We start from the raw sequence: 57,671 nt of genomic DNA on the forward strand, positions 1-57,671 counted from the left end.
CACTATAAATAAAGGAAATAAAATTGGTTCTGTTGATCCTAGACTTTACGGATCTTTTATTGAACAAATGGGACGAGCAGTTTACGGAGGGATTTATGAACCTAAGCACTCTATGTCAGATAGTTATGGTTTTCGAAATGATGTGAAAGCTTTAGTTAGAGAATTGAAGGTTCCTCTGATTCGTTACCCAGGAGGAAATTTCCTTTCAGGATATAATTGGGAAGACGGAATTGGTCCGATTTCAGAACGACCAACACGATTAGATCTTGCTTGGCAAGCATTAGAAACAAATGAAGTAGGACTCCATGAATTTATGCATTGGGCTAACGATGTTGAGGCGAAAGTAAACATGGGCGTCAATTTAGGGACAAGAGGAATTGATGCAGCAAGAAATTTGGTTGAGTACTGTAATTTTCCAAAGGGAACTTATTGGAGTGATCTTCGGCGAGGAAATGGTGCTGAAAAACCATTTGACATTAAGTTATGGAGTTTAGGCAATGAGATGGATGGCCCTTGGCGGATTGGTGCCAAAACGGCCGAAGAATACGGACGCTTAGCAAGTGAAACTGCAAAAGTCATGAAATTAGTGGATGAAAGTATTGAGCTAGTAGCATGTGGTAGCTCAATTAGCACGATGCCGACATTTGGTTCGTGGGAACAAACCGTTTTAGATCATACGTACGACCAGATTGATTATTTGTCGCTACACATGTATTACGGTAATGAAGAAAATGACTTGCCCAATTATCTGGCTAAATCATTGGATATGGATCGTTTTATTAATGGAGTGGTTGCAATTTGCGATTCAATCAAAGCAAAGAAAAGAAGTAAAAAAACAATAAATTTGGCTTTTGATGAATGGAATATTTGGTATCACACATTGGAAAGCGATACTCAAGTTGAAAAGTGGCAGAAAGGTCGTCCAATTTTAGAAGATCAATATAACTTTGAAGACGCCTTAGTTGTTGGCTGTCTTTTGATAACTTTGTTGAAGCATTGCGACCGAGTAAAGATTGCATGTTTGGCTCAATTAGTAAATGTTATTGCCCCAATTATGACCGAAGATAATGGACTGGCTTGGCGACAGACAATTTTTTATCCATTTCAGCAGGTCGCTGAATTTGGTCATGGAGACGTCCTGTTTTCTTCTTTTTATTCTGAAAAATATGACAGTCGTGATTTCACAGATGTTCCCTATTTAGAAAGTGTGGTCGTGGATAATACCGCCAAAAATGAACTGATTGTTTTTGCAGTGAATCGTTCTCTGGAAGAACCGTTAATAACAACAATCGATTTTGGGGATTACGAAATTGAAAACGTTATCGAACATCAAACTTTGTCCGGTTTTGGAATTAAAGAAGCGAATACCAAAGATTCAGCAAAAGTATCACCCAAAAAAGTGGATTCATTATTTTTTGAAGGTGGAAAACTAGTTGTTGAACTAGCACCCCTTTCATGGAATATGATTCGTATAAAAACAGAGGTAAAAATTGAGAAAGAGGGGAAGTAATATGTTAAAGAAGATTTTGACGGGAGCTTTAGTTGTTTTATCAAGTGCTGTGTTGTTAGCTGGTTGTGGAAATAATTCTACTGCAGGTGATTCAGAATCTAGTTCCGGCTCTGACGGTGATAAGGTAAAGATTCGGTTTTCACTATGGGATAAATTTCCGCAAAATATCGTAGATGCCTTCAATGAAAAATATCCTGATATCGAAGTTGAAATCGTTCAGACACCTGACTCTGATTACTCGCAAAAAGTGAATCAAATGTTGGTAGGCGGCACTGCGCCAGATGTTATTCTCGCATTTGAAACAGACCTGCCAAAATTTGCTGAGTCTGGCTCAGTGATTTCACTAGAAGACTATCTTAGTGAATCAACTGAAATTGACACGACAGATTTTATACCCGCTGTAGACAAGCTAAATCAAGAAATTGGTGGTAGCTATGGGCTACCTTGGTGTTATGCTTCCGAAATTCTATTTTATAATAAAGATATGTTTGATGCTGCGGGGGTTGACTATCCAACAGCTGATTGGACTTGGACAGATTTTGAAGAGGCTGCTCAAAAATTGACAATCACAGACGGAAATAATACGACTCAATGGGGAGCCGATGCATTAACATTCCGTGGCTTATGGTGGTCGTTAGCTGGACAGGGCGGTGATGATATTGTAAAAGATGGTGAGCTTTCTTTGGGTAATGGGTTAGAAGCAGCTTTAGAGTATCAAAATACATTAACCAATGATTTGAAAGTTTCACCAGAGCCTTCAGCAGGTGACTCTGTTGCCGATTTATTTGCTTCTGGTCAAGCAGCAATGACTCGTGCTGGTAGTTGGATGTCTGGACAGTATAAAGATGTTGAGTTTAATTGGGATATTGAGACTTTACCAAAAGGTGAGCGGGCATACAATTCCTTGCATACAGGATTTTATACAATCAATGCTGCAAGCGAACATAAGGATGAAGCTTGGAAATTTATTGAATTTATGATGAGTGAAGAAGGACAAACTTTGAATTCTCAATGGGGTAACAATCCTTCTGCCTTGAAATCAATCGCAGCCCAAGGAGCATATAAAAATGCTGGAACAAATGGACCAACTAATTGGGATGCAATTGATCGGTCAGGTGAAGAAGGAGAGTTTGGCTATGTGCTAGTAAACGCTGGTACAACTACCAATTTGGTAAACCAATTTGATGCTTATTTATTAGGTACAACGGATATGGATGAAATTTTTGATAAATATATTCCACAAGCTAATCAAGAAATTTTAGATAATCAGTGATTGTAATGATGCAGCTGCAATTTCTCCCCTAAAGATAAAGTTTGCATTGGAAATTGCAGCTGGATTGTTTTCAAGAAAAGAGGAACAGGTATGGAAATTAGAGAAAAGAAAAAATCAAGACAAAAATTGAAGGACACTCTAACTGCCTATGGCTTTTTATCACCGTGGATTATCGGCTTTATATTTTTCACAGGCAGTCCAATCCTCATGTCCTTTGTGTTAAGTCTGACAAAATGGAATCTTTTAGGCGATCCTCGCTTTGTCGGGTTTGAGAATTACAAGCAATTATTCAGTGGCAATTCTGATTTTTTAGAAACTCTAAAAATCACTTTTCTGTTTACCATTTTAAATGTTTTGGTGACAGTGGGGGCATCACTTTTTTTGGCAGTGCTCTTAAATTTTAAAGTTAAATTCATTGGTGTTTTCCAATTTTTCTATTTCGTACCAGCAGTTATGCCGTCTGTCGTTATGACAAGCTGTTTTATTTTAATGTTCAATAATCAATTGGGAATTGTGAATTACTTCTTACAAAATGTTGGGATTACAGCTCCCAACTGGCTTGGAAGTGCCAATTTGATTTGGGTAGTTGTCGGTATAGCAAGTATTTTTACTTTTTCAACTGGACAAATGATGTTGATTTTTAATTCTAGTTTGAAGGAAGTGCCTGTGGAACTATATGAAGCAGCGGACTTGGATGGTGCTAATGCTTGGCAACGGTTTAGAAACGTCACCCTACCTTCTATCTCACCAATCTTATTATTCAATATTGTTGTAGCAACGGTCAATTCTTTTAATGGAGCATTTACACTCCTTTATCCGTTGACAGGTGGCGGACCAGGGAATGCGACGAAAGTATTGAGCTTGCAAATTTATGAGAAAGCTTTCCGTCAATTTGATATGGGAATGGCTTCAACATTAGCTTTTATCATGTTTATTATTGTTGCTCTAGTTTCAATTGTGCAGTTTAAATTGTCAGATGACAAAGTCAATTACGGATGATTGGGGGAAGTGGACGATGAAGAAGGGGTATTCTTCGACTGGAGTTAAGGTTTTACAATATGCAGTTTTGATATTTTTTGCACTATTAATGTTTTTTCCAATCTTCTGGATTTTTTCCAACTCATTGAAAACACTTAATGGCATTAGTGAATTTCCACCCAAAATATTTCCTAGTCAGCCACAATGGCAAAACTATCTGGAAGTTTTAGAGAAGAGCGATGCATTAACATACTTGAAAAATTCGGTCATTTTATTAATTGGTAATACGGTGGGGACACTGTTATCAAGTTCAATTGTGGCCTATCCTTTAGCTAGAATGGAATTCAAAGGACGAGGAGCAATTTTCGGATTGATTTTAGCGACCATGATGGTGCCAACTGTGACATTGGTTATTCCACAGTTTATTTTGTTTAGGAATTTAGGCTGGTTAGACAGCTTCCTACCAATGATTGTTCCCAGTTTCTTTGCCTATCCATACAATGTTTTCTTATTTAGACAGTTTTTTAAGACGATTCCAAAAAGCATTGATGAGTCAGCCATGTTAGATGGCTGTACTAAGCTTCAAGTTTTTACTAAAGTTATTGTCCCTCTGGCTAAGCCAATTTTTATCACGGTGGGTGTACTGTCATCAGTCTTTTGGTGGAATGAAATTTTCCAACCTTTGATTTTTATCGATTCAGAAAACTTGAAACCGTTGACTTTAGGGGCGTTGACCGCCTTTAAATTAGAGGGTGGCCAAAACCAAACTGCATGGAATTTACAGATGGCCTTTGCAATGATTATGGCGATTCCACCAATGATTTTATATATGTTTGCCTCTAAGTATTTAGTTGCAGGTATAAAAACTTCTGGTATGAAAGATTAAATGAACTGTAATACAAGGAGCTCGTTAAACTGAATGTTAGGTGTTGTAATGACAGTTAATATCCAGCAACAGAGCACTTGTGTTACAGTTTTTTTGTAAAGATTGGTAAAAATTCATAGTTGTTAGATTGGCCGTATGAAATGCTGTTAAGAGCGAGCCTTTTAGCAAAATAGATGCTATCAAAATCTTTTCCCAACTTTTTTAAAACTCATGCTGAATTTCATTTTATATCATGATAAGCTGAATTTAGGAAGTGATTGGCCAATCCTCCTAATAAGTTTAGGAGTGATTTTAATGAAGTATCACGTAGAAATTTTAGCACCAACAAAAGTTGCTTATTTAAGAAATATTGGACCTTATGGCAGTCGGGAAAATTTTGAATTGATGGCGCAGTTTAAAACCTGGATTGCTGAAAACCATTTGGAGCATCAGGTTGGAAAAATGGGCATTTTGGCAATTGCCCGCGATAATCCGGCAATCACCGCACCGGAAAACTGTCGTTTTGATTTGTTGATAAAAATCAGAGAGGATTTTTATCCAGAATTGCCGGTGCAGGTAGCTGATTTTGCAGGTGGTAAATATGCGGTCTTTGAAGTCAGCCATACACAGGAGGCGATTCAAGAGTTTTGGGCTCAGCTGCCGCAAATAATTGAAGAAAATCATTTGCAGACTAAAGAGCTGCCATTGATTGAACGCTATAAAGCAGGAATCAGTGACAAACAGCCATCTGAATTTTTGTTGCCGCTTGTTTAAGCAATGAAAATGACTTCTGTCGAATTGAAAATTAGTTTGCAAGAGAAGGGAAGTGGGGGAAGATGAAGAAAAAAATCATAGGCGGAGTAATTATTGGGATTGTTCTAGTAATTGGCATAATCTTTTGGTGGCAAGGTCGTGATGTTTCAACGACAACTGGCACAATTGTCAATGTTTCAGAAAATTCGCTTTTGCTTTTAACAGAGGAGTGGATTGAGCTTGGTGGAGAAACGGCTACTGGTGACTTATCCTTTAGTTGGGAGGATGCTGAGGATTTTCAAGCTGGCGATCAGGTCAAAATCTGGATAAAAGGGCCGATAGCGACGAGTTTTCCGGCTCAAGCGACAGTTATTAAGGTGGAAAAAATTACTTGATTTTTTTGGGATAAATTAGTTTTAGCAATAAAGTTGCCAACTAAAAAAATTTCAAATAGCAGTTTGAGTTTTTAGCAGAAGCTTTTTAGAAAATAGGTGTTTAACTTTTTGACAGTTTTTCGAATTTTTTCGCTCTATACAGAGAATCGTATATACGCAGTCCAAGAAAATATATGTAAAACAAGTTGGCCCTAACTGGCAGAGCTCAGCTATTGCCTTTACAGACAACTTCTGCTAAAAAGAAGGGGAGGTGATTTTTGTGAATGTGCTAGAGCAGCTGACAGCAAAAAAAGATTTTACTGATACGGAGAAGCGTTTGGCGGAGTATATTTTGGCTCATCAAGAGGAAATGGCTGAGATGAATATTTCAGATTTGGCGAAAAAGGCTTACTCTTCCCATTCGGCGGTGGTGCGTTTGGCCAAGAAATTAGGCTTTGCCGGCTATCGTGAATTTAAAATTGCATTGGCGAAGGCTTTCCAAGAGAGCCGTCATATCACGAGTCAGGTGGACCCGAATTTTCCATTTCGACCTTCAGATAATGCGGCTAAAATTGCCAAGCAGGTGGCGGATTTATGCATCGAATCGATTCGCAAAACCTTCAGCGGCTTGGATAATCAAGTGTTAGATGAGGTAGCGCAGCTTTTGCTGAGTTCACAGCGGGTATTTCTCTTCGGTACCGGTGATTCTCAGATTCGCGCCCGCAGTTTTCAAAATAAATTCAATAAAATCAATCGCTATCTGATTGTGGCGGATGAATACGGCGAGTCTGAATGGAGTGCCATGAATGTGACGCAGGCGGACTTGGCGATTTTTATCAGCTATAGCGGCGAGTCCCGCAGTTATCGCAAATTTATCCAATATCTGAATCGCAAGAAAGTTAAAACAGTTTTGTTGACCAGCAATCGGGAATCGACGTTGGCCCAATTTAGCCAATTGTGTATTGAGGTGCCGGCTGGCGAGTTGGAAAATGTCAAAGTGGGGACCTTTGCTTCGCAAATTTCCTTTGAATACGTACTGGATACCTTGTTTTCTGTCGTGTATTCCAAAGATTACACGACCCACTTAGTTGATTTAAAAAACAAAGAACGGGTTCTAGACGAGAATTTTTTTGAAGATCAGTTGGATTAACAAACGATTTTTTTATTGGAAACTTTTTATCATCTGGCAGATGATTTCAGATTAAGACAGTTTTAAATAGTAGATAATGCATGAGGCTATGACAATTTTTGTCATAGTCTTATTTGTTTGCTTTAAAAAGCAGAGTTTTTGTTGAACATGATGTTTACTCTCTGGTAGGCTTCTAACAGCCTTTTTTGAAAATAGTTGAACATTTTGACCAGTTTTGCGGGATTTGCTTTTTTCACTGGAAGAATCTCTTATAGTTGGCTTAACAACTAGAAAAGAGGAACGCAAATGAAATTAGCTATTACGGGTGCCGGCATGATTGTCAAAGATTTTCTGACCATTACCAAGGATTTGCCGGAAATTGAACTACAGGCCATCGTCGGTGTCGACGCCGATTTGGAAAATATGCAGGCGCTGCAGGAGCAATACAACATCAAAGAAGTATTCACCGATTATGAAACTTGTTTAAAAGAAGCGGATATTGACACGGTGTATGTGGCGGTGCCGAATCATCTCCATTACGCTTTTGCTAAAAAAGCGTTGGAACACGGCAAGCATGTCGTCTGCGAAAAACCATTTACTTTAAAGCTGGCTGAATTAATTGAGTTGAAAAATTTGGCGCAAGCCGCTGATTTAATTTTAGTCGAAGCGATTACCAATCAGTACTTAGCAAATTATCGGGGCATTAAAGAAGCGACTGCAACTTTAGGTGACTTGAAGTTAATCGAATGCAACTACTCCCAATATTCTTCCCGCTATGATGCCTTTAAAGCCGGTACAATTTTGCCCGCCTTTAATCCGAAAATGGGCGGCGGTGCCTTGATGGACATCAATATTTACAATATTCATTTTGTCGTTGGTGTATTAGGTCGGCCAAGTGCTGTCAACTATTTTGCGAATTTGGAAAAAGACATCGATACTTCTGGCATGCTGGTTCTGGATTATCAACAGACAAAAGTTGTTTGTATCGGGGCTAAGGATTCCACTGCCAAAATTCGTTCAACGATTCAAGGAACGAAAGGCTCGCTGATTGTCAATGGCCCGACAAATGTGGTGGACAGCTATGCAGTTGAGATGAACGGCACTGAAGCTGAGGAAATGGACCAAAAAGTTTATCCCCATCGCATGTATGAAGAATTCAAAACCTTTGCCAAAATGATTGCCGACAAGGATTTGGCGCAAGCCGCCACGATGATGAGCCACAGTGAAATCGTGATGGAAGTAGTCGAAGCTGCCTTGGCGGATGCCGGAATTACTTTAGGATAATGAGCTAAAGCAGCTGCTTCAATCCAAGTCTTTTTCTTCAAGGAATTAGCCAGTTTCATATTGTGGAACTGGCTAAACAGAACTAAAAGCAATCCATTCTTGATAGTTAAAGAGCCATTGGATTTTTTGAAAACGCTTTGAACATGATGTTTAAAAAAGGACTCGTTGAACTAGCCAATCTTGAAAATTTTTGAACATTGTGACCAATTATACAAGCAGCTGATATTTATCAAAAAATATCTTATATACTGAAGCCAGTTAAGAGGTGCTGGAAATCTAATCTCTTAAATTTAGCAACATTACTTCAACTATTTAGCAAATGTCGACAGACAATTGCTTACAGGAATCATCAAAAAATTAATTAAGAAAGCAGGAAAAAAATATGTTAACAATTGCATACATCGGCAACGGCAAAAGTACCAATCGCTATCATCTGCCATTTTCTTTAAAGAAAGAAAATATCAAAGTCAAAACCATCTATTCACCAAAGGATAACTTAGCTTGGGAAAAAATTGCGGGAATCCATTACACCACGGATATTACAGAAGTTTTAACCGACCCAGACATTCAATTGGTAGTCATTTGTACGCCAAGTGATCAGCATTATCCATTGGCGAAAAAATTTTTGGAAGCCGGTAAAAATGTCTTAGTTGAAAAACCCTTCAGTGAAACATCAGCGGAAGCCAAGGAATTATTTGCATTAGCGAAAGAAAAAGGTTTATTCGTTCAATGTTATCAAAATCGTCGGTTTGATTCTGACTTTTTAACCGTTCAGAAAGTCATTCAAAGTGGCAAGCTGGGGGATATTTTAGAAGTCGAAATGCATTACGACTACTATCGTCCAGAAATTCCTGAAAGCATCCACGAATTTTCGCGAATTAACAGCTATTTATACGGCCATGGCTGCCATACATTGGACCAAGTGATTTCATTTTTCGGTGATCCTGATGATGTTCACTATGATGTCCGCCAATTATTAGGACCAAATCGGATGAATGATTATTTTGATTTGGATTTATATTACGGCACCATGAAGGTTTCAGTGAAATCCAGTTACTTCCGCTTGAAGGAACGCCCAAGCTTTGTTGTTTATGGTAAAAAAGGAGTCTTTGTCAAAGAAACCAAAGACCGTCAAGAGGAAGACTTGAAGAAATTTTATATGCCGACCAATGCAGATTTTGGAATCGATTTGCCGCAGCATTATGGCACTTTGACTTATATGGATGAAAATGGCAATTACCATGAAGAAAAAGTTGTCTCTGAAGTTGGTGATTACAGTCGCGTTTATCAAGGCGTATACGAAACGTTGATTAACGGTGCAGATAAAATTGTCAAAGACGAAGAAACGATTCGTCAAATTGAAATTCTTGAAGAAGGCATTAATCAAATGCGCAGCTAAGGTAATTTAGCTGACGGCTTTTGCCTAGCGGAGTCTTGTGATACGGAAAAACTGTTGATAGCAGCAAAGAAGTTTTAATCGTTTCATACAGACTCCAACGGGGAAGGCTAGCCATAATTATTGGAATTATCTGCAAAGATTTATTCGATAGAGTCACAGGAGGGAAAATAAATGAACAAACTAATGTCAGTTTTTGAGGAGAAAATGACACCGATTGCGATTAAGCTAGATGCCAATCGCTACTTATCGGCTGTCAAAAATGCGTTTATGGCAGCGATGCCATTGTTGATTGTCGGCTCGTTTTTCGTGTTGTTCGCCAATTTACCAATCCAACCTTACACAGATTTTATGGTAAATACCTTTGGTGATACCTGGCAAAATATTTTCAATATGCCCAATGATATTTCAATGAGTATGATGACAGTCTATGTGGTTATCGGGGTAGCCAATGACTTGTCTCGTCGTTACAACTTGGACCGCATGGGGGGCATCTTTGCCGGCCTAGCTGCCTTTTTCGTAGTGACACCGATGTATGGTTTCGCAGATGACAGCTTAGGTGTGGGAATTCCCTTATCAAACTTAGGTGCATCTGGTTTGTTTGTTGGTATATTAGTCGCAATTTTCGCCGTTGAACTTATGCACTTTGCTGATAAAAAAGGCTGGAAAATTAAAATGCCAGATTCTGTTCCCGCCAATGTTGCCAATTCCTTTTCAACTTTAGTTCCGATCTTATTAATTATTGTTGTCTTTAATTTCGTTAGAATTGGTTTTGAAGCAACAGCCTATGGCAATGTGCAAAATTTCATTTTTGATAATTTGCAAACACCATTAACCTCTCTAGGAAATACTTTGCCAGCAACGATTTTAGTATTGTTAATTGAGGGTGTGCTCTGGTCCTTCGGGATTCATGGGGCGAATGTAGTTGGTTCCGTAATGCAACCGATTTGGCTTTCTTTAACAGCTGAAAATCTTACAGCAGTCCAAGCAGGCGTTGACGTTCCTAACATCATCAACTACCAATTTTACCAAAACTTTATTAAAATCGGTGGTTCCGGTGCGACCTTTGGTTTAGTGATTCTGTTATTCTTCTTTTCCCGTTCTAAACAGTTTAAAGCAATTGGGAAGCTGTCAATCATTCCAGAAATCTTTACAATCAACGAAACAATTATTTTCGGGATTCCGATTGTCTTGAACCCGATTATGATTATTCCTTTTATCATCACACCAATTGTGATGGCAATTGTCGCGTACTTTGCCATGAGTAGTGGGCTCGTACCTTATACCAATGGCGTCAATATCCCTTGGACGACACCGCCGATTCTTGCTGGATTTCTCACCTGTGGCTGGCGCGGAGCCTTGTTAAATATCGTGCAGATCGGGATTTCACTGCTGATTTATCTACCATTCTTTAAAACTGCAGATAATTTAGCTTATACAAATGAACAAGCTCGGGAAAAAGAAGAACAATTAGCTAAAGAACAGGAAGCTGCCAATGTTATTACAGAAGGATAATGTCGAGTTAGAAAAATTATTGCAATTAGAACAGAAATTGCAATTTGAAACTTTTGACAGTGAGATTGCTTTTAAAATCGCTGAAGAAATTAAAAATTCTGTTAGCGCTCAGAATTTATCGAGCGTTGGCATTCAAATTTACTTTGAAGATAAGGTTGTGCTGCATTATTTGATGGTCGGCCGCAAAGAGAGTCCGTGGCTGGCCCGCAAAACTAAAACAGTGATGGACAGTGGTCATAGTTCCCTATATACTTTCTATATGAAAGCGGTCAATCCAACTTTTGTGGAATGGGAAAAAACGGATGAGTATGCAATTTGCGGCGGTGGTTTTCCAATTTTTCAAAACAATCAGCTAAAAGGTGCCATCTGTGTTTCTGGTTTGGATCATTTGGCTGATCACGAGTTGATTATTGCTGCTTTAACAAAACTATTGCAGAAAGGGTGAGCCTTATCAGCACACCAAATGTTGCCATTGCGTTTTTCGATATCGATGGTACACTCATCAACCCCCGTCAAATGACGATGAACATCACAGACGGGATTCCTGATTCAACCCGCTTAGCTATTCAAAAACTGAAAGAAAAAGGAATTATTCCGGTGATTGCCACCGGCCGCTGGTCTGGCGTAGTCAAAGCCTTAGCAGATTCTTTGGGCATTGAAACCGTGATCACTTCTAATGGACAAGAAATTATTCATGAAGGTCAAGCGATTTATCAAAGATTTATTGAACCAGACATCATGAAAAAAATTGTTCCAGAGATTGAAGCCCGCAACCTAGCTGTTTTCTATGATACACAAAAGGGAATCTTTGTCCCGCAGCTAGTGCAGCCACTGATGGATCGTGGAATTTCAGTCAATCAGTTAGCGGTCGGAGAGATTCCCCAAAATGTCTTTCAAATTTTAGTTACAGCCGAAGACAAAAGTGTTGTGACCGGCTGGCTAAAAGATTTGAAGGTCGTTAAGACGGCGCCAAACTCGCTGGATATTTTTCCAGAAGGTGTTTCAAAAGCAGCCGGCATCAAAGTTTTATTAGAAAAACTTGGGCTGACTGCTGACCAAGCTGTTGCCTTTGGCGACGAAGAAAATGATTTAGAAATGTTTGATGCTGTCGGCACCCCTGTTGCGATGGGCAACGCCATTCAGCCCTTGAAAGACAAAGCAGCTTTTGTTACCAAAGCTGTTTGGGATGATGGTATCTATTATGCTTGTCAGGAGCTGGGGTTGATTAGTTGAATTTGAAGTGAAAATTAATTTCGAACAGCCTTTATTAAGTAACTTTTTAAGTTAGCTAATAAAGGTTTTTTTTATTTTTCTATAGCATTCAAGGAACAACAAATTTTAAGCGGAAATGAACTGTTGTAGGATTTATCCAAGTTTAGAGAAAAAATTTTAAGTCCAATTAAAAAATGTAAAAAACTTTTGACATAAATAAAGAGTTTGCTATAATGAAAATGTCAAAAGGTTTTTACATTAGGAAAGAGGGGTTTAGATGAATAAAGGTTATCTTGCGTTATGGATTTTAGGATTTATTTTATTAGTGTTAGATTTAGGTGTGGTCGTTTCGATTTTTAAAAAAGGTGACGAAAGACGACAGATGATTGTCTGGAAAGCCAGCACCTATGCGTTTAGTGTGATGGTGGGTGTGCTTATTTTAGAATGCATATCAAAAATTGCAGAGTCGGCACTTGATTTGTCTAACAGCGTCTTGAATGATGGCATTAGTCCGTTTTCGTTATTGACAATCACAGCAATCGTTTATTTTATCTCACTGAAATACAATCAGAAAAAATTAGGTGATTGAGATGGAAAATATCATTAAAAGCAAACGAACACAGCTAAAATTATCCCAAGAGGACTTGGCCAAAAAATGCAAAGTCTCCCGACAAACAATCAATGCTATTGAAAATAATAAATACGATCCTACTCTTTCTCTTGCTTTTAGTCTGGCGAAGGAATTGGCGGTGACGGTGGATGAGTTGTTTAATTATGGGGATTAGTTTTTCTGTTAATAATTAGCACTCAGAAATTCTTTGGTGAATTATCTGCTCCGGCGTTTTCTTTAGTAACTATCGGAATCATCTTGAATTTTTTGACACTCATGTATTTTGCTAAACGAGTAGCGGCAACCAATGACAATCGTACGCTCTTTCAGTTATTGAAATCAGAAAACAAGCCATTGCTTGTGGCGGTGATTGTGCTACTAATTTTTCTATTTGGTTTAATTGTTCTATAGGCAAGCGATTGCTGGTATAAAATAAAACCACAGCCAAAACTAAAACACCAAAAAAACCGACAGGATTCCTCCCGTCGGTTTTTTGGTGTACTGGTATTTTAGACGACAATATTTTTATTTCACCCGATGGACTTTTTCTTTATATTTATCATACTCAATAAACATAATGACAACGTTCCCCAGAATAACGAGGGCTAGCAACGCATAGACGTACCAAACATCATAATTGGTCAGGTACAATAGCACTGCGAGTAGCGCCATTAATGCATTGAGGGCGTAACTAATTCGGTATTGTTTTGTGTAGGTTGCCTTTTCTTGTTTGACTTCTAACTTTTTAATCATGGTGGTATCTCCTTTTATTAATTCGTCTAAAGAGACCTGAAATAAATCGCTCAACATAACTAGACTAGTAATATCCGGCAAACTTTTGGAATTTTCCCAGCTTGAGATGGTCTGTCTAGATACATGAACTTTTTCGGCTAAATCCTCCTGAGTTAAAGTGGATTGATTGCGATAATACTTAATGGATTCTCCGATATTCATGTCTGTCTCCTTGTCATCAATTTAGTCGATACGCTAGACTTATTCTATCAAAGAGACTTTACAAATGCTATTATAACGGCAATGTAAAGGAACTTTAACATAAAAAATGTGAGAGTTTATTGTTGGCTCAACGCAAAATAATTGAAAAAAATATCTTCCAGAACAATTTTACGAATAATTCCAAACTTGCTATACTGGGGAAAATTGTAAAGGTTGTGGTTGACATCAAAAAGGTAAAAACCATCATTTTTGATTATGATGGAACACTCAAAAATTACAACGAGCCAAGAATTACAAAAGAGATTGAAGAAACCCTTCGTGAAATTCACCAACAGAACATCCGAGTATTTTTAGCTACTGGACGTCCTCATAATCATTGCGAGTATTTACTAAAGGAAAAGCTGATTGATTGTCTTATTAGTGCTAACGGGGCATTAGTCAAAACTGAAACGCAAACAATTTTTTGCGAAAAAATGCCCCCTCAGATACTTGTGGATTTTTTTGAATTTACTCGGCAAAAGCAGATTCCAGCAACTTTTTATGCTGAAGAATTATTTTCAAACGGCATTCAAAACGAAGACATCCAAACTGGATTAAAAGAAGCCATGGCGCTTGATGCAAATGACTTAGCTACCTTTAATCTGAAGCAAAAGGAAGCGATTTTCTTGATGTGTGCATTTATAAAAGCCAATCATGATAGCCAACTTAAAGAAAACTTCCCGGAATTAATTTTTTCTCGTTGGCACCCACAGATTGTCAGCGTCTTAACTAAATCTGTGACAAAAGTGACTGGCATTGAGCAGGCATTAAACTATTATGATATTTTACCGTCCGAATGTATTGCAGTTGGTGACGGTGGAAATGATATCGAGATGCTACGATATTGCGGATATGGGATTGCGGTTGGGGATAAGAATAGCCAATTAGTCTCGGTTGCGGATAAAGTTATTACTAAGGTAGATAGAGGGATGCTTTCATTTATAATCAAAAACAGCGACTAGCCCCGCTAGTCGCTGCTAAAAAATTATTTTTCTTACCGGCCTCGTCCGCTCGCCGGATCTAAACGGCGTTCGACGATACCTAATACCCAGTCGGTAATTATGGCCATCAAGGCAGTTGGCAAGGCACCAGCTAAAATAATCGCTGCGCCGTCAGTGGCATTGGTTCCGCGAATAATAATATCCCCGAGACCACCAGCACCAACGAAGGCACCAATTGCGGTAATCCCAATGGCAACTACTAGGGCGTTTCGAATCCCCGCCATAATAACGGAAACCGCTAATGGCAATTCTACCATGAAGAGGCGTTGCCAGTTGGTCATTCCCATGCCTTTTCCAACGTCTAAAATATTTTTATCGACTTGAATCATACCGGTGTAAGTATTTTTGATAATTGGCAAAAGTGAATAGAGGAAGACCGTGAAAATTACCACATTAACCCCCAGCCCCATGCCAATCATTAAAATCGAAACCATCGCTAGAGAGGGAATCGTTTGAATAATATTAGCTAAGCGAATCACCCAATTGGCTAGTTTCATTCGGCGGGAAATAAAAATGCCCAGCGGAATGGCCACGATTGCGGCAAAAATTACTCCATAAATGGAAATGAGAAAGTGACGCAGAAATTGTGAGAAGACATAGGCGCCATTCTCTTGGAAATAGTAGATGAATTGTTGTAATAAATTCATATCCTGCATATTACTGGTCCTCCTCAAAATAATTATTTTCCTGTAAAAATTGTTCAGCCACCATGCTAGGCTCCACCAAATTATTATCGGCTTCGAAATTTAATTCCTGCATTTTCTCAGTGGTGATGGTGCCGGCCAATTTTTCAATGGCCTCCCGCAGACCCGGAGTGTCCTCTAAAGTCTGATCAGCGACAATTGGAGCTGCGTCGTAGGCGGGGAAGAAATTCAAATCATCCTCTAGCGCTACTAAATCATAGCTGGCAATCCGACCGTCAGTTGAGTACCCCAACACAATATCCATTTTGCCATTTGAAACGGCATCATAAACTAAACCAATCTGCATCGGCAAAATATTTGAAAAGGAAAACCCATAGGCCTCTTGGAAGCCATCATAGCCGTCACCTTCTCTGGTAATCCAGGCGGTATCAACACCGGCTACTAGTTCGCCGGCGACATTTTGTAAGTCGCTGACTGTTTTCAAATTATATTCTTCAGCGGTTTCTTTGGTAACTAAGAAAACATAGGTGTTATCAAAGCCATAAGAATCAAAGTAAGTTTGGTGGAAACGTTCTTCGAATTCTTTTTTGACTGTTGCTAACGCAATTTCCGGATCACTTTCCGGCTCCAGACCTAAAGTTGTCGTCAAGTCAGTCCCAGTATAACGGGCAGCGGAAATTGAGGCGTCACCATTGAGCATCGCTTGATGGTTAATGGTGGTGGTGGCTAAATTATTAATAATCGTTGTATCTTTATCTGTGTAATGTTCGACCATACCTGCGACAATGCTGGCTAAAATCTGCGCTTCTGATGTGACCCCGCCGGTAATCCCGATAGTTGTGTCATCAGAGCTGGCCAAGCCTGGGAAAGAACAGCCGCTGAGGAATAAAGTTGCCGCAGCTAAAGTGCCAGCTAACATTTTTTTAATTCTCATGCTTCTTCTCCTCCTCTTAAGGCAATTGGTGTCAATTTTTTCTCCAGCAAACCTAAAAGCCAATCTGCTAACAAAGCTAGAATGGTTACCGGAATAGTACCGGCAAAAATTAATGGCGGCTGATAATTATTCAGCCCGCTGAAAATTAAATCCCCGAGACCACCGGCACCGATGTAAGAAGCGAGGGTTGCCCAAGCGATAACATAGACTGCTGCCAGCCGAATCCCCGCCATAATGGTCGGAATGGCAATCGGAATTTCCACGCTGACAATTGATTGCAGCTGAGTCATGCCCATGCCACGAGCAACATCACGATAGTTGGCATCAACATTTTTCATACCGATGTAAGTGTTTCGCAAAATCGGCAGCAACGAATAAATGAACAAAGCAATTACTGCGGGCAACACACCAACGCCAAGAAAAGGTACCATTAAAGCTAACAACGCTAAAGAAGGTACAGTTTGCAGAGCACTAGTGAAGCCGATAACGATGCTGGCGGCTTTCGGTGTTCTCGTCAGCAAAATGCCGACCGGAACCGCAATGATAATTCCTAAGCCTAAAGCCAAAGCTGAAATATAAATATGTTCAATCGTTTTATTAATTATTTCTTGGCCGTATTCTTGAAAGAAGGCTTGCATAATTTATTTGCCCTCCTCTGAAGGTATCGTTTCTTTCGCTTCAGCTGTTGCCGGAATCGTAATAGCTTCTACAACTACTTCATCAGTGGGGGCCGCTGGAATTTCAATTCCGGCTTCGTCACCGGAGACTGACTCGATGGCCTCACTGATTGATTCCTCTTCACCCCAGATAACATCGTAGACGATATCCACTAGCGAAGCTCTGGTCAGCATACCCATAATGCGATTTTTTTCATCGACAACCGGCACATATTTCAGTCCCCGTTTTAAAATCCGCTGCAAAGTATTTCGTAAAAAAGAAGTGCTCTTCACATAGAAGACATCTTTATTTAAAATGTCGCCAACACTGGTAGCTCGACCTCGGCGTCGCTGAATCGTTTGTACGTCTATAAAGCCTTTTAGCACATTTTCATCGTCGACTACTAACAGCGTATCAACCCGTTTTTCCCGCATCAGTTTGATAGCAGCCTGAAGGGATTTTTCCGGAGTGATGGTAATTGCCGTACTCAAGGCAACTTCACCAACCGTTGTCGTATCCGGTTTGGCTTGCAGCAAGCGATCTTCACCGATTAATTCTTCGACAAATTCATTGGCAGGATTTTGTAAAATATTTGATGGCGTATCTACCTGGACAATTTTTCCGTAGCTCATAATCACAATTCGACTGGCTAATTTCAGCGCTTCATCCATATCATGGGTTACAAAGACAATCGTTTTGCCTAAACGTTCCTGCAAATCCTTGACCAAATCCTGTAGCGACTCCCGCGTGATAGGGTCCAATGCGCCAAAGGGTTCATCCATTAAAATAATATCTTGATTGGCCGCCAAAGCCCGCACGACACCAATCCGTTGTTGCTGCCCGCCGGAGAGCTCATTTGGGTAACGGTCGAGCATTTCTCTAGGCAGCTCGACTAAATCAATCATTTTTTCAGCCGTCGAATTACGTTCGGTAACCGGAACTTTCAACAGACGCTGCACCAAAGTAATATTTTCACGAATGGTCATATGGGGCATCAAGCCGATATTTTGAATCACATAGCCGATTTTACGGCGCAGTTCCACCGCATTGATTTTAGTAATATCCTGACCGTCAATAGTAATGGTTCCTTTAGTTGGTGTTTCCATCCGATTGATCATCCGCATGGAAGTCGTTTTCCCGCTCCCACTGGTACCGATAAAACAAATAAACTCACCATCTGCAATTGATAAATTGAAATCTTCAACAGCCACTTTATTTCCCTTGTAAATTTTTGATACATGCTCAAATTCGATCAAAAAATCCACCTCATTTTCATTTTTTTTAAACGGTCTCACTTACTAGTATGATAAAAAATGGCGAAGAATTCAAATTATTTGCATTTTTTGTAAATATTTTTGAAAAAAAGGAACGTTTACAAAAAAACAAGAACCTTGCCATCGGACAAGGTTCTTAGTAGTATAGCTAGCTAAAAATAAGAATTTCAGCGAGTCTAAAATTATTTACATGTCTTTGTAAATATGGGCTTCAATTTCTTCCCGCTGCCCTTGTAAAAATGGAGGCAGAGCAAAACTTTCACCTAAGGTTTCCAACGGTTCATCAATCGTAAAGCCAGGCTGCATCGTGGCAAATTCGACGCGATTGCCACCGGGTTCACGAATATAAAGACTCTTGAAGTAGCCCCGGGAAACAAGCTCTTCAATTTCCCAAGCTTGTTCTTGCGCTTTTTGATACAAAGCTTCTAAGGCGGCATCATCCTTCACCGCAAAAGCGACGTGGTCCATACTGCCGCGACCCATGCGGGCTTTTTTGTCAGAATCCGTTTGAATAATTTCAACAAAATCCGTTTGATTCAACTGAATTCGCCCGTTAACTGTTGGCCAGCCTAACAATTTTTCAAAGAAATCACTGGTCTTAGCCGGTTCCTTGACGTGAAATTCAGTGGAGCGCAGACCGATAATTTGTTTATCAGCGGGAATATCATTTTTGACGACTTGGCTGGCAGCTAATGGGGCTGCTGCAACCTCTTCTAAATACAGTTGAACATCGTCTCTATCTTTAAAGGCTAAGCTCGCTCCAGATTGTTCAAAAGGAATGTCTAAAGCAGTCAAGCGCTCTTGCCAAAAAGCCAAGCTGCCGCTAGGAATTTTCAAACCAATCGTTCCCAAGAAATGATCTTCATCGTGCCGCTGTGCCAAAAGCGGCACGACAAAAAAAGTCACGACAGTCCCAGGGGCTCCGCTATAATCTCCGTAATAGTAATGGAGCATTTTATGATTTTCTTGATTGACAGTATTTTTGACAAAGCGCAAACCTAAAACTTTGGTGTAAAAATCTAGATTTTCCTGTGCATGTCTAGTTAATAATGAAACGTGATGAAAAGTTGCCATGGAAATCCCTCCGCTTGTTTTCTTTCTTATTAATAGTAAGTATAGAAGCCTTTTAAATAGAAAGCAAATAATCTGTCGTTCGCCAAGGGTTTCAAAAAGTGATAAAATACCCAAGACAATAAAAGAAAGAGTGAAGGCTATGTTAACCACAGAAGATTTTGATTTTGATTTACCAGAGGAATTGATTGCCCAAACACCATTACAAGATCGCTCCAGCTCCCGCCTATTGTTTTTAGATAAAGAAACCGGCGAGATTGAAGACCGCCATTTTACCGACATCTTAGATGAATTAAATCCCGGCGATGCGTTAGTGATGAATGATACCCGTGTCTTGCCGGCGCGTCTTTATGGCGAAAAACCCGATACCGGCGGCCACTTGGAAGTGTTGCTACTGAACAATATTGAAGGGGACACATGGGAAACACTGATTAAACCGGCTAAGCGGGCGAAAGTCGGCACGGAAATTCGTTTTGGCGATGGCCGTTTAAACGCCGTTGTCACCAAAGAATTAGAACACGGCGGCCGCATTATTGAATTTCAATATGAAGGGATTTTTCTCGAAAATTTAGAATCCCTCGGTGAAATGCCTTTGCCGCCATACATCAAAGAACGCTTAGAAGACCCAGATCGCTATCAAACCGTTTATGCCAAAGAAAACGGCTCGGCCGCCGCACCAACGGCGGGCCTGCATTTTACGCCTGAATTATTGAAACAGATTGCTGACAAAGGCGTCCACTTAGTTTATTTAACACTGCATGTCGGACTAGGCACTTTCCGCCCGGTTAGCGTGGATAATATTGCAGAGCATCATATGCACAGCGAATTTTATCGCTTGACTGAAGACGCCGCCGCAGAATTAAACCAAGTGCGTCAAGCCGGCGGAAAAATTATCGCCGTGGGCACGACCTCAATCCGGACATTGGAAACCATCGGCACTAAATTTGACGGCGACATTAAAGCCGACAGCGGCTGGACAGATATTTTTATTACTCCGGGCTATCAGTTTAAAGTTGTGCAGGCCTTCTCCACCAATTTCCATCTGCCAAAATCAACTTTAGTGATGTTAGTCAGCGCTTTTGCCGGCCGGGAAAAAACTTTGGCCGCCTACCAGCATGCTATTGAGGAGCGCTACCGTTTCTTCAGTTTTGGTGATGCGATGTTTGTGAAGTAGCTGTTTGGCTTTAGCTGGAATTCATTAAAAGCATTTTAAGCTGTTGTTATCTAGGAAAGCTCATCAATTTATTTTGATGGGCTTTTTTTAATTGTCACGAATTTAAACTGCATTAGTTAATTCTTTTCATTGAATGGCTATTGAATCTGTCAGTATGGAATTTATCAGGTTTTATTGAGTTGCTTATATATCTGGAAAGCAGCGTTCAATGACTTACACTTTCCAGCACATATAAAAGCTACTATTAATTCTCTTAACCAGCAGTTTAATTCTTCTGGGAAAAGTTTCCTTCGCCGACATTGTCAATCTGGTGATTCCGTTTTATGCTTAGGATAGGAAATACAGCAACCGGAAAAGCAAAGAGGAGAAGCAAAATGAAGCTGAATGAGGTAATTTTTAAACGGCGTAAAGAGCTACAACTAACACAAGAACAAGTGGCTCTAGCCTTGAATGTCTCCGCACCAGCGGTCAGTAAATGGGAGCGAGGGAGCAGCTTGCCAGATATTACGTTATTACCTGGCCTTGCTCGACTGTTAAAAATTGATTTGAACACCCTGTTTAATTTTGAAGAAGAGCTGTCTGTAATCGAGTTGGGGAATTTTATTGAAAAGCTTTTTTATACGCTAAAAGATGAAGGCTTGCTCGCCGGATTGACACTTGCACAAGAAAAAATCAAGGAATTTACTCATGATGAAAAGCTGATTTTAGTTGCGACCCAACAATTGGAAGCTGAGGCTATCATGCAGGGGGATGATGCATCGAATAAAGATATTTTTAAAGAAATCAGCCTCTTATTCGGACTTTTAGAAAATAGTGACAATCAAAATATTCGTTTTTCAGCTCAATTAGCCAAAGTGCGAAATTTGATTCGTTTCGGAGATTACAATTCGGCTAATCAGGCGTTATCTCAAACAGAGAACGTGCATCTGGATAAGACACCCACAGAGATTCAGCTATTAAGGGCCGAAGGAAACGAGCAAGCGGCTTTAACTAAAATTGAATCTGAAATTATGCGCACAGCATCTAGTTTACTTTCTTATTTATTCAGTAAATTTGAAATAGCAATCGAAAAAGGCCTCAGCAAAGAGATGGGATATTACGGGGACTTAATTATTCAAACTGTCGAAAATTATCATCTGTCAGAAGTTTTTGTTCGTTTAGTCAATTTGATGATGGCTGCATTGGAAAGAAATGCAGACCAATTTTTAGGACTGTTGGAGAAGTTAATCGATCAAGAGAATTGGATTTGGAAGCCACATCAATATCACCTTTATGAGCATTTAACTGAAAATGAAGTGAACCTAGCGCAAATGTTTTATTCACAAGACTTAGAAAAGCTGTTTGAACCCGTAGACCTAAACTTTTTAAAAGATATTCCTAAATTTCAAGAGCTCAAAGAGAAGTGGCAAAGTAAGATGCAAGAAAATATTGCAAGAGAGATATAGGGATAATTCTTTTTATAGAAAGTTGGAGCCTATTAATCTATATCATGGAGTTTCACAGCATAGCAATGAATTTTTCAATCTTTTACAATAGCAAATCCACAAAAAATTCACATCTACGGGTTAATATTAACTCATCCCAATAAAACAAACCCAATAAAACACTTTTTCATTTTTTACTCCTAGCCCATCGGTCCCCGCCGATGGGCTCCCTTTTTGTCTTCAGAAAAGGGAACCTTTTATGAAGAGCAACGGGGTCGTATACAGTTCAACTAAGTGGGAAGAAAAAAATTGTTTGAGGATTATAAAAAGTTGAACTAGCATCCTAGCCCATCGGTCCCCGCCGATGGGCTCCCTTTTTGTCTTCAGAAAAGGGAACCTTTTCTGAAGAGCATCAGGCCGTATACAGTTCAACTAAGTGGGAAGAAAAAAATTGTTTGAGGATTATTGAAAGTTGAACTAGCATCCTAGCCCATCGGTCCCCACCGATGGGCTCCTTTTTTGTTTTCTGAGAAAAGTTTTTTGTATAGCATCGGGTTGTATACAGTTCAACCAAAAACGAATCAGGAAATTGTCTAAGCTTAAAGGAGCTAATCCTGCTACATTGAATCAAAATACTCAGACTAGATAACTCCGAGTCCTACCCATCACCGAAAAATTATTCTTCAAATAATAATGCTGCGCTCTGAAATTAGAATCTGCTGTATCCGTATGAAGTTCCTGATAATTTTTTTGATAGAGATAGTGACAAAGGGCGGCCATCATTTGGCTGCCGTAGCCCTTGTTTTGATACTCATCGATGAGAAAAATCCATCGCAGATAGACGCGGTTTCCATCCGGAAGATAAAAAATATTACACTGTCCAATAGGCTTTTTATCTAAATAAAAAGTCAACGTTTCAGTGACTTCATTCGGATTGGGAGTATGCTCTAAATCCAGTTTAGTTTCTAAGGCAGATTCATTTTTTAGAATTTTTCTATAATATAGATTTTCATGTTCAATTTTAAAGCCATTTTCTAAGAGTAAGGCTTCGATATAATCAAAATTATTTGCCAATTTTCCATGGGATGCGGTGAAACTCAGACCGAATGCATGGAAAAAAGCATAATAGTGAGAAAATCCTTTTTGTCTGAAATAATTCAGCGCTTCATCAAGTAGCTTTTGACCAACAGCTTGGCTATCTTTTAAGAAATAAATATGGCGAATAACCGCAATCGGGTTCAAAAAGTCTTTTTCACCATGTTCATCATAGCCGTAATTAGATAAGCCAAATTGAATAAAGCCGTCAATTTGACCGGCTTTGCGGGCCACTATTGTTGATAATTCTTTGAATTTCGGTACTTCTTCGAAATCAGTATCCTCAAAAAAAGACTGGTTCCAAGTTTGTTCCGTTGTAAAGTGAAAGTAAGGTGTCGAGCCTGCTAAATTATTTAAATAAAAATCAAATAAACCGCTTGTGTCTGTTGTTATTTCCATCATGTGCTTCTCCCATAATTTTTAGTGTGAAATATTATGCCATTGTTTTCATCGGAAGAGCCCCTTTCTGAGCTGTTTGAAATAATTGTACCATAGCCACTTAACGCTCAGAATAGAGAATGACCAGTAGTCCCACAAGCTAAAATGCTGAGCAGTCAATATGGCTGTTTTTTTTTGATTGGAAAAACAGTGTAAAATTGAATTGAGGAAAGTTTTGCGGAAAATTGTCAGATTTATTGTAACGAATCGTCTCAAAAACTGACTAATAGATAGAAGGGGCATCAGGGGGGTGGAAACTTGAAGATGGATGAGTTGTATCAAGAATATGGTGAGTTGGTATACCGTTTTTTATTGGGACTGACAAATGATGAGTTATTGGCAGAAGATTTAACGCAAGAAACCTTCTATCAAGCAATCAAGTCGCTTGAAAATTTCCAGGGAAATTCTAAGGTTTCCACTTGGCTGTGTCAAATTTCTAAAAATCTTTGGCGACAGCATATGGCTAAGAACAAGCAGCACAAAGTAACGGATGAATTGCTGGCAAGTTATGCAGATGATGACCCAAGACCTGATGAACAGCTTTTGCACTCGGAAAATAAAGTGCGAATATATCAGATTATTCATGAACTAAGTGAAATAAAAAAAGAAGTTGTTTTACTGAGGATGACGAATGATTTTTCTTTTAGAGAAATTGGCGATATCTTTGGGAAATCTGAAAATTGGGCAAGGGTTACTTTTTACCGTGCAAAGCAGAAAATAGTTGAGAGGATGAGACAAGATGACAATTCAACATAATGTAATTAAAGATTTAATTCCTAGTTATATTGATGGTCTAACTAGCCCTGAAAGCAACCAACTAATTGAGGATCATCTGAAAACTTGCAAAAGCTGCCGAGCCTATTATGAGTCCATGAAGGAGAATATGGGGGTCAATCAAGACCAAGAGCTCAAAAAAATAGAACCGCTTAAAAAAATCAAACGAGTCAATCGGAGAAGAATTTTTTTCTCTGCGATAATTACCGCTTTAGTTTTGATTAGTATCTATATCGGTGTGGCGCTGTATACCAAATCTTTTATGGCCAACTCCAACGATATTAATGAAGCAATCATTCATCAAAATGGGATTGTTACACTTAATTTTTCAGATAGCACAAATCGTGACCATATTTATACACTGGCTTTGCTGGAACCAGACAGTGACTTAGAAGATGGTTACCAGCCTGTTGTTAAAATAAAACAAGCCCGCAGCTTCTTTACGGACGCATCATTGCAAGAAGCGGGAACAATCAGTTTCGTGTTTGCATCGCCAGACTCCATCTATTTGCAAAATGCAGCCGGAATAATTTACCAACTCACCGAGCGAGACACCTTAACTATCCAATATGAGGACAAAGAGGAGACCATTAAAATTAGCGAGCTGTATGAAAATTTCCAGTAAAATAATTTTGTGACTTGTGGAGTTATTCATTACGGGTATTATTTGAATGCTTTAAAAGATAATCAAATGCCCGACAAATTAATAATTGTCGGGTGTTTTTATTTGTGAGGTCAAGCTAAACTGTCTGATAAATTTTTCCTTATTTCTTTACTTCTTATTTTCGATTATTTTTAATCGTTTGTTGTCAGAGCAGTATTTTTTTCTGTATCATTTACTTATGTAAGTTGTATATATTTTGTGTCCAGTATCTACATGGTATAATAAAGATATACTAAAATTTAAGGGTGATAGTAATGGCTAAATTGGAAAGAGCCTATAAAATTAGAAAATCTGGCAATAGTGATGTCACGACGATTCCTCAAAAAGTGAAGGATGCTCTAGGTGTTAAAACCGGCGAGGCAATTGAATATGTTTTTCTAGCAGACGGTTCAGTAAAAATTGAAAAGGCTAAGGAAGCAGTCGATGTAGATGCCATAGTTGATTCGGTGATGGCGCAATATGAAGAGGCTCTTCAGGATTTGGTTGAGTTATGATTTATCTTTCGGTGCGGGATATTGTCCGGATCAATGCCAAGCTTATTAAGCAGATTTCACCCAGTGAATTAGTAGGTATTCGCGATGCTGCGGCACTGGACATGGCTGTAAATCAGCCTCAACAAATCGTTTTTGAAAAAGAATTATATCCTTCAATCTATGACAAGGCTGCAATTTTGGCAATTAACTTAGCTAAAAGACACCCGTTTCAAAATGCCAACAAACGAACAGCACTGGTGGCGATGATTACTTTTTTCAAAGTAAATCAATATGCAACAAGTTTTAGCAGAGAAGAAGCGGTTCAATTCATAGTAAACATTGTGACGAGTCAGAAAAATTTTGATAATTTGAAAGAAGAAGTTACTTGCTATCTTAAAGAATCAGATAAAATCTTTCAGGAAAAACCGTAAAGCTTTGGTTCAATGTGGCTTGGCGACTAATTTTTGATTCGATAACCATTCAAAATCAATACAGATTAAAATTGATTTCATAAATGCACCACAAAAGTTCCTAAATTTTACAATATAAAGTCCATAGAAAATTCATATTTTCAGGTTAATATGAACTCATCCCAATAAAACAAACCCAATAAAACACTTTTTCATTTTTTACTCCTAAACCCGCCAGTCCCCGCTGGCGGGTTCCCTTTTGTACCTGAGAAAAAAAGAATTTTTTCTCAGGTACAAAAAAAGCCATTCTCCAAAAAGAGGATGGCCATAGAATGCAATACAAAAGTTATGGAGCAAGAGGAGTACCTAATGCGAAAGAAATGAGAATTATAATGACAAAAAATATGGGACTTAGACCAACAACAAATGCCAGCAAACTAAGTTTAGATTTGTATTGCCTATAAAATACTACAGAGAGGACACAAAGGAAAATAGAAACAACCGTAACACCTATGTTAGCTAAAGGAAGACTATAGAAAAAAATCCTAGTAGCAGGCACCCAAATCGTTAAAATTACAAAGGCTGTCAAGAATAAAATTATGAGACTCAGTCCACTTTTCTTCGTCATAAATACGCCTTCTTTCTAAATGTATTATTCCTACTGCTTACTATAAGTATAGTTGCAACAAAAAAAATAGACAAGTTCACAGTTGCCCTTTGTCCAAAAGTAGCTAGATTAGTTCAGCTAATCCTTATATCCAGCAAATTTGCGGGAGGTTTTTTATTGATGGTATAATAAACTAAAAAAAGGGTGGGTATGCTATGGATGAAGAAGATTATCTTTATGATATGTATCGAGATGAGTATTATCCAAAGGTTTTAGTAGATAAATTAAAAGCAATTTTGCAAAATGTTGTTGTAGTCCTTGAAAAAGGAGAAACTGATTTAGAAATTATTCAATCTGAATTTGATAAGGCAACTATTGCTATCAATGAATTGGGAGAGGAATTTGAAAATCATGGTAGCGAATTAGAAACGGTTGCCAGAGAATCCATAGGTGAAACTGTATATTTAATATTAAAGCAATACAAAATAAAGCTTGATGTAGAAGATGCTATTCGAGAAAGAGAATGGTAATTTAAAGAATATCGCTATTTAACACACTAGTTCACATAATGCAGATTAGAAAAATCAGCCCGCCAAACCTGAGTTTGGCGGGTGTTTGCATGTGAAAAAGCAATCGGCTCATTGATATAACTAAAAAAACGGAGGTTAGCGACTTTGACTTTATAGGCGAAACATTTAGTTAAGTGAAATTTCCAGAAGATAACCAGACGTAATTTAATTATGCTGAAGCTGCTAGAATTAGTTTCGGTGTGAGTGGATTAACTCAGGGTTTCCTAAACTCAAAATACTACATTCAGATTTGCCAATTATTTTTAGTGGGTGTTGTTAGATTGTCATGCTAAAAATCAATAGAAGCTAAACGTACCTATTTAGGAATGATTTTTAGAAAGCTATTGATGATTATGATGAAGAACGCATAAATAAGAATTCCCAGATAAGCGCTTAATAATGAGTTCATAGCTAATAATGGAAATAGTAAAGCGGTTATTGGTGGAATTACTACTAAGAGACCATTTACCGTAGACATAATGCTTCCCATTGATTCTGCTGGAAAAATGCGAACAATCATTGCACTAAAACGAGGCGCCATTAGGCCGCTCAAAAATGAAATGATGCCATTCCCTACGAGAACAATTAGTAAGTTTTGAGCGATTAACCCTGCCGTACAAATTATCATACCACCTGCTGCAATATTACTCATTGTCCTATTTTTTACGTTCTGCCATACTCTGGGACTAAGAATATTTCCGCCAATAACAAAACCTGTTGTTACAATCGAAAACAGAGAAATAGTCATTGGTGTGGAATAAACGATTTGTTGACTTTCCGTGACAAAGAGAACAAAAATAGGTGTCATTCCGCCAAAAAAGCCGTTCATCAATGCTAATTGTAATAAATCATTAAAAAGTTTTTTCTGATGATAAAGTTTTTTTAATGTTTGTAGTGCCGTTTGAACTAGACTTGTTTTTGTGGAAACACGAGACAGGTTTATTTCGCTTTCATTTAATGCCTTTCGTATTAGAAAAAAACCAAGAGCGACAAAGAAAAACAAAAGTGCATTTACTAAAGCTAGATCATTCATAAAGAAAAAGGTGAGCAAGAAGGAACCTAGAAAATTTCCGGTAATATTTATTAACTGACTACCTGTATTAGTTAGGCTCTGAGCCATTTCTAAGTCTTGATCTGCTACCAACAATTTTGTAAAAGGAGCCACTAACCCTGAAGAAAAATTACCTAGTAAATCGGAGAAAAAATTTAAAGCAGCAATACCCATAATGATGGCTAAAGAACTCTCAAAAAATAATAACCCAAACACACTGAGATAAAGCAGGCCTCTTATAATAGAGGTTAGAACAAGATAGAAGGACTTATTTCTAGTTCGATCAGCTAAACCACCGGAAATTAAGTTAAAGAAAATGGGTAATGTTTCTGATACAGAAACTACCATGACCGCGATATTGGCTTCTTGAATGGAAGCTGCCGCAGCTAATAAAGCAGTGTAAAATAATTTATCGCCGATTTTCGATACTAAATTAATCCCAGTAAGCTTTCCAAATAAAGGATTGTTCCTAATAAGATTCAACATGTTAACTCCCCCTAGATAGTGACTTTTCTATTCTTTTACGATATTCTTTTTTCGTGGGGAATGTTAAAAAGCCAACAATAGTTTTCCAAATAGGAGGGTATCCGATTGTACGGCATTACTATTCGAAGGATAAGAAAAGATAAAGGTCTCTCATTAAAGGAAATTTATACGGGAGTCTGTTCTAAAACCAATGCGATAAAATTTGAAAAAGGGGAGCGGGAGTTAAATGCAAGTCGGTTTAACTTAGTTTTAAGTAATTTAATGCTCTCGATGGACGAATTTTTGTGGTTGCTTCAGAGTAAGGAGACATCAACTGTAGATTATTATCCAATAATTGCTGGAAGGTATTGGAATGAAAATAGATTGATGGATTTTGAACAGTTACTTCAAGACATGAATCAACAACTTGGAATGAAAAAAATCCAACTTGTGAGTTATCAAATGTTATTATCTTATAGCAAAGGCGAACCGATTGCCAAAGAGCAGCAGGAGATTGTTCTTCATTATTTTTCGAGATTGTCTTTTTGGACGTTTGAAGATTTAAAATTTTTTACGAATAATTGTTTTGTACTCCCATATGAAACCTTTTTAGTTTTGTTAAATGAATGCTTAAAAGCTAGCGAACGGTATAACTACTTCCCTAATAGCAATCTTTTTTTCGCTTCTTTGTTATCAAATAGTATTGAACGTATGTTGGCAGAAAGAGATTTTTCTACTGCAGATAACTATATCAGAGTAATGAGGGAACACTGTCGTGAAGCAGTTCTTAGCGGATTCATGTTAATTAATAAGTTTTACCAAGCTCAAGTATTGTTTGGTCAAAAGAATGTCGAAGCTGGAAATAATCTTTTGGATGAAGTGGTACAAATTGCTTCTTTTTTGGACAATACTTACCTGTTGCAGGAAATTCAAAAATTTAAAGAATTCAACAATTCACAGCCTGAAAGCAAATAGAGGTGTGGTTTAATTTAAACCTACTAAAAAATACATAGTTCTGTAGTTAGTAAACTGCATATGTAATAATTTTTGATCTAAAAAAATTTTAATGGACTTAAAAAAACTAGCTCCTGCCACACCATTCTGGCAAGAGCTAGTTTCTAGTCATAAAATATTGTACCTTAATCAATCTGTTAACTCAGGGTTTAGTGGATATGGTAAGTCGATTTTGCAAATGGTATAGTGGAAATATCATATGGAGTTAAAAGGAGGCTTGGATATTGAAAGATTTATCTGAAATGAGCTTAGCAGAATTATGGGAATTATTTCCAATAGTATTAACTGAACACCAAGATGTTTGGGACGATTGGTACAAAGATGAGAAAAGTAATCTAGAAGAGATTCTTAGCGACTTTGCTTCTTTTCAAATTACTCATATAGGGAGCACAGCAATACCCAATATTTGGGCAAAGCCTATTATTGACATTTTAATTGAATTCAATTCGGATAGTGACATCGAGAAGGCTAAGGACAAACTAGAAACGAAAAGTTATATAGTAATGTCGCAATCAACGAATAGAATCTCTTTAAATAAAGGGTACACTAATCAAGGGTTTGCAAAAAGGGTTTTCCATATCCATCTGAGACTAAGGGGCGACAATGATGAGATTTATTTCAAAAAATACTTAATCAAGTTTCCTGAAGTAGCTAAAAAATATGAAAAATTGAAACTATCTTTAAAAGAAGAATACGAGCATAACCGTGATGCTTATACTGAAGCAAAAGGAAAATTTATTTTGGAAAATACTAAGAAAGCCAGAGAACTATTCTCTTAAATTTTTGTTAGTCCACTAACGACGGATTTCATAGACTCATTATTATTTCTAGAGTAATAAATTGTAAAGCTACCTAATTTTTTAATTTCTCATGTATAGGAAAAGTAAATTTATATATAAAGCTTCTGCTATTCACTGGTCGATTGTTTGTAAAAAAAAGTTCAATAAAGAATTTTTTTTCAACTAATACGTTTAAAGATTCTTTAAACGTATTTTCTAAAGAATTAAATACATCTTGGGAATATGATATTTTATCAGAGAATACAACAACACAATCTTTGCGAAGTTGTTCTACCACTTTGCCTGAATTGAAAAAGCTGAATTTCCATGTACCATTGCTCGTATAAATCATGGCACGATTGTCTTCTAAAAAAAAGTCGGGAGAATAGTGTTTAGAAAAAATATGGAATGTCTCAGATAGCCTCATTTTCTTAGGATTATAAGTTTTTAAAGGCGAAAATTTAATAGGAACTGTTTCTTCCCTTATTATTGGAAAATCTAAATCGGGCATTGATGAACTAAATAGCTCTTTTTGATGATAGATCATCCTTTCCCACTTGTCTAATTGAACTTTTTTTTTCGCAATTACTTTCAATTGTGAGTCTAAAAGTTCTTCATAATCCCACTTAACCTCCTTGTCTAAAATACTAACAATGTCTGCCAATGAATAATCCAAAGCCTGTAACAATTTTATAGATTGAAGTAGATATATTTGATTTTTTTCGTAAAATCGATAACCTTTATCAGTTTTTTTCGCTGGTTTAAGAATATTTTGATTGTCATAATATATTAAGGTCTTCCTTGGAACTCCAGAAAATGATGCAAACTCGCTAATGGTTAATAAAGTACTGTCCATAATAAATTCTCCTTGACTGTATAGTTGCTATACAGATTAAACTAAAATTACCATAATTTCAAGGGGATGATTGTATGTGTAATAAAGCTATTTTTATTGATATTGATGGAACTTTGGCTGATTACTTTGGTCGAATACCTGTTAGTGCTGTTGAGGCTTTATCCAAATCGAGAAAGAGAGGGAATAAGATATTTTTATGTACCGGTCGTTCAAAAGCTGAGTACAATTTAATATTAGATAAAATTGAAGTTGACGGAGTAATCGGGGCTGGAGGAGCATTTATTGAGGTAGATAAAAAGGTGATAAAAGAAAACTTTTTTTCTGCTCAAGAGATTGATTATTTATCAAGCTATTTAAATAATAGTAGAATTTCCTTCTATTTAGCTGGGGAGAAGTATCTTTATGTTAATGAAACAATGAAAAAAAAGTTTAAAATAGTAGGTCGTTTTCTTCCAAATGACAAAGGGACACTGTTTAAGGATATAAGCGAAGTTGACTTTATGAAAGAAAGAATCTATAAGGTCAATTTCATACAAAAAAAATTCCTTTTGACAATATACTAGAAGAATTATTTCATAATTACACAATCTCACCAAGCACTATAGCTTTTTTAGGGAAGAATAGTGGGGAGATATTACCACCCCGCACTTCTAAACAAATTGGAATCAATTTTTTACTGAGCTATCTGCAAATTGATAAAATTAATACTGTCGGAATTGGAAATGGTAGTAACGATATTGATCTTTTTGCAGCAGTTGAAATTAAGATAGCAATGAAAAATTCTAATCCAGATTTATTAAAATTAGCGACACATATTACTGATACTCCAAATAAAGATGGAATTTATAAATCATTTGAACGGTTTGATCTTTTTTAAAATAAGTTCGTAACGTATCAATTTTTGTACTATTAGGACAAAGCTGATAAATCCTTCAAGTTGCGATAACTTTTTAACTGCCTAATCGGTGAGTTTACTAAGTCGTGGTTTAGTCTACTTCAAGATTTTGCTAAGGACTCTATGCTTTTGGTTAGTTTTTAAACTTGAAAAACACATTAGGGAATTTTGAGCAGAAAATATGCTATGCCCATTAATCTCTTTCGGGAGAAAAGGGAATACTCAATATTATTACAATAAGGTACCTAAAATGCTTTTGAGTTATACTATGAAAAGACTAAAAAAATATATCAACTTGAAGTTTATAGGTTGGTGAAGCGAATCTTATTTCTAATATGTGTTTCTGATATGTATTTCTGATATGTATTCAAATGAACTAATAAGGTATTTCATAAATTATACAAAGAAAGCTGTGGAGCTATAAATTATTGGAGAACTAATCAAACTGTTATATTACAGCTTAATCCACTAAAGACGGATTTCATCTACTCAAAATAAGTAACTAGCTCTTACCATACTATTAGGTGAGAGCTAGTTTTTTGGACTTATATTGTTGACACATATAGTGAATGAACTCCGGGATTAGTGGCATTAGTAGCAAGCATAAAATAAAAGCCCAGCTTTTCAGCTAGACTTTTCACTTTTTTCTCGGGCAATTCTTTCGTGTAAGCCAATCTTATAAATCAAGTATTCACGAGTCGCTTCTAGTTCCGCAATCTTTTGATCTAGCTCAGTCTTGGTTTCTTTTAAAAGTTGAATAGAAAGCTCATGGTTCTCAAAGTTTACAAAGATTTTTTTGATATCTTCTAAACTCATGCCAACATTACGATAATGCAAAATGGCTTTTAGACTTGTAATAGATTGCTCATCAAACTCACGAATTCCTCGACTACTTCTAGGAACGTCTAACAGACCTTCTTTCTCATAAAAACGAATAGAGTATGTGGAAATATTGAGTTCCTCTGCAATTTCTCCGATTGTCATGACTGCTCAACTCCTTTAACTTTATTATACTAAACTTAACCCTTAGCTAGTAAATTAAGCTAGGGATTGAATTATTTTTTTATAATACTTGCGCAGTTGGTCGTAGAACAATTTCATTAATGCTGGTATTTTCTGGCGTATCAATGGCGAACTGAACAGTTCTAGCAACTTGATCTGCCGGAATTGCTGTTGAAGAATAAAAGCCAGCCATTCCTTCAGCATTTTCCCTATCCGTCACATGGTTTGGTAATTCTGTATCAATCGCCCCAGGAGCAATTACCGTAACTCGGATATTAGATTGAGCCATGGCCTCTTCTTGACGCAATGCCTCTGAAGCTGCCCAAACGCCAAACTTAGTTGCTGCATAAACACCGGCAGCTGGTCCCGATTGGTGAGAAGAAATTGAGCCAATATTAATGAACTGACCAGATTTTTGAGCACGCATTTGAGGCAAAGCTGCATCAATGCCATATAAAGTACCCTTCAAATTAACATCAACCATGCGATCCCACTCGCCAACTTTGCCCTTGGCAAACTCGGAAAGGGGCATTAAACCAGCATTGTTTATCCAAACATCAATCCGACCAAACTCATCGATTGCTAGTTGAGAAATTTTTTGATTTTCAGCTAACTTTGATACATCAGCGAGAATGTAGACCGCTTCGCCACCTGCTTCACGAATAACAGCAACAATTTCCTTTAACTTATCTTCACGACGAGCAGCTAAAACTAGCTGATTTCCTGCTTTTGCTAACATTTTTGCGGTTGCTTCACCGATTCCGCTTGAAGCGCCAGTAACTACGATTACTTTTGACATAAATAAAAACTCCTTTATTCTTTGATGGTTTAACTATAACAACTTAGAGTAGGTCTAAGACAAGTGGTTTGTTCGATTAATTTAAAAATGTGGTGTTTTTTCTGATAATAAATCCAGCTGCATAGCGTCATTCACCATGCCTACCAAGGCATTACTGGTGGAAAGTTGCCAGATAAAATCTGCTAATTCTTCACTTGTATTAAAGTTTTTCCCATAACGTTTTTGATAATCCACTTCCTGATTCTGACCGTCAGCAACCTTTGCGAACTCAGTGGCGGTTGCACCAGGAGCCATGACCTTGGACTGCATTTTGCTGCCATTGAGCTTTAACTCATGGGCTAATCCTTCAGTAAAGGCGCTGACGAAAAATTTAGTACCACTATAAAGAGAAACATTTGGAATTGTAAAATATCCTGCCAAAGAAGAAACGTTAATTAGCTGCGCATCTGCCACATCCTTATGGTCTCTGACAAATAAGGTGGAAAGAATGGCTAACGCCTCGACGTTCAGCTGAACCATACCAGTAATTTCAGAAATAGTGGTATCACTAACCGCTTTGTGACGACCAAAGCCGGCATTATTGATCCAAATATCAATGGAGTAGTCTACTAAAGAGTTGTAAAAGTCCTCTAATTCGCTAATCTTGCCTAAATCTTGCTTTTTAATGACGACATCGACGTCTGGCACTTCTTTTTTTATTTCTTCCTTCAGGCTAGATAACTCTTCTTTTCGACGTGCTACTAAAATAATATTTCTACCTAAGCTGGCAAATTTTTTAGCGGTTGCTCGACCAATGCCGGAACTCGCGCCAGTAATAACAACATATTTTTTATTCAAAAAAATTCCTCCTAATCAGTTATAAGAGGAAGTCTACAGTCTTATAGTTGGTCTAAGTCAAGTTTATAGGACAGGAGTATTCTATCCTATACTATCGCTGAACAATATATGATATTCTTTAATAAGGATAATTACTAGAGAGTCTATGTATAGATTTTTTTTACCTGTTTGTCTACGTGCGGAATATCCATAGGCAGATTTAAGCCACGAAAAATATACAATGCAAAGCTAAGAGGGTGGAACTATTTCAATCCATTTAGTACATTCACTTTTTTTGCTATAAGGGGAAGAGGGGAAAATAGTGAAACCATATTTGGAGATTGTCAATTATTCTGAAAGAGGGAATTATTTCCTGCATATTTATGATAACGATGGCATTGAAGTATTTTTGCCCCACTGGCATCGAGATATCGAAATCGTCTATTGCGAGGTCGGGACAGCGAAAATTCTTTATGAGAATGGCATGCTTACCTTATCAGAAGGTGAGATTCATTTTTTTGCTAGCGGTGAGCCCCACGCCTTCCTAACTTCACCAGGAAGTAAACGTCTAGTTATTCAAGTTGACTTGCAATTTTTTAATGAAACTATTTTAAATATAAATAACGAGAAGGATTTATATGCTCTTTTCTCAGAGGGCAAGAGATCAAGTAACGAATGGCCTGAAGAGCTAACAAACGAATTAAGAAAAGCTATGAAAAGAATGTATCTACTATCAGAATCGCAAGCTGTCGGCAAACACTATGGGATTTTTGCTTGTATGTATGATATTATTTTTTCTTTCTATAGCTTATTACCTGAAAAAGAAGCGACAGAGGAAGGTTCAGGCCAACAGTTTAGTCAGCACGTAGAAGCTATTGAACGCTTGGGAATTATTTTTCAGTATATCAAAGATCACTTCCATGATAACCTTCAGCTTAATGATATCGCGCGAATCGTTAATCTAACACCAAGTTATTTTTCCCGTTTTTTTAAGAATAGTACAGGCTATACTTTTAAAGACTTCTTAACGAGTTATCGAATTAACCAAGCGCAATTTTTGTTGATAAATGATAATCAAAGTATGGATATTGTTGCGGAACAAGCTGGATTTTCCAGTACCAAAACCTTTCATCATGTCTTTAAAGAAAAAGTAGGAATTTCGCCTTTAAAATACAGGAAGATAAATTCCGGGAATTTTTAAACATAACACAGGGAAGAAAGCCTTTTCAAAATCTTGTACACTAAACGTATAAATTAGTGAGAACAAGATTTTGAGAAGGTTTTTTGAGGTGATGATATGAAAAAATACATTGGCATTGATATTGGTGGAACCAATATCAAATACGGTTTAATTGACGATTTTGGACAAATTTTAGATTCAGGGAAAGTGGCAACAAAAGATAATCGTAAAGAAATTTTATCAACGATTTCAGTTATTGTTGAAAAATATCGCAGAAAAAATTGCATTGAATTTGTTGGAATTAGTGTACCCGGAGTAGTAAATGAGTTTGGCTATCTAGTCACAGGTGGAGCCATTCATTCCTTGTACGATTTTGATTTTGAACAAAAGGTGGAGGAGCGGATAGGTTTGCCGGCTTTTGTTGAAAATGATGCCAACTGTGCTTTGCTAGCTGAGAAATGGTTAGGGGCGGCGCAAGGTGTTAAGGATTGCCTAGGAATAGTTGTTGGTACTGGCATTGGTGGTGCTATGCTGATTAACAACCAAATTTATCGAGGCTTTCAGAATAAAGCAGGTGAATTTGGTTTTATGTTAGTAGACCAAATTATTGATGGCAATAGTCGTGATGCTACACTGAGCTTAAAAGGGTCAATCCATGATGGCGTGACTACGCCTTACAATCAAACGATGAATGAAAATTTCCGTGAAGCGTTACCCATTTTTGCCAAATATCCTGAAGATCAGGTAGCTAAAGAAATTATTGATAATTTTTATCAAGCTTTAGCAATTGGAATTTTCAATTTAGCTTTTTCATTAGATCCTCAAAAAATTTTAATTGGCGGAGCAATCAGTTCAGATAATCATTTCATTCAGAGATTAAATGCAGAAGTTGAACAGATAAAAAATGGTCACGGGGATATGGCTAATTTAGTAACGCCACCAATCGTTGCCTGTGATTTAAAAAATGATGCGGGGATAATTGGCGCGGTGTATTGTGGCTTGAGTCATTTAAAAAAGAATCAAGCACAAAATTTTCAAAAGGAGGGTTTCTCAATTGGCTAAGTTACAGAAAAGATTACCAACAGCTTTTCCTGAGAATTTTTTATGGGGTGGTGCAATTGCCGCTCATCAGGCAGAAGGCGCTTGGAATGAAGATGGCAAAGGTGTCAGTATTTGCGATGTTTTGACCGGCGGGGGTCGAGGAAAGCGGCGAAAGATAACAGATGGCCTAAAAGCTGGCTATAATTATCCCAACCAGACAGCAATTGATTTTTACCATACATTTAAAGAAGACATTCGTTTGTTTGCCGAAATGGGTTTTAAAGCTTTCCGCTTTTCAATCAACTGGGCCCGCATTTTTCCTAAGGGAGATGAGGAGATGCCCAATGAAGCAGGTTTAAAATTTTATGATGATGTTTTGGATGAATTAGCAAAATATCAGATTGAGCCAATTATTACTTTATGCCATTTTGAAATGCCGTATTATTTAGCAGAACATTATGGCGGATTTAGAAATCGCAAAGTCATTGATTTCTTTGTTCATTATGTCAAGACCGTTATGACCCGTTATCGCAACAAAGTGATTTATTGGCTAACATTTAATGAAATAAATAATCAACTGCGGCATCTGGATGACTTAGCAGTTTACACTAATTCAGGAATAATTTTTAAACCAGGTGAAAATCATCAGGAAGTCGTTTTACAGGCCGTTCATCATGAGTTTGTTGCCAGTGCTCAAGCTGTTATTGCTGGAAAACAGATTAACCCAAATTTTCAAATCGGCTGTATGCTGGCAGCAGAACCAATTTATCCGGCTTCAGATAATCCAGCAGATATTATGACAGCTGAAATAAGTAATCGTAATCTTTATCTTTTTGGCGACGTTTTTGCTAGAGGAAGCTACCCCAATTACTTTTATCGAATGCTGGAAAATGAAAATTTGACGATTGAGATTGCCGAAACTGATTTAGATCTTTTAGCAAAAGGGACGGTTGATTTTATCAGTCTTAGTTATTATCAAACAAGCGTAGTCAAATTTGATGAAGAAAACGGAGCAGTTTACGTGGATAATGCCTATACCAAAAAAACTAATTGGGGCTGGAGTATCGATCCAATCGGCTTACGTTATAGTTTGGTGAAATTATATGAGCGTTATCAGTTGCCATTAATTATTGTTGAATATGGTTTTGGTGAAGAGGAACATCTAGAAAACGGGACAGTTATTGATAGTCAGAGGATAGAATTACTCAAACAGCATATCCAGCAAATGGAGTTGGCAATTGTTGAGGACGGTGTTGAATTATTTGGTTTTACTGCATGGGGCTGTATTGATTTAGTCTCTTTTAGCACCGGCGAAATGAAAAAAAGATATGGTTTTATTTATGTAGATCGAGATGATCAAGGCTTGGGAACAAATCAACGTTACTTAAAGCAATCTTTTTACTGGTATCGAGATTTATTGGCGGTCAATGGGGATTTAAGGAGGCTAGAAAATGGACATGCAATTAAAACCAACTGAAAAAGATACGTTGGGCCAAAGATTTAAACGTTTTTGGAAAACTTTTTTTAAGCAATGGCGATTGCAGGCTATGGCAATTCCAGGTGTTGTCTATATGATTATTTTCAGCTTTATACCAATCTATGGCCTGTCGATTGCCTTCAAAAATTATACTGTTATCGATACTATCGGCGGTGCCGAGTGGGTCGGTTGGGACAATTTTATGATTATATTAAATGATAAATATTTTTGGCAGGCAGTGGTCAATACAATTGGCATTAGCGCATTAAAATTGTCATTTGGCTTCATTGTTCCAATTATCATTGCCATTATGATTTACGAATTGCGGGGCGGTGTATTTAAAAGGATAATTCAAACGATTTCCTACATGCCCCACTTTCTTTCGTGGATTATTCTCGGCGGGATGTTGATTACTTGGTTTTCTTCTACGGGAATGATTAATCAGCTCCTAAGTTTTATCGGCTTTCAAACGCAGCAAAATCATATGCTGGATGCGGATAAGTATTGGTGGATTGCCGCCCTATCAGATGTCTGGAAAAGTGCTGGGTGGGGGACCATTTTGTATTTAGCAACGATGGCCAAAATTGATCCAACCTACTATGAAGCCGCCAAAATGGATGGCGCTAGTCGCATGCGTCAAATCTGGAGCATTACGATTCCTATGATGAAAAATATTATTTCTTTAAATTTGATTCTTTCTGTTAGCGCTTTATTTAATTCTAATTTGGATCAAACTTTAGTGCTGATGAATTCGCAGAATCAACCAAAGTCTGAAGTTATCAATTCTTATGTTTACCGTGTTGGGTTGATGCAGGGAGATTTTTCTTATGCCACTGCGGTTGGCTTAGGAATCGCCATTATTTCAGTCGCTCTACTGATTATTACAAACTTGATTACAAAAAAAATGAACGACAATCAGTCGGTACTTTAACTAGGAGGTGAAAAGATGGACATGACTGAAAAAAAACAACAGCTCACAACCAAAAAAAAGCACAAAAACAAGATTAAAGAAGGAAAGGTTTTTACAGTTGTTAATACCCTGCTGTTAATTCTATTCACCGTGATTATTATTGTACCGCTGTGGAATGTAGTGGCTTCATCCTTTGCCTCAAACGAAGCTTTAGCTAAAGGCGATTTTATCTTCTTCCCTTCAGAGGTATCTTTAAACAATTACCAAGCGGTTTTTCAAGATAACACTATCTGGCGAGCATTAGGAGTTTCAATTGGCCGCACTGTCATTGGGGTGGTTGCTCATACTTTGTTCTGCGCAATCGTTGCCTATGCTCTTTCTAAGAGGAACTTAAAAGGCCGTAAATTATACAGCTCAATGGGCATTGTTACGATGTTTTTCGCTGGTGGAATTATCCCAACCTATTTGTTAATCAAATCGCTTGGATTGTTAAATTCATTTTGGGTGTATATCATACCAGCACTTTTCAGCTATTACGATGTGATTATCTTAATGAATTTCTTCCGAGATGTGCCTGATTCATTAGAGGAATCTGCAAAAATGGATGGTGCCAATGACTGGTTTATTTTTTCAAAAATATATTTACCTTTGTCAAAGCCGGCAATAGCGACAATTGCCATGTTTCATGGAGTCTGGCAATGGAATGACTTTATGTCAGCTAAACTTTATATTACAGACCAGACACTATATCCATTACAAATGAAGCTCTATGAAATTATTGTGCAAACACAGGCAGCAGCTCAAAATATGAACGCTGGTTTTGTAATTGAAACTACTTCAAAAGGCATACAGTTAGCAACAATTGTCATTACGACAATTCCAATTTTATTAATTTATCCATTGCTACAAAAGCATTTTGTTTCTGGAATGATGTTAGGAGCCGTTAAAGAATAGGAGAGAGAAAATGAAAAAGAAAAGTTTGATTTTTATTGCAGGTGCTACATTGTTATTGAGTGGTTGTGGAGGCGGCAGTGAAGCCAAGGATGAAAGTAGCGGGACGCTACCGGATTTAGGAGATCGCTATGAGTTGGATGCTAGCACGCCTGCTTGGCAGCTGGACACTAAAGAAGATAATAAACTGACTTGGTATGTCAATCTGAGTGGTGGGACAGTAGTTTTGGGGAAGACTTAGTGACCAAAAAAATCAAAGAAGACTTAGATATCGATATTGAATTTATTATTGGTGACGATACTAAACTAAACACCTTCTTTGCTAGTGGTGATATGCCAGATATTATTTCTATCTTTGATGCAAATGCTTCTATTGCAAGACAAGCTGAGTCATGGGCATGGCCATTACAGGATTTAGCAGAAAAGTATGATCCTTACTTTCTGGATGTAGCTAGTGAAGAGACATTGGACTGGTACCAACTATCAGACGGCAAATCTTATGGATATCCAGACTACTCTAATACAGCTGAGGACTATGCCAGCGGGACTATTCATGGAAATGATGGGCTAATTATTCGTGAAGATGTTTATGAAGCAATCGGTCGACCAGATATGACGACACCCGAAGGTTTTTTAGAGGCATTGAATTCTATTAAAGAGCAATTTCCTGATTTAATTCCTCTAGGCTTTAATGATTTACCTAAAGATGGATTAACAACTAATTCGCTTGATTGGGTTGTTCAAGACTTGATTGGTGTGCCTTATCTTGACGGCGATCAGTATAATGATCGAAATTTAGACGAAGATTATATCACATGGCTAAAAACGTTACGTCAAGCTCATGAGAACGGAGCAATAAGTGATGACTCCTTCACTGACGATAATGAAACTTTTAAAAATAAAATTTCTTCTGGGAAATATGCAGCTGTTTTGATGTCAAGCTTCATTAACCATGGTGGGCCTATCCAAGCCTTTGCCTCAAGCAATCCTGATGGAGCATATATGGCTATCGATGCAGTTCAAAGTACTGTCGGCAACGAACCAATTTTAACTCAAGCAGGTATTTCAGGCTGGATGATTAATTATATCACCAAGGATGCAAAGGACCCTGCCAAAGCTATTCAAGTTTTCACCTACTTATTGAGTGATTACGGTCAAATGCTAACTACTTACGGAATTGAAGGAGAAACCTATGAATATGTTTCTGATGATGAAATTCAATTTACTCCCGAAGCATTAGAAGTTCAACAAAGTGACCCAGACAAATGGAAAAAAGAATATCGAGTTGGGGAGTTTTGTCAATTCGGTCACGATAAGTATCGGGCGCTAAATCCACAATCCTATCAGGAAGCACTCCATCAAATGATGGCTTGGGCAGATGACAAATTACAACCACAATTTGAAACGGAAAATATTGAACCTGATCCGGGGACAAGTGAGGCGAGGGCGTTAAGTGCTATTAAAACCAATTGGAGTACAACATTGGTTTCTGCTATCCGGGCTAGCAGTGACGAGGAAGTCGATCGGCTGATTACGGAATATGAAACTTTCCAAGATCAAAATAGTATTGAAGAAATTAATCAAATTAAAAATGAAAAAATTGCTGAAAATAAAGAAAAATTGGGAATGTAACAAATCTTGTTAGGTAAAACAAAAGTTTGATGACTTTTGTTTTACCTTATTGCTATGGTTTAACGAGCTTTAGCTTGAGATGAAATGAGGGGAAATATGAAAACTAAAATAAAATATCTATTAATTATCAGTTTTGTGGCATGTTTTTTTCCCGTAATCGCAAAAGCCACCACACCTGATTTTGATTTTATTAAAGATATGATTGAGATGAGGCAGTCTCCTTGGTATGAGACGTATCAAGAGGTTTTAGAGGATGTAGAAAAGACTAAAGATAATCCAACTCATGCAGTTGAAAATTGGGAAGTTCCAGGCTTTTATGCTAACAAAGAAGGGCATATTGCAGCTAAAGATGGTATGGAGCAAGATGCGACTAAAGTATTATCAAATGCTATTGCATATCAGGTTACTCGAGATGAGAAATATGCAAATGAAGCCATTCAAATCATTGACTCCTGGAGTATGACAAATAAAAAAGTATCAGGCTCCGATGGAGATTTAGTTTCTAGTTATCTAATCTCGGGAATGATTCAAGGTGCTTCTTATGTCAAAGATTATCCAGATTGGTCAGAAGAATCTCAAGAAAGTTTTGAAAATTGGGTTGAGGAAGTCTTATTACCAATATGGCAAAGAAGAATCCATAACCAAAACAATTGGGGGGATTGGGCTTTATTTGCTCAAACAACCTACTATTCATATAAAGGAGATGTCGCTAAGCTACAAGAGAATGCCAATATTTTAAAGGCGAAAATCGAAAGTAATATAACAACCGATGGATTTATGCCCCATGAAGCTAGAGGAGGAGCATCCTTTTGGTATCATTATTTTGCATTAGCTCCCATGACAAATACCGCAAAAATCATTTATGACGAGATTGGAATTGATCTATTAAATTATGAAAATGAAGATGGTATTGGCTTGAGGAAAGCGGTGACCAATATTGTCGATTTTGCTAGTGGAAAAAAATCTTTTGTTGATTGGCCACATGAGTATGGTGGAAATAACCAAGGTTATGTAAAATTTTTAACAGCTAATGAATATCCTTTGGCAATGGTTGAAGGACTAGCCGATTTTTATCAAGACAAAAATTTTGAAACATTTACCAGACCGTATCGTCCGATTGCTGGACATATAAATGTTGATACCGGTAACTATCATCATTTCACATGGCAGTATTCTGGATTGTTTAAGACTAACTCAGTTTTACTTTCCAATAACTCATATGAGAGAATTGAGGCGGAAAGAGTATCAGGAAAAGAAAAGATTGATATAGAAAATTTTCCCAATAAAACAGAGAACCAGATTTTGACTAAACTGGATAACGGTGATTATTTTTGGTATAACTATGTAAATTTTGGCATTAGTGGTATGGATTATATTGATGTAAATTATACAACTAATTCTAATGATGGTAGATTAATTGTTAGAAAGGATTCGTTGAACGGACCAATCATAAGTCAGGTCAATCTGACATCAACTGGTGGATGGAATAATTATCAAACTACACGGGTACCGATAATTGTTACCAATGACGTTCAAAATGTTTTTATATCTGTTGAAAAAGATTCTAAAGGAAGTGCGGGAAACATAGATTGGTTAGCATTTGGCCGTTTTGATGATTCAGAAGAAATTGATTTTAGCCAGTTAAATAAAGAATTGAATGTATTTGATTCTTTGACACCCGAAATTTATGTTCGTGAGACTTGGATTGCTTATGAAAATGAAATTACTTTGGGGAAAGCGATCTTGACTGAAACAGATATAACTCAACGTGAAATTAATCAAAAAATTATTGATATTAAAACTGCTTATAATTTACTAGAAACTGATTTACAATTTGTTGAACCTTTGATAATTTCTGACGAGATAACCAATTTATCTGAGGACAAGGCTTTCAAAAAAAATGGGTCACTACATCCAGCTTCTAGTCAAAGTAGCTTATCTTATTATATAGATGTGCCGAAAACAGGAGTGTACAAGCTGAAGTTGCGTCTGACTAATTCCTCTTCAATTGTTGATGGATTAAGTGTCATGGCGAATAGCGAAACTGTTGCGAAACTGAGTTTTCCTTATATTTGGAATGATACGAATGAGGTTAATTATCTAATTAATTTGGATGAAGGAAAGCAAGTTTTAGAATTTGCATCTACAGTGCAAAACTATTCCATTTTCGAAATACAGTTAAGTGAGGTTCAATTTCAACCAATCAATTATCAACAACAAATTTTTCCAATAGAAAACTATCTATCTGATTCCTACTCTCAAGGTCATATTTTAGAAATGAAGACTGACCGTTTCAATTTAGGCTATTTGGAGGTTGATACTCAGATTATTTTACCTTTAGCTATTGAAGAAAGTGGGTGGTACGACTTCTCTGTAGAATATTCTTATAAAGGAAGTCTACTGCCGGAAATAGTTTTACCTTCGGCCAGCATGTCACTCCCAGAAACATCTGATTACTCCAAGTATCAAAAATCAGAAGACATGAAAATCTGGCTTGAAAAAGGACAGCAAATGTTGCCAATAAATTTTAATAATTCAGGCGTCAATCTACGAGAGATTTACTTTGTAAGGAAATAATAATCACGGAGGAATAGAAAATGGAAAGACGAAATGTTGTTGATACGAAAATCTATCAAATTTTAACTAGAGGTTATCAATTAATCGTGTTAAATTTGCTGATGCTTTTATTTTCTCTTCCTCTGATAACAATAGGAAGTGTCTTGGCTTCGGGATATGAAATTTCCTTTAAAATGCAACGTCACCAAGAAAAACATATAGCTAAAGAATTCATTGCAATGTTTTGTAAAAACTTTAAAAAAGCAACAATCAGTTGGTTGATTTTTTTACTAGGGCTAAGCGGAGTTTTTGTTTTTTCTGGAACCATCCAAGCTACATTAAATGTTGGCGGTCTTGTGAGATATTTAATTCTGCTGCTTGTAACTGTCTATATTTTAGCTTTTCTATATGTATTTCCGTTAATTGGTTATTCTGAAAACAGCGTGAAGGCGCATTTTGTTGTCGGATTGGTCATGTCATTTAAAAATATGGGGCAAAGTATTTTAGCATTCTTAGTCTTTGCTTGTGCAGTAGTGTCACCACTGTATATGCCAATCACTATCATCTTGGTACTTTTTATCGGAATTTCTTTACCAGTATTCTTGAACTCAATCATTTTTAAAAAGGTTTTTGAAAAATATCAGTTCAGTAGTACGGAGGAAATAGATTAATTATGAAAAGGAGTCAGTATGGGAACTTTTGAAATAAAAGAAGATTTTTTATTAGACGGTCAGCCTTTTCAAATAATTTCTGGGAGTATTCATTACTTTAGAGTAGTGCCGGAATATTGGCTTGACCGCCTTGAAAAATTGAGACTAATGGGATGCAATACGGTAGAAACCTATGTGCCTTGGAATTTGCATGAAGCTCAAGAGGGAGTATTCAATTTTGAGAAGGGCTTGGATTTGCGGCGTTTTATCCAGACTGCTCAACAGGTCGGTCTCTATGTAATCTTACGCCCAGCGCCATATATTTGTGCTGAATGGGAATTTGGTGGCTTACCTTATTGGCTGCTAAAAGATCCTTTCATGAAAATCAGATTTAGCTACCCGCCATATTTAGAAAAGGTGAAAAACTATTTTGAGCGGCTTTTCTTGGAATTTATTGACCTCCAAATTGACCAAGAAGGGCCAATTATTTTAATGCAGGTTGAAAATGAGTATGGCGGATATGGCAATGACAAAAATTATCTATACCAACAAGCTCAGCTGATGCGAGAACTTGGTGTGACAATTCCCTTAATAACCTCAGATGGCCCTTGGCAGGACAATTTGGAGAACGGCTCGATACCTGATGTTGCACTGCCAACAATCAATTGCGGGTCTAAAATTAAAGAAAACTTCCAAAAATTAGCAACTTTTCAGGGAGAAAAACGACCTAAGATGGTCACAGAATTTTGGATTGGCTGGTTTGATGCCTGGGGGGATGAAACTCATCATCAAACGGATAGATTTGATGCGAATCAGGAGTTAGCAGATGCGTTGCATGAAGGTTCTGTAAATATCTACATGTTTCATGGTGGAACAAATTTTGGCTTTATGAATGGAGCGAATTACTATGAAAAATTAGCGCCAGATGTGACCAGCTATGACTACGATGCGCCCTTAAGTGAATCAGGGGAAATTACTCCAAAGTATTTAGCTTTTCAAAAGACTATCTCCCAGTTTGCTTCACTGCCTTCTTTTCCATTGAGTACAACGATTAAGAAAATAAATTATGGTGAAATTAAGCTGATGGACAGCGTTTCATTAATAGCTACTTTATCTCAAATTAGCCAACCAATCTCTTCACCTTACCCGGTCTCGATGGAGATGCTAGACCAAGGATACGGTTATATTTATTACCAAAGTGAGATTGGTGCAGCTCGTACAATTGAAGACTTTCGTTTGATAAATTGCAATGATCGCGCTCAAATCATGGTAAACAATCAGCTTTTATTCACTCAGTATGACAAAGAAATTGGTAAGAAGGTTGCGTTTGATTTAACCGAGGCAAAAAATACATTAGGCATTTTAGTTGAAAATATGGGGCGGGTAAATTATTCGGTAAAAATGAATCATCAAACCAAAGGGATTCGTGACGGGGTCATTCTCAATGGTGCTTTTCAGAGCCAGTGGCAAATCTATTCTCTAACGATGGATAATTTAGAGAAAATTGATTTTTCTGGTGATTTTATTTCTGGCATGCCAAGTTTTTATAGATTTATCTTCAATGTGACTGAGATTGGCGATACTTTTATTGATTGTCGTGGCTGGGGGAAAGGTTTTGTTACTGTAAATGGGTTTAACATTGGTCGCTTCTGGGAGATTGGCCCACAGGAGCGTTTATATATCCCGGGTCCTTTATTAAAGTTAGGTGAAAATGAAATAATTATTTTTGAAACGGAAGGGAAATCTAGTGATAAGATTATACTTTCAGATGAAGCTAAATTAGGATAGAAATCATAAACAAAAAAGGAGTTAGCATATGTTTGATAAGCATAATCGCTTAGTATTCGTCGGCGATTCTATTACTGATTGTAATCGTAATTACAATACAACAATTGGTGCTGTCGATTCTCTAGGGGAAGGGTATGTTAGTTTAATCAATGCTTACACCACAGCATTCCACCCTGAGAAAGAGTTGATGATAATCAATCAAGGTGTTGGTGGTAATCGAGTAACGGATTTAAAAGCCCGTTGGCAAGAAATTTTAGATTTGAAGCCTGATTATTTAACCATTATGATAGGGATAAATGATGTCTGGCGTCATTTTGATAATAAATTTACCCAGATAGAACAAGTTAATATAATACTTTTTGAGCAGACTTATACGGAACTTATCAAACAGAGCTTAGCCGCTCATTCAAAGATAATTCTGCTGTCTGCATTCATGCTAGAAGCAAATAATCTTGATCCGATGAAACAAATGGTCGCAGAATATAATGAAATCACAAAAAAGATTGCAGCTAATTTTTCATTGACATATATTGATATTCAAGCTGAAATGGACAAATTTACAGCAATTCAATCTTCCTATGCTCTATCGTCAGACCGTGTGCATCTGTCACTGCCTGGACATGCTATTATTGCAAAATCTTGGTTGGAAACTGTGGATTTGGATAGATGAAATGTGATTTTATCAAATAGCCATAGTCCTATATATTGTTGTCCTTTAGCTTCAATCTATTAACGACGGATTTCATCTAATTAGATAGTAATTAATTTTTCATTACCAACTAAAATCTGCTGGTAGTGATTTTTTATGTTAAATAAATGATAAGTGTAGCAGATAAAATTAGGTTTATAGACTATTCAAAAATTATTTATCCCATTAAAGTAAAGGCAATGACACAATGAAAACTGTTCCTTGTCCAGAATTATTTTTTAACTGGATGGTACCGTGATGTTTTTCGATAATACTCTTGGCAAGAGTCAAACCCAATCCAGAGCCGCCAGTATCTCTGCTCCGGGAGGCGTCCACTCGATAAAAAGGTGCAAATATTTTTTGCTTCTCTGCATCCGAGATGCCAATGCCTGTATCTACAATAGAAATTTCGACAAACGTTTCCTGTTGATGAATCCCAACAGAGACACTGCCAAATTCTTCATTATATTTAAAGCTGTTTTCAATAATGTTATAAAAAGCTTGCTGAAGAAGCTGTGCATGACCTTTGATAATGGTTGTCGAGAAATTCTTATTTAAGTGAATAGTCGGATAATTTGGAGCTAAACTAGTCAAGATAGTTTCCAGCATAGTATCTAAAGGGATTTTCTCAAATAGTTCGGACTGAACAGAATTGTTAAGCTCCAGTAAGCTAGTAATGATATCATTCAAACGATTAGTTTGTTTACTAATAATTTGGATTAACTGGTTGACATCAGGATCCACCTCAGGAAATTTTTTTTGGAAAATATCCAGTTTAGTTCGTAAAATCGCGACTGGTGTGCGCAATTCATGAGCCGCATTGGCTGAGAAATTTTGTTGAAGAGCAAAGGAATCGTTTAGTTTTTGAGTCATTCCGTTGAAGGCAGTAGTCAAATTGGTTATATCTGAATTATACTGGGACAACTGGATAGTTTCAGATAAGTTATTGACATCAATTTCAGTCATTTTATCTTGGAGTGTACCCAATGGCTTTAATAATTTTTTAGTCAGTAATTAGGTAGTAAAGCCGCCGATGACAATAATGACTAATAAAAATAAGATGCTCTGGAAGAGAAACAGTTCTTGAGCTGTTTCAACAGGTGTTGTGGTGATGGCTTGAGCCACCTCACCACTGAAAAATTGGGTTTCTGTGGTGACAGCACTAGTAATGCCATAGGTGGAATAATTTAAGAAAACAGTAATTGAAATCGTACAAACAATCAATAAAAGGGTCATAAGAATAGTGAGCTGGATTCTTAAAGACATACGTTTAAACATTCTTTGCCTCCATATCGTTTATAATGTAGCCCTCACCAATTTTAGTTTCAATTATTTCGTAAGGGAAATAGACTGCCAGTTTTTTCCGTAAGGTGACAATGTGAACTCGAACGGAGTTGCTAAAACTTGCATCTTCAGATTCGCTCCATACATGCTCAATCAGGGCTTCTTGACTCACAACCTTGCCTTGATTAAGCAAAAGATATTCCAAAATGGCAAATTCTTTTTTCGTTAGTTTGATCGGCTGTTGATTGAAATGGACAGCACGACTTGCTAGATTTAGCGATAGATTATTATAAGTAAGAATCGTATTTTTTGAAGCAAACTCCCAGCGAAGTAGGTTCCGTATGCGGGCCTCCAACTCACTAAAATCAAAGGGCTTTATCAGATAATCATTTGCACCATAATCTAAGCCCGTGACTTTATCCAATACACTACTACGGGCGCTGAGAATTAAAAATTTCACCTGCGTATCTGTCTTGCGCACTTTTTCTAATAATTCAAACCCACTCATCTTCGGCAAATTAAGATCCAAGATGATTAAATCATATTGTTCAATTGCAATTTTTTCATGAGCTTCTTCGCCATCAGAAGCCGAATCCACAGAGTAGCCATCTATAGTCAGGCCCTCCACAATAGCTTCCTGTAAATCTAGTTCATCTTCTACAACTAATAAGCGCATTTTCTTTCACCTCTTCAAAAGGATTATATAGCAAGGTGTGTTAAATTGATGTTAAATCCACTTAACTTTAATTTAGCACACCTTTTCCTATACTGGGCTTGTACCAAAATAATTATTAGGAGAGATTGTTATGAAGAAAATGATGTTAGTCGCTGTCACAATTTTAGGTTTAGGTGCTTCTGGAACTGTCCTGGCCTCCTCAATGGATGTTAAAGGAAATGATACGGTAGAAAATGTTTCTTTAAAGAAAGAACAGGCGAAACAAATGGCACAAAAGGATGAGGACTCAACTGAAGCGGCTTTAACCACAGAACCAACTGCTACAAATGAGAGTGAGTCAACTGAGATAGATTCAGAGATTACAGAAGGTGACTCAACCGAAGCAGTTGCGACAATTGAGCAATCAGAATGATATTTAATGATACGGATCTGCCAAATCTGGCGGGTCTTTTTTTTTATTTTAATTCTTTTTTCTAATCTTCAATTGCGGAGAAATTAATTGGCTAAAGAAAGTTGTTGTTGGTAAATAATTCTTTTGAGTGTATTAGCGGCGGGTTTCATCAACTCACATGGCCATTTAAATTTCTATCACTACGTCAGGCTATCAACCCAATAATCGGTATAAAAAAAAGTTTAATTGCGATAAGACATTGGTAGATTCCAATAATTCCTGGAAGCAGACAATTACTTTTTTTAAGAAAATTTGTAGTATTGATTTTAGAATAGCTAAAATTTTTTTCATCACTAACAAATTTCATGAACAACAACTTTACCCTAGAAATTCCAATGACCATTTACACACAAAAAAATTTCTATTAAACTAAAAGTAGGAATAAAAACACATTATGGTTGGTAGTCCATAAGTATGCGGTGCATATCAGTAACCTGCCCCTCCGGGTTGTCCCTTTCCGTTATCTGATAAAAGGGGGGCCTCGTAATGAAATTAACAATTTATTTCGATGGTAGCTATTGGTGTGGTCTGATTGAATATGTTGGAGTAGCAGGCGATTATCGAGCCTGCAACTATCTCTTCGGTGCAGAACCAAAAAATCCTGAAGTCGAAGCATTTATTTGCCAGCAGTTAAGTCAGGTTGTTTTGGAAAATGATCGAAAGCTAGCTACATCTGTCAAAACGGGCAACATCAAAAAAGAGAAAAAAGTCAGTCTTAAAAAAATGCAGAGAAAAATTAACAAGCTAAAAAAGCAACCAGCATTGTCAACTAAGGCGCAACTGGCCATGAAAGAGGCACAGGAGCAGTTCAAAGTGCAAAAAAGGAAGCAAACAAAGCAACAAAAAGCGCAACAGAAGGAAGCACAATTCTTGTTGAAACAGGAAAAAAGGCTTCAAAAGAAAAAAGGACATTAATCCTCACTTCTGCAACTTTGAGAAAGCAGACATTTCTCCTTGGTTATTTTGCTAATAACTAAATAAGCTCCTTTGATTTCTGTCTCATTAAGAAATCAAAGGAGTTTTTTTGCATTCAATATTTATAGTATAGATTAAACAATAGTTGTCTAACGAAATACCTTCAGTGAATTAACATCAGCTTTCATTCGCCGAAGAACCAGATATTATAAAATCCGAAATCTTAATGATGTCATCATCTTTCGTCTGCATAACTTTGAGCAAAATATTGTGGTACTATCCGAAACCTATCAAACGCTATAGCAAAAAGTAAAAGAGCAGCATGAATTTAAATAAAATTCTTCATCTTTACACTATGCTCCTAACTTCGACATCTCTATGGCTATTGAGAATAATACAAATTGATTAAAGAAATCTATTGTTGAATTTAACCTAGTTCGCTAAGTCAATCGACTAATTGGTATACCAGAAAGCCAACAAAACAAGTGCAACTCTAAATATACAGTTGTTCATATCTTTTGTTGCTTAGCTGTTAACTTCAAAGTGGGCATTGCTTTTGTTCAGAGCAGATAATTAAGAATGTGAATTCTTTAGGGGGATTTTTTAGGTTAGTATTGCGATGATTGAACGGAATATTATTTAGTTGTGGGGAATTATTTCATTTTTTTTTGCAAAAAAAACATCCCTAAAATTTTCAGGAATGGTCTAAGTGGAAAATAAATTAAAAGGTATACTTCGCGACTTAATAATTTTTGTTATCTTAAACAATAATGTAACAATCTGTATAAATTTTAATCTGTTTTGTAAATGTTAAAATAACAGACGAATTTTAATATAAAAACTATTGTTCTTTTTTTTTATAGAGTATAAACTAACGAAGTTGTTTTATTGTGAAGAATTAGATTAATAGAAATATAAAATATAGTTTATCTAAGTTCTTACAACTAACAATTGTAGGAAACAATTTCCCGCACAGTTAATCACCAAATCTATATATTACAGTTTAATTGCAGATTCTTTAATTGTCAACACTATTAAAAAAAATATTTATTATTTTTGACGGATTATGTGGATTTTGAAAAGCTAAAGTTTCTTGGTGAAAAAATACAGTAAACTATTTTTAATAAATTAAGAAAAAATATTTGTAAAAAAAATTGTGAAAAGTATAGTATTCAGAAAAGATTCTAAGTCACTTTTGGTCTAGCATAAAAGGACTGCTTTTTTTGACTTTAAATAACTGATTTTTTCTTTTTTTTTGAAATAATTCTACTGAAAAAATGCTTATCAAATTTTACGCCGTCAAAAATATAGTCATTAAGAAAGGATGTCTCTCTATTAGTAAACGTGGGAAAAATATTTATAAAAGAAAAGATGGTCGCTGGGAAGGGCGCTATATGAAAGAGCGCACTCCCGATAAAAAAATAAAATATGGCTATGTATATGGGAAAAGTTTTTCCGAAGTTAAAAGCCAGTTAAGCATACTTCAAGCAAAACATATCTGGATACCCAATAGTTTTTCAAAACTATCTAATATTAAATTTGAAGATTGGTATAGTAAAAACTTTCTTCCATCAATAAGAGATAGAGTAAAAATTTCTACTTATTCGAACTACCTTAGGACCAGTACTACCTATATATTACCTTTTTTTTCAAGGATGCAAATTTCTGACATAACAGACCAAATTTTACAGGAGTTCGTGGCTTACTTGTCAAGAAAAGGTCTATCGGTAAATACTATTCGTTTGATTTTAAGCCTGGTTAAACAGTCCGTAAACGAAGCTTATTTTCAAGGATTAATTACTAATAAGATTGAAAGGAAAATTGTTTTACCTAGAGAAACACCAAAAAAAGTGCATGCTCTTCATTTATCTCAGCAAATTGTATTAGAATCGCTTGCAAGGAACGATCTATACGGACTGCCAATACTTCTTTCCCTTTACGCCGGCCTGCGCATCGGTGAGATAAGTGGGTTAACTTGGGATGATATCGATTTTGAACGGAATCTACTCCAAGTTAATAAAACTGTTGTGCGGATAAAAACGACGGGTACCTATGAGAAAAGAACTCAAGTGATTATAGACAGTCCAAAAACTACCTTATCAAACAGAGTTGTTCCTCTAACAAAAAAATTGAAAGAATACTTAATTGTAGAAAAAGAAAATAGATATTCAAAATACCTAGCTTTTACAAAAAATGGCTTTGCAGAACCAAGAGTTATCAACTATAGGTTTAAGAAACTAATAAAGTATACAGACTTTGCAGATGCACATTTCCATATGCTGCGTCATACTTTTGCCACCAGAGCAATCGAGCAAGGAGTGGATATTGTCAGTTTGAGTAGAATTTTGGGGCATCAGTCTGCCAAATTAACATTAGATACCTACAGTGACTCTATGATCGAGCAACGTCAAAGCGAGATACTTAAACTTGATAACATTTTCAATTAACAGTTTTTCAGCATAGCAAGAAAAATTGATGACAGCAGCAACTATTTTTAAATAAATGTTTACTTTCGAGAACTGGATTAGCCTCCAGTTCTTTTTTTTGCCGTCAAAAACCCCGTCAAGGAGTTGAAATTTCACTTTGCTTATTTGGTTAAATGACTATGTTTCCTACAATTGTTAGTTATCAGAAAAAATATGACTTTTATATAACATAGGAATACTAGTGTTTAATTTCTATATAGTCAAGTTTTGTGTGTTATACATTTAGAAAATCTAAAGGTTTTATTACCAAAATTCAATTTTATTAAAACAACTAGTAGTAGGTGGAATAAATGAAGCAAATCCTATTTTTAACTCAAAATCTCTATACAGATAATGACTGGCAAGATAAGTTTCAAAAATTAGGTTATGAAGTTTTCTGCTCCAGTCGGATTTTAGATGATTTTTTGAGTAAAAAAAATTTTTCGCTATTCAACTATTTTCAGTATTTGGTTTTTAGTGAAAGTATTTCAAATATAAATGTTCAAAAGATTATGAAAAATCTTGAGGGAAAAAATATTGTTCTCTTTAGAATTGACAATGAAATAACGTCCTCGACTGATTCAAGTGAAGAGGAGTATCAAGAAGATGTTTATTTTTTAAATTCACGAATGTCAATTTCAGAAATCCGTGAATTATTCAGTAAAACTCAGATAAATGAACATTTTCTTAATTCTAATCAAATAAGTAAGTTTGCTGCCGAGGCTGACTATATTTCACCTCGATTAATAGGTTTGTTTTTTTCTAGCCTATCCAAAAAGGAACAAGAATTTATTAGAATCCTTTTTGACAATAAAGTTACCTTTGTTCAACGTAAAGATTTATGTAAAGAGCTTTGGGTTCAAGGTGCTTCGAACTCAACTTTAACGCAGTTATCACAAATCATGGGAAGAGTTAAGGTTAAACTCAAACAATTTGATTTAAGTGATTCCCTTATAGAAACTCATTGGACCAAGGGGTATGCGTTGAAGCCTGCTTTGTATGAGAGTCTTGAAGTTTTTTTTCAAGATTTCAAGTGACAAGCAGCACATTTTAATATGTGTCACAGCAGCAATCTTTCTTTAAGCAAGTTTTGACATATGTGAAAAATCTCTTATTGGAACCAGGGTAAACATCTAACCTTATAGAAAGGGGGAATGTTGGTTATCTTGGCAACCATCAAATGATATTGAAAAGTTGCTAAAGAGCAGGTAAAGAAAGGATGTTTTAAAAACAAAGGTAATGGGACAGGAGGGAAGAGTGAATGAAATGAAAAATGGGAGAGGATGTTTGTCGCCTTTAATAATTGAACGTGGACATAATCTGCAGAATTGGATGCCCCTTTACACGAAGATAGTGACAGCGTGAAATTGTTCCTCAAGGAAAGTTTTATTGACTCTTTATTTGTAAAAAAACTCTTTTTAAGAGGCACAGATTCAACACAGTTGTTGCAAAAAATTTCATATTACTATTCAAATCTTACGGTGATAAATAGTTATTAATTAATCGCAATCTTTATTCGATTGCAAAAAAAGTGGGGGGGTTACAATGAAACTTAAAAAATTTTTAGTAGGTCTTATGGTAGGCGCATTTATAGTAGGTGGGATTAGTACTCTGGGGATTTTAAGAAATACAGAGGTTACAAATGCTGCTGACGGAGATGCTTTTGCTCAAATAAGATTTACTACTGACGATGCCTATGTTTTTGAAGATGGATCAAAGGTAAAGGATTATACGACAGATAAGGAAGCAATTGAAACTTTAAGTTTACCAATGTTTCAAAAAAATGATGCTCATAGCTTTGTTGGTTGGCGACTAACGGAGCTATCATTGGCAGCACAAACTGAAACTAAGCACCAAAAGACTAGAGGACAAAATCCTGATAGTGATTCCTATGATTTAGAGATTGGGACAGTATATCAGCCTCATGAGTTGTTAAGAATCGGTTTTTATCACGGTGATGAAGCAACATTTGAAGCAGTTTATGCTGCTCAGGGTTCAGTAGGGAGTAGTGATATCTGGGAGCAGGATTATGGAAATTCAGTATCAGATAGAGTACCTTCAGTGGCAAGTCAAGGGGTAACAGCAGGTAATATTACAGTGCTCCGGTATGCTTCAGGTGCCTATACAGAAATAAGTAGTAGAGGAGTTTCAGCTGATAATTTTAGGGCTGCCCTGTTTGATATTTATGTTGATAATCAGCCAGTTGCTGATTATGTTATCGCAATTGCGAGTAACAGTACTATTGGTATGACAGGATCAACTTATTCATCGATTGGGAACAAAACTGAAACAGCAACTAGTGCTTCTGATGTGAGTTTCTATTCTTTAAAAAACAGAGCGAACAGTATCACCATTACAGGTGCACCAAATGACCCTGTCGATGATACACTTGCAAAAAGTGCACCAGCAAATACTGCATTATTGAATTTTAATACGACAACTGCAAACGGATTAAATTTTGGGACGAATGTCGAATTTAGAAATATTCGTTACAATACACCTTTTTTAGCTGCGAATGGAAATTCATTAACATTGGGTGGTAATAGCTGGGGAACATCTGGTACAACGGTGTATGGAGGTTCATACTCCGGTGATGTAACAGCTAGTTTGGGTGCAAGTATCACTGTTAGTTCAACGGGTTCTGGCACTTGGAACATTTTTGGAGGAAGTGAAACTGGTACTTTTACTGGAAGTACAAACTTAGTTATTAATAACTATAGTAATGCAATTAGTACTCTTTCTGGAGGAAATAAATCTGGTGTTGTAACAGGAGACACACATCTTTCCCTGTATAACGGTAGTGAGGTTATCTCAAATCTTTACGGGGGAACAGTAAGCGGAACTGTAAATGGAAATGTCTACAATAAGATGCGTTCAACCTCTGCTAGTTCTAGCGGTACATCATCTGCAAATAAGCTGACAGTCAATAATTTTTATGGAGGATCTGATTCAGGATCTGTTCTGGGTAATGTTGAAAATTTAGTTGCAGGATATGGAAGATTACCAACTGAATTTGTAGGCGGTAGTAAAACTGGGAATATAGGATTGAAAGACCAAAAAAACTATATTAACAACATTTACGATTCAAGCTTGTTTGGAACAGCGGACAATCCTGTTAGTGGAGGAAATAGAGAATCTGGCTATATTTATGCTGCAATCTTCAACACAGTACGAGCTGGGCTTACAACTGCATCAGGTTCAATTGATGGGTTTAATGGTTCTGCAGGAGACAACAGTAATAGGTTAGCAATAAATGAATCTGGGCTGGATGCTTTTGATGTCACTGATAAAGAAGGAAGAAAAAATTACGCTTTTAATGCTGCTGTTAATTCATCTACCGGCAAAGCAACGGCAGTTATAACCGTTGGAGACATAGATAGTCATCTTCTAGGGGGAGGATTCTCTTCTGGTGGTGAGGCGGGTTATGCTCATGCGACAGGTGTGAAAGGTTACTATGAAGGCAACTCATTTATGGAAATTGGAATTCTAAATGGGGATGATACTACCGCAGGCGGATATAATTTTTGTAGTTCCGTTGAGGGAGTACGTGTGAAAGATTTAACATATCAAGTTGGATCACGCGTTGGAGCTCCTTCCACGATGAGAACATATACAGGACAAGATTGGGATGTTTTCGGAGGTGCTGGAAGAGCGGCATCTAGTAGGTACTCAAGTTACATTTACGGTGACGCTGGAATTGTTCAAAATAACACATTAGCTCGTTGGACATATGGTGGCGGTTACTATGGAGGTATTGATGGAAATACAAGCAATACTGTGTATGGCGGATTAGTTGACACTCTTGAGGGTGGTGGATATGCAACAGACCGAATTTGGGGTAATACCACAGCGAATTTCCATAATGGAGAAGTCAATTTCTTCTTTTCTGGAGGAGGATGGGACGATAGTAAAATTTATGGAAATGCTACTGCCTACGCTACCGGAGGAATAGTTAACTGCGCAATTGGTGGAACTTATGGCAGTTCTGGTGGTCATACAATTAATGGGGACTCGAACGTTTATGTAACAGGTGGTAATTTTTCAGGCTATCCAAGTCATGGAACACGCGGATTTTCTGGAGGGCCAACGAATGCTGGACGAATTACTGGTAATGTCTCTTTAACACTTGATTTGAGAGGAACAACAGGATTTCAGTTACCGACTGGAGTTAATATTTCAGGAGGCCAAAATACAGCTGGCTCTGGAAGAGTTGGTACTGATTCAACCAA

General features: G+C 37.0%; 58 protein-coding genes (2 of these 58 cut by a window edge). 42 read left to right on the top strand and 16 right to left on the bottom strand.

Translation table 11 applies throughout. The features are described from left to right. The 14 genes from arfA to AC1Z3S_RS12460 form a co-directional block, all read left to right on the top strand. Window positions 1-1,510: the 3' portion of an arabinosylfuranosidase ArfA gene (arfA, locus tag AC1Z3S_RS12395; protein WP_461740621.1), read on the top strand. It extends 14 nt beyond the left edge of the window; the window shows 1,510 of its 1,524 coding nt (coding positions 15-1,524); its start codon lies off the left edge, out of view; the stop codon is at window positions 1,508-1,510. A 1-nt stretch (window position 1,511) separates the two neighbouring features. Then, on the top strand, window positions 1,512-2,783 hold the full coding sequence (locus AC1Z3S_RS12400; protein WP_461740622.1) for an ABC transporter substrate-binding protein: 1,272 nt from the start codon (window positions 1,512-1,514) through the stop codon (window positions 2,781-2,783). 90 nt (window positions 2,784-2,873) lie between these two features. After that, a complete protein-coding gene (locus AC1Z3S_RS12405; RefSeq protein WP_461740623.1) occupies window positions 2,874-3,782 on the top strand; it encodes a carbohydrate ABC transporter permease in 909 nt (302 codons plus the stop codon). 16 nt (window positions 3,783-3,798) lie between these two features. After that, window positions 3,799-4,647 (top strand): carbohydrate ABC transporter permease, encoded by an 849-nt coding sequence (locus AC1Z3S_RS12410; protein ID WP_461740624.1) that lies wholly within the window; start codon window positions 3,799-3,801, stop codon window positions 4,645-4,647. 294 nt (window positions 4,648-4,941) lie between these two features. Next, window positions 4,942-5,400, top strand: coding sequence for an AraC family transcriptional regulator (locus tag AC1Z3S_RS12415; protein WP_461740625.1), 459 nt, complete (start codon window positions 4,942-4,944; stop codon window positions 5,398-5,400). Window positions 5,401-5,462: 62 nt separating this feature from the next. Beyond that, a complete protein-coding gene (locus AC1Z3S_RS12420) occupies window positions 5,463-5,774 on the top strand; it encodes a DUF3221 domain-containing protein (RefSeq protein ID WP_461740626.1) in 312 nt (103 codons plus the stop codon). Window positions 5,775-6,033: 259 nt separating this feature from the next. Further along, complete coding sequence (locus AC1Z3S_RS12425; protein WP_461740627.1) at window positions 6,034-6,903, top strand: MurR/RpiR family transcriptional regulator; 870 nt, start codon at window positions 6,034-6,036, stop codon at window positions 6,901-6,903. 285 nt (window positions 6,904-7,188) lie between these two features. Beyond that, on the top strand, window positions 7,189-8,166 hold the full coding sequence (locus AC1Z3S_RS12430; protein WP_461740628.1) for a Gfo/Idh/MocA family protein: 978 nt from the start codon (window positions 7,189-7,191) through the stop codon (window positions 8,164-8,166). A gap of 382 nt (window positions 8,167-8,548) precedes the next feature. Then, window positions 8,549-9,565: an oxidoreductase gene (locus AC1Z3S_RS12435; protein WP_461740629.1), complete on the top strand. Its 1,017-nt coding sequence runs from the start codon at window positions 8,549-8,551 to the stop codon at window positions 9,563-9,565. 171 nt (window positions 9,566-9,736) lie between these two features. Then, window positions 9,737-11,077 carry a PTS sugar transporter subunit IIC gene (locus AC1Z3S_RS12440; protein WP_461740630.1) on the top strand — a complete coding sequence of 447 codons (1,341 nt, stop codon included), beginning with the start codon at window positions 9,737-9,739 and terminating at the stop codon, window positions 11,075-11,077. Further along, a complete protein-coding gene (locus AC1Z3S_RS12445) occupies window positions 11,058-11,522 on the top strand; it encodes a heme-binding protein (RefSeq protein WP_461740631.1) in 465 nt (154 codons plus the stop codon). The genes AC1Z3S_RS12440 and AC1Z3S_RS12445 overlap by 20 nt, the downstream gene beginning before the upstream one ends. Next, window positions 11,519-12,310, top strand: coding sequence for a Cof-type HAD-IIB family hydrolase (locus AC1Z3S_RS12450; RefSeq protein WP_461740632.1), 792 nt, complete (start codon window positions 11,519-11,521; stop codon window positions 12,308-12,310). Before AC1Z3S_RS12445 ends, AC1Z3S_RS12450 begins: the two co-directional genes overlap by 4 nt. Before the next feature lie 256 nt (window positions 12,311-12,566). Further along, window positions 12,567-12,878 (top strand): hypothetical protein, encoded by a 312-nt coding sequence (locus tag AC1Z3S_RS12455; protein ID WP_461740633.1) that lies wholly within the window; start codon window positions 12,567-12,569, stop codon window positions 12,876-12,878. 1 nt (window position 12,879) lies between these two features. Further along, window positions 12,880-13,074 carry a helix-turn-helix transcriptional regulator gene (locus tag AC1Z3S_RS12460; RefSeq protein WP_461740634.1) on the top strand — a complete coding sequence of 65 codons (195 nt, stop codon included), beginning with the start codon at window positions 12,880-12,882 and terminating at the stop codon, window positions 13,072-13,074. Window positions 13,075-13,424: 350 nt separating this feature from the next. Here the strand turns inward: AC1Z3S_RS12460 and AC1Z3S_RS12465 are convergent, their stop codons facing one another. Beyond that, window positions 13,425-13,853, bottom strand: coding sequence for a helix-turn-helix domain-containing protein (locus AC1Z3S_RS12465; RefSeq protein ID WP_461740635.1), 429 nt, complete (start codon window positions 13,851-13,853; stop codon window positions 13,425-13,427). A 122-nt stretch (window positions 13,854-13,975) separates the two neighbouring features. Between AC1Z3S_RS12465 and AC1Z3S_RS12470 the strand changes: the two genes are divergently transcribed. Continuing rightward, the gene (locus tag AC1Z3S_RS12470) at window positions 13,976-14,854 is read left to right on the top strand and encodes a Cof-type HAD-IIB family hydrolase (protein ID WP_461740636.1); all 879 of its coding nucleotides are present in this window, start codon (window positions 13,976-13,978) and stop codon (window positions 14,852-14,854) included. 32 nt (window positions 14,855-14,886) lie between these two features. Here the strand turns inward: AC1Z3S_RS12470 and AC1Z3S_RS12475 are convergent, their stop codons facing one another. The 5 genes from AC1Z3S_RS12475 to AC1Z3S_RS12495 all read right to left on the bottom strand — a co-directional run bounded on the left by AC1Z3S_RS12475 (window position 14,887) and on the right by AC1Z3S_RS12495 (window position 19,476). Next, on the bottom strand, window positions 14,887-15,549 hold the full coding sequence (locus AC1Z3S_RS12475; protein WP_322597308.1) for an ABC transporter permease: 663 nt from the start codon (window positions 15,547-15,549) through the stop codon (window positions 14,887-14,889). Between the two features lies 1 nt (window position 15,550). Beyond that, window positions 15,551-16,471, bottom strand: a complete 921-nt coding sequence (locus AC1Z3S_RS12480; RefSeq protein WP_461740637.1) for an osmoprotectant ABC transporter substrate-binding protein — start codon at window positions 16,469-16,471, stop codon at window positions 15,551-15,553. Next, the gene (locus tag AC1Z3S_RS12485) at window positions 16,468-17,109 is read right to left on the bottom strand and encodes an ABC transporter permease (protein WP_461738183.1); all 642 of its coding nucleotides are present in this window, start codon (window positions 17,107-17,109) and stop codon (window positions 16,468-16,470) included. Before AC1Z3S_RS12485 ends, AC1Z3S_RS12480 begins: the two co-directional genes overlap by 4 nt. A 3-nt stretch (window positions 17,110-17,112) precedes the next feature. After that, a complete protein-coding gene (locus AC1Z3S_RS12490) occupies window positions 17,113-18,393 on the bottom strand; it encodes a betaine/proline/choline family ABC transporter ATP-binding protein (RefSeq protein WP_461740638.1) in 1,281 nt (426 codons plus the stop codon). Between the two features lie 195 nt (window positions 18,394-18,588). Next, window positions 18,589-19,476, bottom strand: a complete 888-nt coding sequence (locus AC1Z3S_RS12495; RefSeq protein WP_461740639.1) for a VOC family protein — start codon at window positions 19,474-19,476, stop codon at window positions 18,589-18,591. 139 nt (window positions 19,477-19,615) lie between these two features. Between AC1Z3S_RS12495 and queA the strand changes: the two genes are divergently transcribed. Further along, the gene (gene queA / locus AC1Z3S_RS12500; RefSeq protein ID WP_461740640.1) at window positions 19,616-20,647 is read left to right on the top strand and encodes a tRNA preQ1(34) S-adenosylmethionine ribosyltransferase-isomerase QueA; all 1,032 of its coding nucleotides are present in this window, start codon (window positions 19,616-19,618) and stop codon (window positions 20,645-20,647) included. Window positions 20,648-21,021: 374 nt separating this feature from the next. Beyond that, window positions 21,022-22,092 (top strand): helix-turn-helix domain-containing protein, encoded by a 1,071-nt coding sequence (locus AC1Z3S_RS12505; RefSeq protein ID WP_461740641.1) that lies wholly within the window; start codon window positions 21,022-21,024, stop codon window positions 22,090-22,092. A 615-nt stretch (window positions 22,093-22,707) separates the two neighbouring features. Here the strand turns inward: AC1Z3S_RS12505 and AC1Z3S_RS12510 are convergent. Further along, on the bottom strand, window positions 22,708-23,565 hold the full coding sequence (locus tag AC1Z3S_RS12510; protein ID WP_461740642.1) for a GNAT family N-acetyltransferase: 858 nt from the start codon (window positions 23,563-23,565) through the stop codon (window positions 22,708-22,710). A 303-nt stretch (window positions 23,566-23,868) separates the two neighbouring features. On the opposite strand from AC1Z3S_RS12510, the gene AC1Z3S_RS12515 reads away from it, so the two are divergent. From AC1Z3S_RS12515 to AC1Z3S_RS12530, 4 genes are all read left to right on the top strand, one after another. After that, the gene (locus tag AC1Z3S_RS12515) at window positions 23,869-24,360 is read left to right on the top strand and encodes an RNA polymerase sigma factor (RefSeq protein WP_461740643.1); all 492 of its coding nucleotides are present in this window, start codon (window positions 23,869-23,871) and stop codon (window positions 24,358-24,360) included. Beyond that, window positions 24,344-25,003 carry a zf-HC2 domain-containing protein gene (locus AC1Z3S_RS12520; RefSeq protein ID WP_461740644.1) on the top strand — a complete coding sequence of 220 codons (660 nt, stop codon included), beginning with the start codon at window positions 24,344-24,346 and terminating at the stop codon, window positions 25,001-25,003. Before AC1Z3S_RS12515 ends, AC1Z3S_RS12520 begins: the two co-directional genes overlap by 17 nt. A 293-nt stretch (window positions 25,004-25,296) precedes the next feature. Beyond that, window positions 25,297-25,536 (top strand): AbrB/MazE/SpoVT family DNA-binding domain-containing protein, encoded by a 240-nt coding sequence (locus AC1Z3S_RS12525; protein ID WP_461740645.1) that lies wholly within the window; start codon window positions 25,297-25,299, stop codon window positions 25,534-25,536. Then, complete coding sequence (locus AC1Z3S_RS12530; RefSeq protein WP_461738060.1) at window positions 25,533-25,946, top strand: type II toxin-antitoxin system death-on-curing family toxin; 414 nt, start codon at window positions 25,533-25,535, stop codon at window positions 25,944-25,946. The genes AC1Z3S_RS12525 and AC1Z3S_RS12530 overlap by 4 nt, the downstream gene beginning before the upstream one ends. Window positions 25,947-26,271: 325 nt before the next feature. Here AC1Z3S_RS12530 and AC1Z3S_RS12535 read toward each other — a convergent pair whose 3' ends face one another. Further along, a complete protein-coding gene (locus tag AC1Z3S_RS12535) occupies window positions 26,272-26,553 on the bottom strand; it encodes a hypothetical protein (RefSeq protein WP_461740646.1) in 282 nt (93 codons plus the stop codon). Window positions 26,554-26,747: 194 nt separating this feature from the next. On the opposite strand from AC1Z3S_RS12535, the gene AC1Z3S_RS12540 reads away from it, so the two are divergent. Continuing rightward, the gene (locus AC1Z3S_RS12540) at window positions 26,748-27,062 is read left to right on the top strand and encodes a DUF5713 family protein (RefSeq protein WP_461740647.1); all 315 of its coding nucleotides are present in this window, start codon (window positions 26,748-26,750) and stop codon (window positions 27,060-27,062) included. 355 nt (window positions 27,063-27,417) lie between these two features. On the opposite strand, the gene AC1Z3S_RS12545 is transcribed toward AC1Z3S_RS12540, so the two are convergent. Continuing rightward, complete coding sequence (locus AC1Z3S_RS12545) at window positions 27,418-28,638, bottom strand: MFS transporter (protein WP_461740648.1); 1,221 nt, start codon at window positions 28,636-28,638, stop codon at window positions 27,418-27,420. Between the two features lie 105 nt (window positions 28,639-28,743). Here AC1Z3S_RS12545 and AC1Z3S_RS12550 point away from each other — a divergent pair, with 105 nt between their 5' ends. Further along, the gene (locus tag AC1Z3S_RS12550) at window positions 28,744-29,592 is read left to right on the top strand and encodes a helix-turn-helix domain-containing protein (protein ID WP_461740649.1); all 849 of its coding nucleotides are present in this window, start codon (window positions 28,744-28,746) and stop codon (window positions 29,590-29,592) included. Between the two features lie 260 nt (window positions 29,593-29,852). Next, window positions 29,853-30,410, top strand: a complete 558-nt coding sequence (locus AC1Z3S_RS12555; RefSeq protein ID WP_461740758.1) for a GrpB family protein — start codon at window positions 29,853-29,855, stop codon at window positions 30,408-30,410. A 73-nt stretch (window positions 30,411-30,483) separates the two neighbouring features. On the opposite strand, the gene AC1Z3S_RS12560 is transcribed toward AC1Z3S_RS12555, so the two are convergent. Then, window positions 30,484-31,266 (bottom strand): MerR family transcriptional regulator, encoded by a 783-nt coding sequence (locus tag AC1Z3S_RS12560; RefSeq protein WP_461740650.1) that lies wholly within the window; start codon window positions 31,264-31,266, stop codon window positions 30,484-30,486. 74 nt (window positions 31,267-31,340) lie between these two features. On the opposite strand from AC1Z3S_RS12560, the gene AC1Z3S_RS12565 reads away from it, so the two are divergent. Beyond that, window positions 31,341-31,829 carry an HAD hydrolase family protein gene (locus AC1Z3S_RS12565; protein ID WP_461740651.1) on the top strand — a complete coding sequence of 163 codons (489 nt, stop codon included), beginning with the start codon at window positions 31,341-31,343 and terminating at the stop codon, window positions 31,827-31,829. Window positions 31,830-31,867: 38 nt separating this feature from the next. Next, window positions 31,868-32,143: an HAD family hydrolase gene (locus tag AC1Z3S_RS12570; protein WP_461740759.1), complete on the top strand. Its 276-nt coding sequence runs from the start codon at window positions 31,868-31,870 to the stop codon at window positions 32,141-32,143. A 642-nt stretch (window positions 32,144-32,785) separates the two neighbouring features. Here AC1Z3S_RS12570 and AC1Z3S_RS12575 read toward each other — a convergent pair. From AC1Z3S_RS12575 to AC1Z3S_RS12585, 3 genes are all read right to left on the bottom strand, one after another. Further along, entirely contained in the window at window positions 32,786-33,145 is a 360-nt protein-coding gene (locus tag AC1Z3S_RS12575; RefSeq protein WP_461738052.1) for a MerR family transcriptional regulator, read from the bottom strand. A 79-nt stretch (window positions 33,146-33,224) separates the two neighbouring features. Further along, window positions 33,225-33,962: an SDR family oxidoreductase gene (locus tag AC1Z3S_RS12580; RefSeq protein ID WP_461740652.1), complete on the bottom strand. Its 738-nt coding sequence runs from the start codon at window positions 33,960-33,962 to the stop codon at window positions 33,225-33,227. Between the two features lie 81 nt (window positions 33,963-34,043). Continuing rightward, on the bottom strand, window positions 34,044-34,799 hold the full coding sequence (locus AC1Z3S_RS12585) for an SDR family NAD(P)-dependent oxidoreductase (RefSeq protein ID WP_461740653.1): 756 nt from the start codon (window positions 34,797-34,799) through the stop codon (window positions 34,044-34,046). A 301-nt stretch (window positions 34,800-35,100) separates the two neighbouring features. Here AC1Z3S_RS12585 and AC1Z3S_RS12590 point away from each other — a divergent pair, with 301 nt between their 5' ends. The 11 genes from AC1Z3S_RS12590 (at window position 35,101) to AC1Z3S_RS12640 (ending at window position 47,633) form a co-directional block, all read left to right on the top strand. Then, a complete protein-coding gene (locus AC1Z3S_RS12590) occupies window positions 35,101-35,979 on the top strand; it encodes an AraC family transcriptional regulator (RefSeq protein WP_461740654.1) in 879 nt (292 codons plus the stop codon). A 96-nt stretch (window positions 35,980-36,075) separates the two neighbouring features. Next, a complete protein-coding gene (locus AC1Z3S_RS12595; RefSeq protein ID WP_461740655.1) occupies window positions 36,076-37,020 on the top strand; it encodes an ROK family protein in 945 nt (314 codons plus the stop codon). Beyond that, window positions 37,013-38,476: a 6-phospho-beta-glucosidase gene (locus AC1Z3S_RS12600; RefSeq protein WP_461740656.1), complete on the top strand. Its 1,464-nt coding sequence runs from the start codon at window positions 37,013-37,015 to the stop codon at window positions 38,474-38,476. Before AC1Z3S_RS12595 ends, AC1Z3S_RS12600 begins: the two co-directional genes overlap by 8 nt. Further along, window positions 38,457-39,407, top strand: coding sequence for an ABC transporter permease (locus AC1Z3S_RS12605; protein ID WP_461740760.1), 951 nt, complete (start codon window positions 38,457-38,459; stop codon window positions 39,405-39,407). The genes AC1Z3S_RS12600 and AC1Z3S_RS12605 overlap by 20 nt, the downstream gene beginning before the upstream one ends. 21 nt (window positions 39,408-39,428) lie before the next feature. Further along, the gene (locus AC1Z3S_RS12610) at window positions 39,429-40,340 is read left to right on the top strand and encodes a carbohydrate ABC transporter permease (protein WP_265459862.1); all 912 of its coding nucleotides are present in this window, start codon (window positions 39,429-39,431) and stop codon (window positions 40,338-40,340) included. A 10-nt stretch (window positions 40,341-40,350) separates the two neighbouring features. Continuing rightward, the gene (locus tag AC1Z3S_RS12615; protein WP_461740657.1) at window positions 40,351-40,578 is read left to right on the top strand and encodes a hypothetical protein; all 228 of its coding nucleotides are present in this window, start codon (window positions 40,351-40,353) and stop codon (window positions 40,576-40,578) included. After that, window positions 40,578-41,969, top strand: coding sequence for a type 2 periplasmic-binding domain-containing protein (locus AC1Z3S_RS12620; protein WP_461740658.1), 1,392 nt, complete (start codon window positions 40,578-40,580; stop codon window positions 41,967-41,969). The genes AC1Z3S_RS12615 and AC1Z3S_RS12620 overlap by 1 nt, the downstream gene beginning before the upstream one ends. 96 nt (window positions 41,970-42,065) lie before the next feature. Then, window positions 42,066-44,546, top strand: a complete 2,481-nt coding sequence (locus AC1Z3S_RS12625) for an alginate lyase family protein (RefSeq protein WP_461740659.1) — start codon at window positions 42,066-42,068, stop codon at window positions 44,544-44,546. Between the two features lie 20 nt (window positions 44,547-44,566). Beyond that, the gene (locus tag AC1Z3S_RS12630) at window positions 44,567-45,196 is read left to right on the top strand and encodes a DUF624 domain-containing protein (RefSeq protein WP_461740660.1); all 630 of its coding nucleotides are present in this window, start codon (window positions 44,567-44,569) and stop codon (window positions 45,194-45,196) included. A gap of 18 nt (window positions 45,197-45,214) precedes the next feature. Then, window positions 45,215-46,963: a glycoside hydrolase family 35 protein gene (locus AC1Z3S_RS12635; RefSeq protein WP_461740661.1), complete on the top strand. Its 1,749-nt coding sequence runs from the start codon at window positions 45,215-45,217 to the stop codon at window positions 46,961-46,963. Between the two features lie 28 nt (window positions 46,964-46,991). Continuing rightward, window positions 46,992-47,633 (top strand): SGNH/GDSL hydrolase family protein, encoded by a 642-nt coding sequence (locus AC1Z3S_RS12640; RefSeq protein ID WP_461740662.1) that lies wholly within the window; start codon window positions 46,992-46,994, stop codon window positions 47,631-47,633. A 204-nt stretch (window positions 47,634-47,837) separates the two neighbouring features. Here the strand turns inward: AC1Z3S_RS12640 and AC1Z3S_RS12645 are convergent, their stop codons facing one another. The 3 genes from AC1Z3S_RS12645 to AC1Z3S_RS12655 are packed head-to-tail and all read right to left on the bottom strand — an operon-like array spanning window position 47,838 to window position 49,611. Beyond that, window positions 47,838-48,662: a HAMP domain-containing sensor histidine kinase gene (locus tag AC1Z3S_RS12645; protein WP_461740761.1), complete on the bottom strand. Its 825-nt coding sequence runs from the start codon at window positions 48,660-48,662 to the stop codon at window positions 47,838-47,840. A 3-nt stretch (window positions 48,663-48,665) separates the two neighbouring features. Further along, window positions 48,666-48,929 carry a hypothetical protein gene (locus AC1Z3S_RS12650; protein WP_461740663.1) on the bottom strand — a complete coding sequence of 88 codons (264 nt, stop codon included), beginning with the start codon at window positions 48,927-48,929 and terminating at the stop codon, window positions 48,666-48,668. Beyond that, window positions 48,922-49,611 (bottom strand): response regulator transcription factor, encoded by a 690-nt coding sequence (locus AC1Z3S_RS12655; protein ID WP_461740664.1) that lies wholly within the window; start codon window positions 49,609-49,611, stop codon window positions 48,922-48,924. Before AC1Z3S_RS12655 ends, AC1Z3S_RS12650 begins: the two co-directional genes overlap by 8 nt. Before the next feature lie 130 nt (window positions 49,612-49,741). Between AC1Z3S_RS12655 and AC1Z3S_RS12660 the strand changes: the two genes are divergently transcribed. From AC1Z3S_RS12660 to AC1Z3S_RS12680, 5 genes are all read left to right on the top strand, one after another. Next, a complete protein-coding gene (locus tag AC1Z3S_RS12660; protein ID WP_461740665.1) occupies window positions 49,742-50,023 on the top strand; it encodes a hypothetical protein in 282 nt (93 codons plus the stop codon). Between the two features lie 525 nt (window positions 50,024-50,548). Next, window positions 50,549-50,977, top strand: a complete 429-nt coding sequence (locus AC1Z3S_RS12665) for a YjdF family protein (protein ID WP_461740666.1) — start codon at window positions 50,549-50,551, stop codon at window positions 50,975-50,977. A gap of 1,394 nt (window positions 50,978-52,371) precedes the next feature. Then, window positions 52,372-53,424 carry a tyrosine-type recombinase/integrase gene (locus AC1Z3S_RS12670; RefSeq protein WP_461740667.1) on the top strand — a complete coding sequence of 351 codons (1,053 nt, stop codon included), beginning with the start codon at window positions 52,372-52,374 and terminating at the stop codon, window positions 53,422-53,424. Between the two features lie 329 nt (window positions 53,425-53,753). Next, a complete protein-coding gene (locus AC1Z3S_RS12675; protein WP_461740668.1) occupies window positions 53,754-54,479 on the top strand; it encodes a winged helix-turn-helix domain-containing protein in 726 nt (241 codons plus the stop codon). A gap of 508 nt (window positions 54,480-54,987) precedes the next feature. Next, window positions 54,988-57,671 carry the 5' portion of a beta strand repeat-containing protein gene (locus AC1Z3S_RS12680; RefSeq protein WP_461740669.1) on the top strand. The gene runs 2,683 nt beyond the window's last position, so 2,684 of the gene's 5,367 nt are visible here — the first part of the coding sequence; it begins with the start codon at window positions 54,988-54,990; its stop codon lies beyond the right edge, outside the window.

Source organism: Enterococcus sp. LJL90 (assembly GCF_056924355.1).

Excerpts from the sequence above, each read along its gene's own strand:
- AC1Z3S_RS12520 (WP_461740644.1), top strand. The coding sequence starts at position 24,344 with ATGACAATTCAACATAATGTAATTAAAGATTTAATTCCTAGTTATATT.
- AC1Z3S_RS12650 (WP_461740663.1), bottom strand. The coding sequence starts at position 48,929 with ATGTTTAAACGTATGTCTTTAAGAATCCAGCTCACTATTCTTATGACC.
- AC1Z3S_RS12615 (WP_461740657.1), top strand. The coding sequence starts at position 40,351 with ATGAAAAAGAAAAGTTTGATTTTTATTGCAGGTGCTACATTGTTATTG.
- AC1Z3S_RS12670 (WP_461740667.1), top strand. The coding sequence starts at position 52,372 with ATGAAAGAGCGCACTCCCGATAAAAAAATAAAATATGGCTATGTATAT.
- AC1Z3S_RS12565 (WP_461740651.1), top strand. The coding sequence starts at position 31,341 with ATGTGTAATAAAGCTATTTTTATTGATATTGATGGAACTTTGGCTGAT.
- AC1Z3S_RS12410 (WP_461740624.1), top strand. The coding sequence starts at position 3,799 with ATGAAGAAGGGGTATTCTTCGACTGGAGTTAAGGTTTTACAATATGCA.
- AC1Z3S_RS12485 (WP_461738183.1), bottom strand. The coding sequence starts at position 17,109 with ATGCAAGCCTTCTTTCAAGAATACGGCCAAGAAATAATTAATAAAACG.
- AC1Z3S_RS12495 (WP_461740639.1), bottom strand. The coding sequence starts at position 19,476 with ATGGCAACTTTTCATCACGTTTCATTATTAACTAGACATGCACAGGAA.
- AC1Z3S_RS12605 (WP_461740760.1), top strand. The coding sequence starts at position 38,457 with ATGCAATTAAAACCAACTGAAAAAGATACGTTGGGCCAAAGATTTAAA.
- AC1Z3S_RS12595 (WP_461740655.1), top strand. The coding sequence starts at position 36,076 with ATGAAAAAATACATTGGCATTGATATTGGTGGAACCAATATCAAATAC.
- AC1Z3S_RS12610 (WP_265459862.1), top strand. The coding sequence starts at position 39,429 with ATGACTGAAAAAAAACAACAGCTCACAACCAAAAAAAAGCACAAAAAC.
- AC1Z3S_RS12515 (WP_461740643.1), top strand. The coding sequence starts at position 23,869 with ATGGATGAGTTGTATCAAGAATATGGTGAGTTGGTATACCGTTTTTTA.
- AC1Z3S_RS12505 (WP_461740641.1), top strand. The coding sequence starts at position 21,022 with ATGAAGCTGAATGAGGTAATTTTTAAACGGCGTAAAGAGCTACAACTA.
- AC1Z3S_RS12630 (WP_461740660.1), top strand. The coding sequence starts at position 44,567 with ATGGAAAGACGAAATGTTGTTGATACGAAAATCTATCAAATTTTAACT.
- AC1Z3S_RS12475 (WP_322597308.1), bottom strand. The coding sequence starts at position 15,549 with ATGCAGGATATGAATTTATTACAACAATTCATCTACTATTTCCAAGAG.
- AC1Z3S_RS12580 (WP_461740652.1), bottom strand. The coding sequence starts at position 33,962 with ATGTCAAAAGTAATCGTAGTTACTGGCGCTTCAAGCGGAATCGGTGAA.
- AC1Z3S_RS12400 (WP_461740622.1), top strand. The coding sequence starts at position 1,512 with ATGTTAAAGAAGATTTTGACGGGAGCTTTAGTTGTTTTATCAAGTGCT.
- AC1Z3S_RS12540 (WP_461740647.1), top strand. The coding sequence starts at position 26,748 with ATGGATGAAGAAGATTATCTTTATGATATGTATCGAGATGAGTATTAT.
- AC1Z3S_RS12465 (WP_461740635.1), bottom strand. The coding sequence starts at position 13,853 with ATGAATATCGGAGAATCCATTAAGTATTATCGCAATCAATCCACTTTA.
- AC1Z3S_RS12405 (WP_461740623.1), top strand. The coding sequence starts at position 2,874 with ATGGAAATTAGAGAAAAGAAAAAATCAAGACAAAAATTGAAGGACACT.
- AC1Z3S_RS12545 (WP_461740648.1), bottom strand. The coding sequence starts at position 28,638 with ATGTTGAATCTTATTAGGAACAATCCTTTATTTGGAAAGCTTACTGGG.
- AC1Z3S_RS12440 (WP_461740630.1), top strand. The coding sequence starts at position 9,737 with ATGAACAAACTAATGTCAGTTTTTGAGGAGAAAATGACACCGATTGCG.
- AC1Z3S_RS12460 (WP_461740634.1), top strand. The coding sequence starts at position 12,880 with ATGGAAAATATCATTAAAAGCAAACGAACACAGCTAAAATTATCCCAA.
- AC1Z3S_RS12625 (WP_461740659.1), top strand. The coding sequence starts at position 42,066 with ATGAAAACTAAAATAAAATATCTATTAATTATCAGTTTTGTGGCATGT.
- AC1Z3S_RS12635 (WP_461740661.1), top strand. The coding sequence starts at position 45,215 with ATGGGAACTTTTGAAATAAAAGAAGATTTTTTATTAGACGGTCAGCCT.
- AC1Z3S_RS12435 (WP_461740629.1), top strand. The coding sequence starts at position 8,549 with ATGTTAACAATTGCATACATCGGCAACGGCAAAAGTACCAATCGCTAT.
- AC1Z3S_RS12525 (WP_461740645.1), top strand. The coding sequence starts at position 25,297 with ATGGCTAAATTGGAAAGAGCCTATAAAATTAGAAAATCTGGCAATAGT.
- AC1Z3S_RS12530 (WP_461738060.1), top strand. The coding sequence starts at position 25,533 with ATGATTTATCTTTCGGTGCGGGATATTGTCCGGATCAATGCCAAGCTT.
- AC1Z3S_RS12660 (WP_461740665.1), top strand. The coding sequence starts at position 49,742 with ATGAAGAAAATGATGTTAGTCGCTGTCACAATTTTAGGTTTAGGTGCT.
- AC1Z3S_RS12430 (WP_461740628.1), top strand. The coding sequence starts at position 7,189 with ATGAAATTAGCTATTACGGGTGCCGGCATGATTGTCAAAGATTTTCTG.
- AC1Z3S_RS12455 (WP_461740633.1), top strand. The coding sequence starts at position 12,567 with ATGAATAAAGGTTATCTTGCGTTATGGATTTTAGGATTTATTTTATTA.
- queA (WP_461740640.1), top strand. The coding sequence starts at position 19,616 with ATGTTAACCACAGAAGATTTTGATTTTGATTTACCAGAGGAATTGATT.
- AC1Z3S_RS12420 (WP_461740626.1), top strand. The coding sequence starts at position 5,463 with ATGAAGAAAAAAATCATAGGCGGAGTAATTATTGGGATTGTTCTAGTA.
- AC1Z3S_RS12535 (WP_461740646.1), bottom strand. The coding sequence starts at position 26,553 with ATGACGAAGAAAAGTGGACTGAGTCTCATAATTTTATTCTTGACAGCC.
- AC1Z3S_RS12480 (WP_461740637.1), bottom strand. The coding sequence starts at position 16,471 with ATGAGAATTAAAAAAATGTTAGCTGGCACTTTAGCTGCGGCAACTTTA.
- AC1Z3S_RS12675 (WP_461740668.1), top strand. The coding sequence starts at position 53,754 with ATGAAGCAAATCCTATTTTTAACTCAAAATCTCTATACAGATAATGAC.
- AC1Z3S_RS12510 (WP_461740642.1), bottom strand. The coding sequence starts at position 23,565 with ATGGAAATAACAACAGACACAAGCGGTTTATTTGATTTTTATTTAAAT.
- AC1Z3S_RS12445 (WP_461740631.1), top strand. The coding sequence starts at position 11,058 with ATGTTATTACAGAAGGATAATGTCGAGTTAGAAAAATTATTGCAATTA.
- AC1Z3S_RS12575 (WP_461738052.1), bottom strand. The coding sequence starts at position 33,145 with ATGACAATCGGAGAAATTGCAGAGGAACTCAATATTTCCACATACTCT.
- AC1Z3S_RS12415 (WP_461740625.1), top strand. The coding sequence starts at position 4,942 with ATGAAGTATCACGTAGAAATTTTAGCACCAACAAAAGTTGCTTATTTA.
- AC1Z3S_RS12560 (WP_461740650.1), bottom strand. The coding sequence starts at position 31,266 with ATGGACAGTACTTTATTAACCATTAGCGAGTTTGCATCATTTTCTGGA.
- AC1Z3S_RS12640 (WP_461740662.1), top strand. The coding sequence starts at position 46,992 with ATGTTTGATAAGCATAATCGCTTAGTATTCGTCGGCGATTCTATTACT.
- AC1Z3S_RS12665 (WP_461740666.1), top strand. The coding sequence starts at position 50,549 with ATGAAATTAACAATTTATTTCGATGGTAGCTATTGGTGTGGTCTGATT.
- AC1Z3S_RS12655 (WP_461740664.1), bottom strand. The coding sequence starts at position 49,611 with ATGCGCTTATTAGTTGTAGAAGATGAACTAGATTTACAGGAAGCTATT.